Annotated in this window: 26 protein-coding genes and 3 pseudogenes; 6 read left to right on the plus strand and 23 right to left on the minus strand. The window is 48.6% G+C overall.

The window, feature by feature from the left end; translation table 11 throughout:
- Positions 1–175 precede the first annotated feature (175 nt).
- The 7 genes and pseudogenes from IC229_RS30730 to IC229_RS30760 all read right to left on the minus strand — a co-directional run bounded on the left by IC229_RS30730 (position 176) and on the right by IC229_RS30760 (position 6,502).
- Positions 176–739, minus strand: a pseudogene (locus IC229_RS30730) (recombinase family protein).
- Between the two features lie 158 nt (positions 740–897).
- Positions 898–1,947 (minus strand): serine hydrolase domain-containing protein, encoded by a 1,050-nt coding sequence (locus IC229_RS30735; protein WP_190892118.1) that lies wholly within the window; start codon positions 1,945–1,947, stop codon positions 898–900.
- A 98-nt stretch (positions 1,948–2,045) separates the two neighbouring features.
- Positions 2,046–2,294 (minus strand): helix-turn-helix domain-containing protein, encoded by a 249-nt coding sequence (locus tag IC229_RS30740; protein WP_190892120.1) that lies wholly within the window; start codon positions 2,292–2,294, stop codon positions 2,046–2,048.
- A 3-nt stretch (positions 2,295–2,297) separates the two neighbouring features.
- Positions 2,298–2,954: a DUF2975 domain-containing protein gene (locus IC229_RS30745; RefSeq protein WP_190892121.1), complete on the minus strand. Its 657-nt coding sequence runs from the start codon at positions 2,952–2,954 to the stop codon at positions 2,298–2,300.
- A gap of 152 nt (positions 2,955–3,106) precedes the next feature.
- Positions 3,107–4,146 (minus strand): annotated as a pseudogene (locus IC229_RS36315) (IS701 family transposase).
- A gap of 529 nt (positions 4,147–4,675) precedes the next feature.
- Positions 4,676–5,110: a YybH family protein gene (locus IC229_RS30755; protein ID WP_190892123.1), complete on the minus strand. Its 435-nt coding sequence runs from the start codon at positions 5,108–5,110 to the stop codon at positions 4,676–4,678.
- A 273-nt stretch (positions 5,111–5,383) separates the two neighbouring features.
- Positions 5,384–6,502, minus strand: a complete 1,119-nt coding sequence (locus tag IC229_RS30760) for a serine hydrolase domain-containing protein (RefSeq protein ID WP_190892125.1) — start codon at positions 6,500–6,502, stop codon at positions 5,384–5,386.
- Between the two features lie 580 nt (positions 6,503–7,082).
- On the opposite strand from IC229_RS30760, the gene IC229_RS30765 reads away from it, so the two are divergent.
- The 3 genes and pseudogenes from IC229_RS30765 (at position 7,083) to IC229_RS30775 (ending at position 14,263) form a co-directional block, all read left to right on the plus strand.
- Positions 7,083–12,047, plus strand: coding sequence for a beta strand repeat-containing protein (locus IC229_RS30765; protein ID WP_190892127.1), 4,965 nt, complete (start codon positions 7,083–7,085; stop codon positions 12,045–12,047).
- Between the two features lie 694 nt (positions 12,048–12,741).
- A pseudogene (locus IC229_RS36320) lies at positions 12,742–14,003 on the plus strand (IS256 family transposase).
- A gap of 56 nt (positions 14,004–14,059) precedes the next feature.
- Positions 14,060–14,263 (plus strand): hypothetical protein, encoded by a 204-nt coding sequence (locus IC229_RS30775; RefSeq protein WP_190892133.1) that lies wholly within the window; start codon positions 14,060–14,062, stop codon positions 14,261–14,263.
- Here IC229_RS30775 and IC229_RS30780 read toward each other — a convergent pair.
- The 4 genes from IC229_RS30780 to IC229_RS30795 form a co-directional block, all read right to left on the minus strand.
- Entirely contained in the window at positions 14,250–14,543 is a 294-nt protein-coding gene (locus IC229_RS30780) for an integrase core domain-containing protein (protein ID WP_190892135.1), read from the minus strand. The two genes, IC229_RS30775 and IC229_RS30780, sit on opposite strands and share 14 nt — an antisense overlap.
- A 6-nt stretch (positions 14,544–14,549) precedes the next feature.
- A complete protein-coding gene (locus IC229_RS30785) occupies positions 14,550–14,720 on the minus strand; it encodes a hypothetical protein (protein WP_190892136.1) in 171 nt (56 codons plus the stop codon).
- Positions 14,721–14,724: 4 nt separating this feature from the next.
- Entirely contained in the window at positions 14,725–15,006 is a 282-nt protein-coding gene (locus IC229_RS30790; protein ID WP_190892138.1) for a hypothetical protein, read from the minus strand.
- Between the two features lie 80 nt (positions 15,007–15,086).
- On the minus strand, positions 15,087–15,353 hold the full coding sequence (locus tag IC229_RS30795) for a transposase (RefSeq protein ID WP_190892140.1): 267 nt from the start codon (positions 15,351–15,353) through the stop codon (positions 15,087–15,089).
- 404 nt (positions 15,354–15,757) lie between these two features.
- On the opposite strand from IC229_RS30795, the gene IC229_RS30800 reads away from it, so the two are divergent.
- Together IC229_RS30800 and IC229_RS30805 are read left to right on the plus strand one after the other, a co-directional pair.
- Positions 15,758–16,846, plus strand: coding sequence for a shikimate dehydrogenase (locus IC229_RS30800; protein WP_190892142.1), 1,089 nt, complete (start codon positions 15,758–15,760; stop codon positions 16,844–16,846).
- Positions 16,847–16,858: 12 nt separating this feature from the next.
- Positions 16,859–18,190 carry an NAD(P)/FAD-dependent oxidoreductase gene (locus tag IC229_RS30805; protein WP_190892144.1) on the plus strand — a complete coding sequence of 444 codons (1,332 nt, stop codon included), beginning with the start codon at positions 16,859–16,861 and terminating at the stop codon, positions 18,188–18,190.
- 31 nt (positions 18,191–18,221) lie between these two features.
- Here the strand turns inward: IC229_RS30805 and IC229_RS30810 are convergent, their stop codons facing one another.
- From IC229_RS30810 to IC229_RS30865, 12 genes are all read right to left on the minus strand, one after another.
- A complete protein-coding gene (locus IC229_RS30810; protein ID WP_190892145.1) occupies positions 18,222–19,907 on the minus strand; it encodes an AMP-binding protein in 1,686 nt (561 codons plus the stop codon).
- 36 nt (positions 19,908–19,943) lie between these two features.
- Positions 19,944–20,756, minus strand: a complete 813-nt coding sequence (locus tag IC229_RS30815) for a hypothetical protein (RefSeq protein WP_190892147.1) — start codon at positions 20,754–20,756, stop codon at positions 19,944–19,946.
- A gap of 26 nt (positions 20,757–20,782) precedes the next feature.
- Positions 20,783–21,436, minus strand: coding sequence for a 4'-phosphopantetheinyl transferase family protein (locus IC229_RS30820; protein ID WP_190892149.1), 654 nt, complete (start codon positions 21,434–21,436; stop codon positions 20,783–20,785).
- Positions 21,437–21,456: 20 nt separating this feature from the next.
- Positions 21,457–23,103, minus strand: coding sequence for a PfaD family polyunsaturated fatty acid/polyketide biosynthesis protein (locus IC229_RS30825; protein WP_317171671.1), 1,647 nt, complete (start codon positions 23,101–23,103; stop codon positions 21,457–21,459).
- A 36-nt stretch (positions 23,104–23,139) separates the two neighbouring features.
- A complete protein-coding gene (locus IC229_RS30830) occupies positions 23,140–30,066 on the minus strand; it encodes a beta-ketoacyl synthase N-terminal-like domain-containing protein (RefSeq protein ID WP_190892150.1) in 6,927 nt (2,308 codons plus the stop codon).
- A gap of 4 nt (positions 30,067–30,070) precedes the next feature.
- On the minus strand, positions 30,071–32,596 hold the full coding sequence (locus IC229_RS30835; RefSeq protein WP_190892152.1) for an SDR family NAD(P)-dependent oxidoreductase: 2,526 nt from the start codon (positions 32,594–32,596) through the stop codon (positions 30,071–30,073).
- On the minus strand, positions 32,590–36,516 hold the full coding sequence (locus tag IC229_RS30840) for a type I polyketide synthase (RefSeq protein WP_190892153.1): 3,927 nt from the start codon (positions 36,514–36,516) through the stop codon (positions 32,590–32,592). Before IC229_RS30840 ends, IC229_RS30835 begins: the two co-directional genes overlap by 7 nt.
- Positions 36,517–36,654: 138 nt before the next feature.
- Positions 36,655–37,224 (minus strand): 1-acyl-sn-glycerol-3-phosphate acyltransferase, encoded by a 570-nt coding sequence (locus IC229_RS30845; protein ID WP_190892155.1) that lies wholly within the window; start codon positions 37,222–37,224, stop codon positions 36,655–36,657.
- Positions 37,225–37,261: 37 nt separating this feature from the next.
- Entirely contained in the window at positions 37,262–38,041 is a 780-nt protein-coding gene (locus IC229_RS30850) for a response regulator (protein WP_190892156.1), read from the minus strand.
- A gap of 41 nt (positions 38,042–38,082) precedes the next feature.
- Positions 38,083–39,885: a tetratricopeptide repeat-containing sensor histidine kinase gene (locus IC229_RS30855; protein WP_190892158.1), complete on the minus strand. Its 1,803-nt coding sequence runs from the start codon at positions 39,883–39,885 to the stop codon at positions 38,083–38,085.
- Between the two features lie 111 nt (positions 39,886–39,996).
- A complete protein-coding gene (locus IC229_RS30860) occupies positions 39,997–44,049 on the minus strand; it encodes an ATP-binding protein (protein WP_190892160.1) in 4,053 nt (1,350 codons plus the stop codon).
- Between the two features lie 57 nt (positions 44,050–44,106).
- On the minus strand, positions 44,107–45,270 hold the full coding sequence (locus IC229_RS30865; RefSeq protein ID WP_190892162.1) for a sensor histidine kinase: 1,164 nt from the start codon (positions 45,268–45,270) through the stop codon (positions 44,107–44,109).
- Positions 45,271–46,267: 997 nt separating this feature from the next.
- Here IC229_RS30865 and IC229_RS30870 point away from each other — a divergent pair.
- Positions 46,268–46,852, plus strand: a complete 585-nt coding sequence (locus tag IC229_RS30870) for a hypothetical protein (protein WP_190892163.1) — start codon at positions 46,268–46,270, stop codon at positions 46,850–46,852.
- The last annotated feature ends 333 nt before the right edge of the window (positions 46,853–47,185 follow it).

A 47,185-nucleotide genomic window follows, 5' to 3' on the forward strand; every position in this document is an offset into this window, starting at 1 on the left:
ATGAGCCTGCATTTTATCGCATTCTCGGTCATTTTTCTACGAAAAATCAACCGAAAACGGAAAGTTTAAACAGCTTCGATACAAAAACTCAACCCATTCATCTATTTTAGGCACAGGCAGAGTTGTGCAACAGCCACGCCCATTTCTTGAAGAAGTGCCATTTATCAACAAATAGTTATTTTTCTTCTTGCCAAGCTAAATACCGATAAACCGTCGCTCGGCTCAAATGAAACAGACGACCAATTTCTAAGATCGTATGTGTCTTTATGAAATACATCGATTTAACGGCTCGTGCCTTCTCTTGAGCTTCGGCAGTGAGACCCTTCGGGCGTCCGCCTATGCGTTTCCTGGCACGAGCTGCCGCCAAACCCGCTTTGGTTCGTTCACGGATCAGATCTCCGAATTCGGCCAGTGACGCGAATAGGTTAAAAACTAAGCGACCTTGAGCAGTGGTGGTATCAATGGCATCGTTCAAACTTCGGAAACCAATTCCTTTACTTTGGAAGTCATTGATTAGCGTGAAAAGCTCTTGTAGAGACCTGCCAAGGCGATCCAATTTCCAAACCATGATTGTATCCCCTTGTCGTAGTATCTCCAGCAGCCTTTAAAGTTGCGGCCGTACTTTGGCCGAGGAGACCTTTTCCTGAAAGATTTTATGACAACCCGCTTTTTGAAGGTCATCTAGCTGGAGGGCTAGGTTTTGATCTTGCGTAGATACGCGTGCATATCCGAATAACATGATAGTGTTTCAGAAATTAGATTAGCAGCAATAGGTAGTTCATCAGTCCCTTATTTGGGTTTAGTGCATGCAGATATCCTGATTACGTGGAGGAAAGGCCAGGTCGACTAGAGCAGAACCATAAATCATAGCATGTATATGAATAGCCCATTGCCATTTTACGGGCGGGCGTTATAGGGACGAACTCCGAAATAGGCAAATAATGGATCGACATAATTCAATCCTAGTTCCACCATACGCTTGCCAACTCGTAAGCCCTGATTGGCGATATTAACTAGATAGACCACCGCCTTCTTTTGGCTTGAGGAGCCGATTACATACCCACTCGCCGTGGGGCTTTTAGCCCACTGACAAAATAGATCGCCATTAGTGGTGTGTTGAACGGCAATGCCTAGCCCCCAGGAGACTTGACCTGGCTGACAAATATCGGTTTTCACCAGTGAACTCAGTAAGGTAGTAGACGGGTTTGTATCTACTCCTGTCGGCATCATAGCGGCTAGCACAAAGCGGGCATAATCCCCAGCGGTCGTTCGTAACGTATGGGCCACATTGGCTGCTTCAACCTCATCGGGCACTAGCCGTCCCGTCCCATCATACGAGCGGGTATAGGCAAGCGAGTCAGCTGGGTGATACACGTAACTGGAATGGCTCATCCCTAAGGGTTTGAAAACAGTCTGTTGCATGAAGGCTTCAATAGGTTGCTTGACCAGGTGTTCAACTACCAGTTGGAGCAGATAATAGCCTTCGCCTGAATAGCTGTAGCGACTACCGGGTGTAAACAGGGTAACCAGGGCCTTCTCCTCGGTTCGCCAATTGGGCAAACCGCTGGTATGATTTAATATCATACGAGCCGTGATCAAGGCGATCCGATCATCCAACATGGGTCCTTTTAAAAACTGAGTCTGTAAATAGCCCGTTGGCACATACTTCACTAAGGGCGTATCCAACGCTATTTTGCCTTGTTGGCTTAGTTGTAAGACGGCATATGCGAATACTGGCTTGCCCAAGGATGCAGCTCGAAAAATAGTAGTGGCTGAAACAGGTTGCTTGGTGATGGTATCTTTTACGCCTAACCCCTCACACCAACTAATCTGTCCATTGTCAATGAGAGCAATGGATAAAGCCGGAATAGACGCACTATCCATAATAGAGGGAAGAGCCGTCTGTAAAGGGGGACGATGCGATTGAGCCAAGATAGGTAAGCTCATCAGTGTCAGCAAAGCTGATAACTGCAGACTTAGCCTCCATCGGTTAATCTGTGTATGGACCATAAAGTAGAATGTCTAAGGGGGAACTGTTGGAGGAATCAGAGCAGCGCGTGATTGTCGAGCGGCTTTGATAAGGTGTGGCTGTCTGCTTCAAAATCGAGGATGTCTCCCGGCTTACAATCCAAGGCTTTACAAATGGCTTCCAAGGTACTAAATCGGATCGCCTTGGCTTTGCCGGTCTTCAAAATCGAGAGGTTGGCCAGCGTGAGATCTACTTTCTGGGCCAATTCGGAGAGCGACATCTTGCGTTTGGCCATCATCACATCCAGGTTAACAATAATGGGCATGGGTTAGACGGTTAATTCGTTTTCGAGTTGAAGTTCGATGCCACGTCGGTAAACTTGGGCTAAGGCTAGTAAAATCAAACCAAGTAACCAGGGGCCATTCAACTGAATATCCACGCTCAGCCAGGCTTGACTGGCGAGTCGAATTTGTCCGAAATAAGGCCTGGTCTGATGCCACAGCACCAGTTTAAGGAGCAGTTCAACAGTGGTTTGCCCTAAAAACAGGAAGCCCATGGTCGTAATGCGACGGGCAATAGCCGCCTGGAAAGGAGATTGGATGTGAACCGAGCGAAAAATTTGGCGGAGTAAAAAGAACATCCAGGCTGCTGTTACCAAGCCGACTAGTCCTAGTAGGCTCATCAATAGACCAGGTACTGAACGAATTGGAACTTGGAGTTGGCCTGTCTGTTTTTGTGGGGTTAAAAACAATTGAGGCTGTCCAGTCGTGGTGATAGTTTTATCGCTGGCTGGCGCCCAGGCTACCGGAATAGATATATAGTTGGGTTGTTCTTGACCCAGTGGAAATGGACCGGTCTGTGCATTTAACAGCTTCAGGCAACTCATGGCCGCGAATAGGACTAGAACAGCCAACACCAGGTAATAGAAAAGGGTAACCAGCCGCTTGACGGTGGGGAATACCCAATAGGGTGAATTAGTTTCCATATGTATCGAGCTTATATTGATGATACAAATAAACGAATATTTATTGATATTCAATAAATATTGATCGAATAGCAAGAAGTATTTATTGAATAGGCATAGAGATTCTTTACTGGGCTAAGATAATTCAGTCTTTAACAATTTAGGACTTTCGCTTATAGATTGATTGCCTGCATGCTGGGATTGGCTAACTCATGCCTCAAGTAGTGAGTCAACAACCGCGCTCGTACTTGATAAATGGTTGGCCCGACTTGTTTAGCCTTGACTTGCAACGCCACCCAAGCCTGATAGCAACACGCTAAGTGGTTCCCTTGCCAACGGGCTTTGCGGCACTGACACCGCTCCGAGCCAGTCAACTGCTTGAAGCTCCGATGGAACGTCTCGATCTGCCACCGATTGTCGTTGGCTAACTCAGCGACAAACCGATTTACAGATGCGTCTAGGTCATTGCGGGGGCCCGAGCGGTGATGACCCAGTCAATGTCGCCGTTTGGGGCAACCAGCTTGAACAACTTTACCTGGAACGGGACCGCCCGGGCGGCCCCGTTCGTTCAGCTTGACAATCAGCCCGCTACTCAGCGTCTGATCCGTGAACACCAAGGTGTCTAAGTGCTGATAACCCCTATCTCGATGCAGACTCACCAGCCGGTTGCTCTTCAGTGTGGTGAAGAATGTCCAACCCGCTCGATGGATCAGGTTGAGGTTATCCACCGAGGCATACCAACTATCAAACAGGAGGCCTCTGGCTTTGAGTTGTTTGTGGGTAATGAGTCGCCGGAACATCTGGGCAAAGTGGTCGTTCTTGGTTTTACGGTCCGTTTCAGGATGATAAATTCGATAATCAATCGGCCAGAAATCGCCATCATTACCTGAGGAATGGACGAAGTTGATCAAGCCGATTGCTTTCAGGGTTCCAGGCTCATTGCCCGACTACTGTTTCTTAACTAGTTCGATAAAGTTGGAATAGCGTTTATCGGGCAGGCTATCATCGACCAAAATGGAAGCTGATGCTGAATCGTTGATGCGGGTTTTGACGACAGCCCACAGATCGGCAGGGGTGAATCGTTCCCTTCCCGCCGGAGAAAATCGCTGACCACATCATGGCTCAGGTTGGGTTTATGATCGGCCATGTTGGTGCAGGTATAGTTGAAGGGCGTACTCAACAGGTACTCAATGTATTCACGTTTTGCAATCATACGCCTAAACTCTCAAATTTCATTCATAAGCGAAAGTCCTAAATTTATTAGTCTAATTTACCTTATCCTAAAACGCCCCATTTGAGAGGTGTATACATGGAAGCTTCTTCTTATCCGTTCGGCTTTCTATGACAGGCGTATCGCACTCAATACATTACGATTATGCATCGATATCCGTTACTCTCTTTCGCCGTCTTGGTTGCTCTGGTTTTCCCTCTGGTTTATCTCTTGAGTAGTAAAAACTCTCCAAGCGTCCTTCCAGACATGGGCATTACTTATTTTGCTATACTTTGGATAGGTCCGCTTTTACTGATTTACGGCTTTATAACCTATCGATTTGGGAATCAGAGAGCTTTATCTTGGATTGCGTATGTTATTGGTGGCTTATGGACGGGGTATGTTTACATTTGGGGAGCTTGGAAACTATTTTTTGGCTAAGAACAAGTTAAACAAGCCTTTTAGGACACAGTTTAAGCACCCTTATTCGTCTCAAGTGGGAGCATTTAGGAAATCAGGTAGCTTGGTTATCTTATGGCTGTAAGTCGGTGGCCGCTTTTTGACTACCATCCATATAGGTGGGGAACGACTGATGCTGGTGAGTGATCTTCCAGATGCCATCTAGTTTACGCAGTCCCAGCGTTTCTCTGTACCATATATCCGTCTTTGTTCCGTCCGTACGCGCGCCCCTTAAGTGTTCTAAACAGTGACAGAAGGCTACCTCATCGCCAACAGTAATTTCCAGTTCCTGGTAGGTCAGACTAATTGCCCCCTCGAAGGTGGCAAACCACGCTTCGATTCCACCAGCACCGGGGGCGTTATCACCGGTCCTGAATCGCAGGGGTGGGTTCAGTTGATACATCACCGTCTTATCTGCAAAGGTCTCCACGAAAGCGGCTACGTCTTTGCGTTGAATAGCAGCTACCAAGTCGTCTTTTAGCTGAGTAATGTGTTGTGGATCGTTCATGCGCGTGGAGTGATTATTAGGATACAGTATAAAACCCAACGACCGCCAGTAGTCAACTGTTTTACCATTGCATCAGATTATAAAAACAGTAATACACTTTTCTCACCCCCTTTACCCCTTGGTTGAATGTTATATTACTTGGGTCGTGAGGCCGGGTCAGTCCGCTCTCCTGCCCTTGCGACACCAGTGATGGAAGAATTAACAGCCCGCCGGTGGCCTATTTCCCGGACACATTTCACATACGCCAGTTTAACGCTTCTAAAAAGGAACGATTTAATAAGATAAAGGAATAGAGTGAAAAACGAACTGATCCAGAAACGCACGGGCAAATGCCGATGCCCGGAGGTCTTTCTGTAAGCGTGGATTGGTGCGAAAAATATCGTACTTGGCATAAAAAGGCCGACTCAAATCCTGCGAGTTAGCTAGGATAATGAACGTCAAATCTTTCTCGGGAATTTTTATCAGTAGGGATGAATTTCCCGTCCACCAGCCCGTATGCCACAATAGTTTTATCCCTTTGTAGGATTGGACGAACCACCCCAGACCATACGGCATGGGCTTGCCTTTCGGCGATCGAAACGAAGTAAAAATCTGCTCCCAAGTGGCAGCACTTAAAAGACGACCTTCATCAATCGCAATGGAATAAATTGCCAGATCACTGACGCAGGAGAGCAAACCTGCAGATGGACCAAAGTATGACGGATAAGTGGCAGGCACGACCCGTCCCTTCACCAGATCATACGGTTTTGCTATTAGTTGGTCGTATGCGGTCCGGTCGTAGCCGGTCAGGGAAAAATTGACCATATCGGCCGGATTAGGTGCTGTGTGGGTCAGTCCTAGTGGCCGGATAATCTGCTCAACCATCAGCTGCCCGAAGCTTCGCCCCGCTTCCTGCTCAATAGGTTTGATCAACCGGCCATAGTAATCGCCGTTGTAGCCAAAACTGTAGCCGGGCTTAAAGCCGTTAAATGAATTGCCTTGTGCGGTATGAGTCAGCAGGTGTTTGAGCTTGATGCGGTCGTCATCTCCCCAGCGGGCGCCCAGATTAATTCCATACTTGGTGACGGGATCATCTAGATTGATCTTGCCCGCTTCTACCAGCTGCATCAGGATGATCGATCCGAATGTTTTGGTGACCGAAGCCAGGTGATAGATGGTGTGCTCCGTGGGCACAATCTTCTGCTCGATATCGGCATAGCCCAACCCGCGGTACCAGATGAGTTTTTTGCCCTGAACAATACCGATGGAAAGGGAGGGAATCTGGTAATGTTGGCGCAAGGCTTCCAGCCTGGCAGCAAAGCCGCTCGTATCGGCCGCTTCCGCTGTTGCTTTAGTAGATTGGGCCTGGCACCATAGGGCAGGTACTACCAACAGAAAGAAAAGAGCTTTCATCGTTCATGTTTTTGAGGCAAAAAACGAATCAATTTCGGCAGAAACCACTCAAATCAGGATTTGAGCACTATTTTAATCTTCCTAAACGCCCTAATTAATGTGCAGATACACGAAGGTTTATTAGTCTCAAGTAAGAACGTTTTAAGAGAATATTAAACCCTATAGATACAATCTGTTCTTGACTGTAATTTAGTTGCAAGCGAAGGCGTGGCTAACTCAGTTGGTTAGTAGCATACCTTCTCTCAGAAAAGTATACGTTAATTCTGTTAAAAGCAGATTGTCTAATTGCTTACTCATATTGCAAAACGACTAAGGCGCTTAAATCTTCACTGATCAATGCTTCCTCTCCTCTTCTCACTGGTTAGGTAACGTAGCAATTGCGATGAAACATCTTTAGGAAGAAAATAGACTTCCCGATGGTATTGTTACGACAATATTAATTCGTCCAAGTAAGGTATTAACAGATTGTTAAATGGCCGTATAGTGACGGATGTCGTTACTACTTTTGCTCTACCCAGATAGTCTACTCTCCGACTTGTTACCTGGAATTCTGCAATCGTCAGCACTTATCATCTTTTTTATGAAGCACGTTTTCCTTAGCCGTGTTTTTCGGGCTTGCTTTAGCTTATCCGTTGTCCTGCTGACTGCCTCGGGCAGTTGGGGCCAATCAAGCCCAGCCCCTTATTCGCTTTCTACCGGACCATACAGCTTTACGGGCTGGGCCGCTGCGTCAACAGCCGGTACATACCCAGCGAATATGGTCTTCCATTTTGTAGGTTCAGCCGCCCCGACAACGGCCACCCCCAGTTCGGGAGATTATAATTGTGCCTACAACCTTACTGCCCGATCCCGAATCAACGGAAAAGGTGATGATGGAATCGGTTTTATCGGTACGAGCGATCCCCGTTATGATAACTGTATTTCTGGTGCGTCTAGTAATACCCGCTACGTTGGCGATGCTGTTCTGGGACTTAATACTACGGGTCGTCAGAATATTCAGGTTGGCTGGACTGGGGGCACCAGTACGGTTGGCGCCCGAACCTGGGGCCTTCAACTACAATATCGGATAGGTACCAGCTCATCGTTTACCAACGTAGCGGGGACTTCACTTTATACCTCCAGTGCGATCGTAGGTGCTCAGATTTTTGCTCCTGTTACGTTGCCAGCCAGCGTAGAAAATCAGACTGAAGTTCAGTTACGCTGGATTTACTATGAAATTTCAGGTAGCGGTAACAGACCTGAAATCCGTCTCGACGAAATTACCGTTACGTCCCAGCCTCTCGCTGTTTCCCAGCCTGATTTGAACGTATCGCTGACAGGACCTGCATCGGCTACAGCGGGACAATTGTTCACTTATAGTTTAGTGGTGGGGAATTCCGGCACGGGCTCTGCGGCTAACGTACCAGTTTCGTTTACATTACCCGCCGGTGTTACGTTCATTGGCACTACCGAAACAAACGGTTTTACGGCTAGTCAGGCTGGTGGTGTGGTTTCGTTTACGGGTGGTTCACTTTCTTCAGGAAGCAGTGCTACGTTAACGGTTAGTGTATCGGCGGCAGCAGCTGGTACGATTACAGCCCAACCAGGTGCCGCCGTTGTTGATCCGGCGAATGCAATTGCCGAAAGGAATGAAGCCAACAACAGCTCAACAACTATGTTTACGACAACGATTGCGGCTACTAATCAGCCCCCAACCGCCCCTACATTTACCGATCAGACGGGTATTGTGGACGTTCCGTTTAGCTACACCGTTCCTGCATTTACAGACCCCGAAAGCCAGACCATCACGTATGCCATTACGGGAGAACCGGCTGGCCTGAGTGCCGACAATGTTTCGCGGGTCATTAGCGGTACGCCTACGGCTACTGGTTCATCGGCGATAACCGTGGTTGCTACCGATGAAGCCGGTGCCTCTACAACGGCAACGTTCGGAATCACCATTAATGCCAGTCAGCCACCGATTGCCACCACGAATAGCAACCAGACGGCGACGGTGGGCGTCGGGTTCTCCTATACCGTGAACGCCTTTACCGATCCCGACAACGACGCACTGACGTACTCGGCCAGTATCAGCCCCGCCAACGGGTTGACCTTCGATCCGGTAAGCCGGGTGATCAGCGGTACGCCAACGGCAAGCGGAGTATCGTCGGTTACGATTACGGCGACCGATCCGGCCAGCAACACCGCCACTACTACGTTCTCGCTGTCGGTAAATCCGGCACCGGCGGGTGTGATACGTATCACCGAATATATGTATAACGGAACGCCCGGCGAGTACGTCGAGCTGACGAACGTGGGTAATGCGCCTATCGATCTGACAGGCTGGAGCTACAGCGACGTCGCCCGCACACCCGGTTCGTTTTCGCTAAGCGGTTTTGGCGTGGTTCAGCCGAATGAATCGGTTGTTTTTACGGAAGCCAATGCGTCTACTTTCCGCACAGCCTGGTATCTGCCCGCTTCGGTTAAAGTACTTGGTAGCAACACCCAGAACCTGGGACGTAGTGATGAAATCAACATTTACGATGCCGCTGGCATATCAGTTGATCAGCTTACGTTCAACGATCAGGCTATTCCGGGATCGGTACGTACTGCCGATGTCAGTGGCTGGACCGCACCTGCTAATTTGGGTAACAATCAGGCTGCTACGTACCAACTTGCTGTAGTGGGCGATAGTCAGAATTCGTATTCGGCTACGACAGGTAATGTAGGAAATCCGGGTGGCTATTACACGCCGTTAAATCGGGTGCTAGTCATCGAATCAGGACGTAGCACCACCGTTGCCGAAGGCGGAGCTACGGATTCATATACCGTAAAACTCAATAGCCAGCCAACGGCTGACGTAGTGGTAACGGTTACGTCGGGCAGTCAGTTATCGGCAAGCCCGGTTTCGCTGACCTTCACACCAACTTCGTATAGCGTAGCCCAGACCGTAACAGTTTCAGCACTAGACGATAACGTAGTGGAAGGAACGCATACGGCGGTGATTACTCAGGCCACAACCAGTAGCGATCCGGCTTATAATGGCATCGCCACAAATTCGGTGAGTGTAACCATTACCGATAACGACAACCCCGTTACGGCCGCTCCCGCGATTCAGGTTGCCAATACAACAACGCCTTACTTAAGTCTGTCGGTCTCCGGATCGGGTTTGGTCAGTGGTGTTATCAACGACCCAACGGACCCGTTCACTACCCTTGGCGTTAATTTTACGCTCACCGACGCCGATACGCCCGCTGCCAATTTAACAGTAACGGCTACATCGAGCAATACGTCGGTTGCATCGAGTCTGACATTAACCGGTTCAGGTTCAACGCGGAATCTTAAAATCGCTCCGGCAGGAGTGGGGTACTCGGTCATAACCATAACGGTGAGCGATGGGGTTAATACGTCGTCGTATGTCATTAACTATGCAGCGTCGGCCGCGTCGGCAACACCAGCCTCCACCCGTTTCCATACGGGCGTTAGCGACGCATCGACAGCCATCTCAATCGATGCGAACACAATGCTGGTTGCCGACGATGAGAATCAGGTGCTACGTCTTTACAACCGCCAGAATTCAGGATTACCCATCGCCGGATTTGACTTCACTACGTCGCTGGCCTTAACCGACATTTCGGGCGGTGTTCCCCGCGAAGTCGATATCGAAGGGGCTACGCGCCTGAACAATCGGATTTTCTGGATGGGGTCGTTAAGTAACGCCGACGGTGGTAACAACCGTCCGAATCGCAATCGCATTTTCGCGACGGACGTAGCAGGCACAGGGGCCGGAACGACGTTGTCGTATGTTGGTCGTTATGATTATCTGCGCAATGACATTATTGCCTGGGACGTCAATAACATCCATGGAAAAGGGCCTAATTACTATGGTCTGGCGGCCAGCGCTGCTGACGGTGTCGGTTCGAAACAGTCGATTGGTTTTAACGCTGAAGGGCTTGAACTGGCTCCTGATAATACAACTGCCTACGTAGCATTCCGGGCGCCACAGGTTCCGCCAACGGGTCGTGCCAACGCACTGGTTATTCCCGTAACGAATTTCACTACGTTGGCAACGGCTGCAAATGGCGGTACGCAAGGCAGCGCTACGTTCGGTGCGCCGATTGAATTTGATCTGGGTGGACGGGGTATTCGGGAGATTCGGAAGAACAGTACGAACGAGTACATCATTATTGCAGGCCCGGCCGGAGAAGCAGGAGCAGCTCCCAATGATTTCCGACTGTACACCTGGACGGGAAATACGGCGGATTTACCCATGCTACGTTTGGCAGACCTGACATCGGTCAATGCCAATGGTAGTTTTGAGTCGGTTGTTGAAGTGCCTACGCCATTGACGGACGCGAGTCAGATTCAATTGCTGGTTGATAATGGCGATGCCGTATACTATAACGACGGAACCATTGCTAAAGAACTGTCGCAGAACAACTTCAAGAAGTTCCGGTCAGATATCGTTACGTTGGGTACAGCCTTCAACACCGCACCGACGGTGGCTTCGGCCATCAGCCCACAAAGTGCCACGGTGGGTTTGGCGTACAACTTTACCATCGCTTCCAATACCTTCACCGACGCCCAGACGCCCAACAATCTAACGTTAAGTGTGAGCGGATTACCCGATGGGCTAAGCTTTACCGCACCTGCTACCATCAGTGGCACGCCCTCCACAACGGTAGGCTCCCCCTTCAGTGTGACGGTAGTAGCCACTGATCCGGGCAGTTTATCAGTGAGCACTACGTTTACCCTGACGGTGAGTCCACCACCTAACACGACTCCCACGGTGGTAGCTTCGATTGGTAATCAAACCGCTACGGTAGGTCAGGCGTATAGCTTCAACATCCCACCGGGCACGTTCACTGATGCCCAAACACCGAATAATCTTACCTTAAGTGTGAGTGGTCTACCGGCTGGACTCAATTTTACAGGCGCATCCACTATTAGCGGAACGCCTTCTACTACAGTGGGTTCGCCTTTTACGGTGACCGTAGTTGCTACTGATCCGGGCGGACTGTCGGTAAGTACTACGTTCCCGCTATTTGTCCGACCCGTTCCCAATACGGCCCCGACCGTTGTAGGCTCTGTTGGTTCTCGAACAGCTCCTGTTAATCAGGCATTCACAATGACCATCTCTGCGGGTGTCTTTGCGGATGCCGAAACGCCGAACACGCTAACCTTCAGTGTAAGTGGGCTACCAGCTGGGCTGAACTTCACGGCTCCTTCGACCATCAGTGGCACCCCATCCACAACGGTGGGTTCACCGTTTACGGTAACGGTGGTGGCCACTGATCCGGGTGGTCTAACGGCTGTTACTACGTTCCTGATTACCGTGAGCAACACTACGTCTTGTGTGAATATGGTCACGGTGAAGGCAGGTAACTGGAATGATGCCAGTGTATGGTCATGTGGCAGGGTGCCTCTGCCCACTGATGTAGTGACGATTGTCCATGCCGTGAGCTTACCCGTTAGTTATCAGGGCCAAGCTTTACGGATGATTTATGGTACAGGTGGTCAGTTACTATTTGGTACTGGCAGTCGATTGCGGCTAGGAGGCAATTAGTTACTCTTTAGTAAATATCAACAAAGCCGGGCTGTTAGCCCGGCTTTGTTGATATTAAAGTTGTTTATACTTTTCTTCATGAGCCAAACTCAGGCGTAATCAAGTACATCTGCTATTAGCACGTATCATTCGCCCTATCAACTGGCAGTTCCTAAAGCATCTTGATATACTTCAGCGCCGTTTTGCGGATTATATCTTCCTGTAACTTATGAATAGGTTTCCCTGCATGCGTATAAATACTTACCTGATCGGTTTCTGTGTCGTAAATCCCGAAAGGGAGTACTTGTTGATCCTCATATCCCCAAAAAAGAAAGTCTTGTGCTGCAATTGAACTAGTGAAACTTAGCGTACTGGGCACTTGTAATTGAATATTAACGGCTATAAAACTCATACGAAGAGCTAATTTTTCCAGCCAAAAGTATCGCTTTCTTCGGGGCGAACTGTTACGGTACGATTATGATATTGGTAAAGGTGTTACAAGCGTTAATCTAGGCTTAAAGATGTTCTTTTAACCTTCAGGTACTGAACTAATCGTGAGCTAGGATAGTGATAAACAGTAGAAGAAAGAATTAATTGCAGGTTGGTACGTTTTAATGTGGCAGCAAAAGATCGTGGCAATGCACAAGAGGCTACTGCTGAAGGGAGAGTGTTCAGTCAAGTGTGTCAAGTTGGAATGAACTAACTTGACAAGCAAATGGAACCTACAAAACAGGAAGAAAACTTCGACTATGCTACTTTTCGTCAACAGGCCATCCAGCGGATGCTCGCCGGTGACAAAGAATTAACAGGCAAAGATGGTCTACTGGCTCCATTATTGAAAGATCTGCTGGATGCTGCTCTGTCTGGAGAAATGCAGGCCCATGTGGAGCAGAACCGACCCAACCGACGCAACGGCAGTAAAGCCAAGCAGGTTAAAACAGCCCATGGCCCAGTTAGCGTGGAGATGCCTCGGGATCGGGACAGTTCCTTCGAACCCAAGCTCATTGGCAAACGCCAAACCACACTGGGTGAAGGACTCGATAACCGCATCCTCTCGCTCTATAGCAAGGGCATGTCCTATGAGGATATTCAAGATCATTTGCAGGATTTATACGGACTCGACATCAGCACGGGACAGCTCTCGGCCATTACCGATAAAGTATTGCCTCTAGTTGAGCAGTGGGGTTCACGACCGCTGGAGCCGGTCTACACCTTTGTCTGCCGGGCCGCCGGAGCGGTTAGATGCGGTTTACTTCAAGGTGCGTCAAGACGGCAAAGTCCTTAGCAAGGCTGCTTATAATGTGCTGGCTGTTGATCTACAGGGACGTAAAGATCTGTTAGGTATCTACATCGGCGATGCAGAAAGCGCTCGTTTCTGGCTAACGGTCTTGACTGATTTACAAAACCGAGCAGTGAAAGATCTGTTAATCTGCTCGATTGATAATCTGTCAGGCTTCGGTGATGCGATTGAAACGGTCTTTCCTCAAGCAGACGTACAGCTCTGTTTAGTGCATCAGGTACGGACCTCAATGCGGTATGTGGTCTCCAAAGATCAAAAAGCAGTAGCGGCTGATTTGAAACCGATCTATCAGGCCGCTAGCCTGGCAGCAGTGGAGCAAAAGCTGGCGGATTTTGCCAGTCAATGGGGTAGTAAATATTCCTTAGTGGTGGAGAGTTGGCAACGAAACTGGCTGCGATTAACCCGTTTTTTCGAGTATCCAGCCGCCATTCGCAAGGTGGTTTGTACGACGAATACGGTCGAGGGTTTTCACGGCACAGGCCGCCCTGCGCCAAATCCGTTGTGTGACTAAATCGAAAGGGACTTTTCCCTCAGAGAGTGCACTGGTGAAAATTCTCTACCTGACCACGCAACGGATTATCGAAACCTGGACGATGCCCTTGGCGAATTGGTCGTTGACGGTACAACAATTGGCTATTTTGTTTGGCGACAGAGTTAAGCCGTACTTAAAAGGTTGAAAGAATGACACACTTCATTGAACATTCCCTATAAAACAGTATTTATACGATTTCTTATGAATTCAATTAAGTTGATTGTCGCCGTTTTAGCGACGGGTTTACTTTTCCTGTTTGGGATTTTACTTTATTATCGGGCTTGGCTGAAAAGCAAGCTCGAAAAGTTCAATCAACCTCAATCTGCACAAGAATTCAACATTTTTAAGCCAGTGAAAGATGTAGCCATACCCAAATTAGGACAGCAAGCATTTAGACTTTTTTAACTTCCCCTTGCTTGGCATAGGTTGCTGGCGCCAAGCCGCCCAGTGATTGATGGGGATGAAAATGATTGTATTGATCCATCCACTCATCTGATAGAATCCGAACTTGCTCAAGCGAATCGAATAAATAGGCATCTAGTACATCCTCTCGATAAGTTCGGTTAAGCCGTTCAATGTAGCCGTTTTGCATGGGCTTGCCGGGTTGAATGTACTGAATCGTACTGTTGTTCGCTGTGCACCACTGCCGAAATTTATCCGCTATAAATTCAGGGCCGTTATCCACTCGAATCTACTTGGGTAGAGGACGTTGCAGAGCAATATCTTTCATAACATCGACTACTTTCTGGGCTGGCAACGAAAAATCAGCATGAGCGGCTACCACTTCTCGACTGCAGTCGTCAATAATGGTTAGCACTCGAATCTTTCGCTTACGGGTCAGAACATCGGCCACAAAATCCATGCCGCTACGGCGGACCGTTCCAACTGTAGTTGATCGTTTCGGGTACCTGTAAAGGTTGCTTCACTCGGTCTGGTACGCGTCGCTTATGCCGTCTTCGATGTTTTAAACTCAGCAGCCGATACACGCGTAGCACTCGTTTTCGATTCCATTTGAGTCCTTCGTTGCGAATCTTACCATAGTAGTCATCAAAGCCGCGAGTCGGGTAAGCTTCCGCGTAAGTTTGTAACTTCTCAATGACTGGCTGGTCATTCTTTTTGCTCCGATAGTACCAGCTAGACCGATGCATACCTACGACCCGACAGGCCCTGCCCACAGTTATATTTTCTTCCACTGCCCACTCTACTAACTCTTTCTGTTGGCAAGGCCTTAAAGCTTTTTTTCGATAATTTCTTTAGCCAGTCGATAATCCAGACTGAGTTCAGCATACATCTGTTTCAGACGGTGGTTTTCATCTTTAAGGGCTTTAAGTTCTTTTAGATGAGTGGCTTCCATGCCACTGTATTTCTTTCGCCAATTAAACAAAGTAGCTTTAGAAATGCCATACTCACGGCATACGTCCATGGCTTCTCGCCCTGCTTCGTACTGCTTGAGGATAGCTACGATTTGTGTTTCGGTAAACTTCTTCTTTTTCATGTAACAGTTAAAACGAGCTCTTTTCGAGTCTAATCCGTGACTGTCCTAATTTCAGGGAAGCTTACATTCTGAGGAAGGCTACAAAACCAAAAATAACAACTATATCACCTAAGATAAACCATTGACAGGGATAGTCTTTCACGAATAGAATATTGGAATACCGATCTTCTTTTTTAGCAAATGACGAAATGGGAATTTCTGAGGTAGCTAAACCATCTGTTTGTAGAATGCTATTCACAGGATAAGAACTGTATTAACAACCGACGCTTATATCCATTCACCATCTAAAATACGTTGCTGACCAACAAATACAGGTCGACAGCATACATTCTCCAGCAGCCTTTTTATGGAGCGTATACATTTGATTCGTCAAGCAAAAAAGCAGACGCCAATCAAAGCAATCTATGAAAAAATTCGCCTTCCTCGTACACCTTCGTTCCAGCTACCGTAAAGATATGAAACACCTGGCGGCTCCGCTGGGTTGGATTCCCGACTCGTTTTACCGGTTTGCTCTCCGTAATCGTCCCCTGGCCCCGTTTATCTGGAGTGATGTTAAATTGACGCCAGAGGCTACTGAGGCTCAGGGCCATATCATTATGCTACCCTATTCTGGCCAGCAGTTGCTGGAGCAGCAGAAGGCAATGATGCCTCGCGTTCAGGAGGCAATTCAGCTAGCCTCCTCGACCGGAGCCGAAATTGTTGGCTTAGGAGCCCTTACGTCCCCTATTACGCTGGGTGGCAAATTATTGACTACGAATGCGCCGGTTTCCATAACCAATGGAAATGCATTTACGGCTTTTATAACCTGGAAAAAAGTAGCCCAACTAATCCGCACCTGTCCAAACCGGTATCCAACGGTGGCGCTGGTGGGTGCTACAGGTAGTGTGGGTAGCCTGGTTGCTCAGCTCCTGGCTACGTATCAACCCGAAGCTGATTACATATTGGTCGCCCGCAACGAACGTAAACTGAACAACCTGGCTATCGATATGCATGCACTCAATACGCGCGTTAAACCATATGTCTCGCAGGATATGGACGATGTCAGTCAAGCTGATATTGTTGTTTTGCTGACTAGTGCTTCTGATACGCTTTTACACGGTCAGCACTTGAAAAACGGCGCCATTGTTTTAGATGATACGCAGCCTAGAAATACCAACCCGAGCTTACTTAAACAGCGGCCCGATGTTACGATTATTGATGGCGGATTAGTTTCCATGAATCACTTACAACTTACACGAACCGTTGGACTACCCCAGGGCCTATCTTATGCCTGTCTGGCCGAAACCATGCTATTGGCTCAGGCCGGATACGAGGGTCACTTCAGCATTGGCAATCCAACTTTAGCGCAGGCCGAATACATCAGTACCCTGGCCAATCGGTTTTCGCATTTAGGTTTCGATCTGTCTACCGATTACAGTTTTGGCAAACCACTTTCTGGGCCAATCCCAGACTCCATTGTCGAATCATCTTTCTCATTAACTCCCGCTCTTTAACTCGTCTCAACTATGCAATCAACGGCTACCAAAATCATTTTGCTTGGCGGAGGCTACGTATCCGTCTGGGCGTACCGATCATTGGCCAAACAGCTTCGGACTCAACTAAGAAATGGGCAAGTTGAAATTACGGTAATATGCCCCAACACGCACCACGCTTTTCATGGATGGACCGCCGAAACATTAACGGGTATTCTTCAGGAACAGAATCAAGTGAGTCCGTTAGCTGATATTATGCCGTATGCACAGCACATTCAGGGGCAGGCCATTGCCGTTGATTTGAAGACGAAAACCGTTAAGGTGAAAATGACGGCTGGTTTAGTCGAAAAACAGCTACCCTACGACCATTTGCTGCTAGGCATCGGTTCATTTGATAGTGAGAACATCGATGGTATTTCTCAATACGGGTATCAGATAAAAGCACACCAGGCATTCCAGCGCACGAAGGAAGCTATTCCTGCCCTTGTCTGGCAAGCTGCTCAAGCAGCCTCAGAAGCACAGGAACTTCTAACCTTTACGGTAGCGGGTGGTGGATTTACGGGCGTAGAAATAGCCTGTAACCTGGTTGAATACGTGACTATATTAAAGAACATGTATCCTTCGCTTCATCAAATTCAGCCCCGCGTCAGGCTAGTTCATCGTGGCGAGCGTGTTTTGCCCGTTTTACAGGCTGATTACAACTACCTGGTAAAGTATGCCGAAAAAATAATGTCTCAGTATGGCATTGACGTCATCAATAATACAGGTCTAACTCGATTGACTTCCGAGGGTGCCTTTCTGAGTAATGGCTCATTCTTGCCTAGTAGCATGGTTATTTCCACAGTAGGACAATCGCGATTTCAATTACCAGGTACCGAACGTATGACTAGAGACAGTGTGGAGCGAATCTATACAAACCGGTATCAGCAGATTCCAGGTTATACAGATGTGTGGGGCGGAGGAGATGCCTGTAACGTAACGCACCATCAAACCGGCGAAGCTTGTCCTGCCAATGCTTTGTGGGCCATTAAGCACGGCGAATACGTTGGCCGTAATATTGCGCGAGCTATTCAAGGGAAAGCCTTGAAACCTTTTACGTATAGAGGATTAGGACAATCAGCTAGTTTAGGAATGGGGAAAGGAATCACTGAATTATATGGTCTTCAATTTACGGGGGTGATTGCCTGGCTGATGCGCTGGTTTTTCTTTAACTATTTCATGCCGTCGCGCCGGGTAATGCTACGTGGCATTGGCGACTGGCTTTCTCTGACCTTCACTCGTCGACGCAAAGGCTTGATTACTACGTCTGGCGAACAAGAATCAGCATCTAATTCGGTAAGCTACGTCATAGCTTCCTCTCGGTAATTCGCAAAAGTGCTAAAACAGGCCTTAGTTTTTAACCGGCGTCTTCCCACACAATAGTTTCGGCACAATCATACCAGGAAGTCATAAATGGGTTAAACTGAGCCTCGATTTCGTTCCGCTTGATTTTTAGGGTAGGCGTTATCAGGTTATTTTCTACGGTCCAGGCTTTTTTTAGTATGACAATTTTCCTGATTCGCTCATACGGATGTACACGATCATTTATAGCGTTTACTGTATCGATCAGCGATTTTTCAACTTCTTTTTGAGCCACTTTTGGGGTAGTTTCCGACAAGACAATCAACGCTATAGGCTGTGGTAGTTCGCGACCCGTAACGCAGATTTGTTCGATAAATGGATTATCACTAAACCCGGCTTCAAGCACAGCCGGAGCAATGAATTCACCCTTTGAACTCTTGTACACATCTTTCAATCGGCCCGTAATCCGAAGATAACCTTCCGAATCCAGCTCACCAATGTCGCCTGTTCGCAGCCAGTTATCGGCGATTAAAGTTTCAGCAGTCAGATCTGGATTGCGGTAATAACCCCGCATAATCCAACCTGACTTCGTCAGGATTTCGCCAGTAATCGCATCAATCTTGACACTCATTCCCGGATTGATGCGTCCTACCGTACCGTCCTTTATCTGATCAGCAGGCATCATGCAAACGGACGCCAGATTTTCGGTCATCCCATAATTTTCCTGTATCCGAATGCCTAACCGACGGAACCACCGAATTAACGAAATCGGAGTAGGTGCCGCCCCCGTCAGGATCAAAACGGCATCATTGAGACCCAAACTTTGTCGAATACGGCGTTTGAGTAGACTGGAAACCACTGGAATGCGAAGCAGCAGATTCAATCTTTGTTCCGAAAGTTTGGCCAGCACGCCCTGCTGAAATTTCATCCAGATACGAGGAACGGCCAGAAAGTGGGTTGGTCGGGCTGCGGCCAGATTTTTGGCAAACGTTTCCAGTGATTCAGCAAAATAAACCGTGCCGCCGGTTATCATGCCCATCGCTTCCACAATCGTACGCTCGGCCACATGGCAAAGCGGCAGGTACGAAAAAAAACGGGCATTGGGTAATTCCTGAAATGTCATTGGCCGGACATTGATAGCCAGTTGGGCAGCTGCCCGGTAGTCGATCATGACACCTTTGGGCATGCCGGTTGTGCCAGACGTATAAATAATCGTGAACAGCTCGTCAAGATCTGCTTTCGGGCTTTCGACTATTGGCGGAAAGTTTGCCATAATTTCATCCCATGAACGCAAGGTTGGATCGGTTTGATATCCAGGAAAATTTATTGATACTACGTCATCGGGTACGCCAGCTTTCATCGTGCCCCAGTCATCGACCTTGCCAACGAATAAGACAGCACATTGACTGTGGCCCAGCAATGCGTTTAACTGATCTGCCGTCAACGTTGGATAAAAAGGAACTGATACGTATCCACTCATCAGGATCGCAATATCAGCGATAATCCAGTGTGGACAGTTTTTCGAGATCAGACCAATATGACTACCGGTCGGCAAGCCAAGTGATTGCAGGTACGTAGCCATCCGGCGAGCCTGCTGCCCCACTCCGGCCCAGGTATAGTCGACATAGCTATCCCCTATTGGTTGCCGCAGATACACCTGATCTGCTTTTTCGCGCTCCCATTTATAGAAATAATCAATGAACGGCACTACGTCCGTTTGCGTCTGGGTATCCGTTTGCATAGGATTTATTGGCAAGCGTTGATCTAGTTGACGGGCTTAAATGGGTTCGCTAAGCACTAGTTTGGGTTTACGAGCAGGCGAACCAAGCTGTTTTTTCACCCATCGGCGACCGAGTTTCCAGGCGGCTTTTAGCAACTGAATACGTGATGATTGACCCAGTACAAGCAAATAATTACCCATTAAATATCGGCGTCCATTGGCCTGACCGATCAGGTTCAGGTCAAAAGCCAGCTGATTATAGGACGTCTTCGAGGACCGATACAACAGAGGCCACTGCTCCGTAATATCCGTTTGAGTCCGTTCTTCATCGGGCGGCAGCACAACCAACCGATCATCAATAGGATATTGAATCGAACGTTCTTTTCGTACAAAATCCTGCGCAAACTGGACGAGCGGTTGCGTAAGCCGGTTATTGTTCGGTAAATAGAGTCGATGCTGCAGCCCCATTAGCTGTATTAATTTAGGATTGGGCGTGCGAAATAAAAAGACATAAGAACGAATCATCCAAAACGGACCGAGCGCGAATCGCATATACCGAGCCGACATGTGATGAGCAATGCCTTGTCCGGCAGCAGTCATATCCTGAAAGCCAATTCCCCCGTATAAAAAAGGTATGTTCCGCCGTCGGAAAGGCGTTTTTATTTTATAGAGCGAATACGACTGTATGCCCACCAGGACACCATCCAGATGAGCCAGCACCATCGTTGGGTTGTGCACCAGATGCGCTGACTCCAGATAGCCAGGAGGAAACGGGAAACCCGTTCGGGCAATCAGCGCATAGCAATCGGCAATCTCAGTGGGACTCAGCTCAGCAGCCGGTTTGAATGAAATAATAATTGGTGATTTCATAAAGCTATTGAGTTTAGGTATCGATTCTACATATTAGTGCAAACTGTAATGCAACACCCTTCGTAGTTTGTCTGAGTGAACTGAAAGGAGCTTTCCGGACAGGTTAGTTGCCATTCCTGATTATTCAACTGAAACTGAATCGCATCCAGTGGATATGCTTTATCGGTTGCTTTCAAAAAGGCTTCCTTGGCGGTAAACAGCTTGAAGAACATCTTAGATTGCTCGATTTCAGGCAATTCTGTAAGTTGCTGGTATTCCCCTTGACTTAGAAAATGCCGAAAACGCATTAGTTCAACCCACCTGTAAGGCTCAATATCAACGCCAATTGGATACCTGGAGAGCCCGATCAGGTAATGCCCGGCAGCGTGCGACAAATTGAAAAACGGTACGTTGATACCAGCACTCTTGGCTAAGTACGGTTTCCCATTAGCTGTTAGAGACAGAGAAATGGACTGGGGCAATACGTCTAGATATTTCGCTAGTACATTCTTGAGAAACGTCCGCCCAGTCAGAAATTCCAGCTGTTTCTGCGGATTCAGATATCGCTGATAACGAACTCGTTCTAGTGTATCAAGTACCTTAAAATCGGGCGTGATTTCATGCTGCTCTTTCTCGATCAACGTAAAGCCAAGGGCGGACGTAGCGGTCGAAAAAAGTGGATTCGGGAGAGACTCTCTCAAGCCTGTTATGTCTAAAAAGCTCATGCCGTAACGGACACTTTTCGGTAGCTCGAATCGAGATGTATGCCCATCATAGCCAAATACTGCACCCGATTTAGGTAAGCTGCCCCATTCAGTAGCTGATACGCTACGTCGGCTACCCGCCGATTTTGCCAGGATTCCAGTCGAGTACCTTTCACCCATTGGTTGAACGAACCCATAGCTGGACCGCACCATATCTGATAGTCCAGTTCGCGACCAGCTACGCCCCGGTTTGCCCAAACCGACGATAGGCCCAGATACCAGCGAAAGACCAGTGCCATTTTACGTTTGGGATTAGCGGTTGCCAGCGTAATTTGCTCGGGGTCGCGCTCAGCGAAAAACGTTAGACATTGCGACCAGATCGCATCGAACGATTCACCCAAGAGCGTTTTCTCCAGGTTCATCCGTTCCTGTTCAGGAATGGCTTCCCAGCTCGGATGCGCGTTATACAGGTCGTATAATTTCTGGGCACGAAGCCCAAAGAGCGTTCCTTTTTTGGCGACCTGAAGTTTTACGCCCATTTCAAACATATCAGCTGCCGGAGCCATCATTACGTCGGTCATATTCACCTGTGCCAACACAGCCCGCACATGATCGGACGTACCAGCTTCGCGGCAACCCTGATTGATAGAACCGGTCACGACGTAGGCGGCTCCCATTGCAAAAGCGCCCGCTACGGCTTCCGGCGTACTGATTCCTCCAGCGGCTCCAATCCGCACAGGATGGGTGTACGGCGTTTCATCCTGTAGTTGATCCCGTAACGACAGGATGGCTGGCAATAAACAAACCAGCGACCGTTTATCGGTATGACCGCCTGAATCGGCTTCTACCGTAATGTCATCGGCCATCGGTACGTCGGCTGCCATTGAAGCCTGCTCAGAAGTTATAGCACCGGTTTCAACCAGCTTTTGCAGTATGGTATCAGGCGCGGGTTTCAGAAAAACTGTAGCTACTTCAAGTCGCGAGACTTTGGCAATAATTCGATTGATTACCTGAATGGATCCGTCCGGACGACGGTGGAGTCCGGCTGCGCGGTAACGCACGACGTGTTCGGTCAGGCTTAAAAAAGCGGAGGCTTCAATGATCGTTACGCCCTTTTTCAGGTAGAGGTTTACCGCTTCCCGTTCTAGCGCTTCCTCAGCAGGACTGTGAATGAGGTTAAAGGCATAGGGGCCATTGGGCAGCGCCTGCTGAATGGTATCTATAGCCCGTTCAATCCGCGATGGCACTAACCCACCCGCGCCAAACGAAGCCAGTAAGCCCGCTTTTCCTAGCGCAATGACCAGCTCTTCAGACGCAATCCCGTTCGCCATAGCCCCCGCCATGTAGTTATACCGGGTGCCATAGACTTTTCGGAAGGACGGATCACCAAATTGCTCGGCCTGAAAAGGGGGCTGTGTTGCCAGCAGTTCCATCGAACAAAGTTGAGATAGGTCGCTCGTGCCAAAACTGGTTGTGATACCAATTCGCCCTTGTGCATCGCGTACCCAGAAGCACGGTTCCTGTGCGCTTTCGAGCAACTGACGGATTCCTGACTCATCGAACGTAACGGTCTGGCGGCTTCCAAACCATTTCGCCATAGGCCGGTCCAGTTGGTAACTGATTCCGTTTCTTGAGGCAGACTCGATAGGTAAACTGGCAATCATGAGCGTGTAAGGTTTTTGACTGAGAAAGTTGTGCTGTTATCCTATGCGTATGCTTAAATCCGTTACCGTATAAATTCGCAGAGCCCCTTTCCAGAGGCTGGCGTCGGCCGTTAGCGTCACCGACGAATCGGTTCGATCAATTGTTTTGATATGAAGCTCCAGGCTTATTTCGGGATCGGTCGCTAAAATCTGACCACGGTATTTCCAGACCGTTTTATGCGGAGCTGCCTGCTGGAACGTAACGTTTGACAAACCATCAGCTAAGCCCTGTTGCAGCGCAAAAAGCTGCATAGCCTGTACCATTGCTTCGACACCCAGCGAACCGGGCATGACGGGGTCCTGATAAAAATGACAAGTAAAAAACCAGTTCGATGTATCAATGGCTTTCCGGGCGAATACGTAGCCATTTCCAAACTTGCCACCCTCTTTTACTAGAAGCGCCGTATCGAGCAAATTGAGTTGATCACCTGCTAAATGAAGTTGGGGAGAAGCTGGATTAACGGACTGAAACAACTTCATCCGACCAAAAAGGGAATCCAGTTTCACGGTTAAGCTCTTAAGTTGGTCGGCGGGCTGGGTGACGTACCAGGGTGCTACGTGGGTACCCTGATCGAGGCCAACCTGATTGGCAAGATCATCCTTGGTGAAAAAACCGAACGACGCGTTGCCCTGATAAAAGGCCGTCCCATCAACGGACAACGCAAAACTATACCGCTGTAAAACCGTACCATTCAGGGCAGTATGGCTTTGTAAGCAAACCTGATTCGTGATCGTTTTGCCGCGCAGGTCGACCGAACGTAGTAAATCACCATCACCGTCGAGGTTTCGGAAAAACAGATCTTTCTCCGGGAAAAGCAGCGTAGAACCGAGGTAAGACCCTAGAAACCCGCAAGGCTGCAAGGCAATTTCCATCAAAATCGAATAAGGCATGACAGGTGCCGCGTTCTGCTGATAATACCAGGCATCGGCAGGCACGTCATATTCGCTGATCATCACGGGTTTGTTGTTGAAAACGTACCGCTGGCCCGTTGTCGATAGTACTCTTGAAATTAATTGTAGGTCTGTATTAGGCTGCCGCGAAAGTGCCCGGCCTTCAAATACGGTATAATCTTCTCCGAAGCATTTATAAACTGGCCCAAGCGCAAACTGGGTCAGGTGATACTCATTGAACAACACCGGTTTGTCAACAGGTCTGACGAAAACTTCCTTCTGCTGATTCAGAGCGTTTTTTAGATAGGAAGGCTGATCTTTTTCCTGAAGGCGCAGGCCCAGATTTTCAAAGAAGACCGCAATTTGTCCTTCGTAGAGAATGGTTAAATCGGCGATGACGTACGGTTCCGGCACCAGACCAATTTCCCGGACATCGAGCTGGTAAATGAGCTTTCCAACCCGGGCCGGCACTTCTTTCCGGCAACGAACTTTCTGGGGTTTACCGAGTACGGGTTGAAAACGGGCATCTTTCGTGAGACGTTGCATACCCAGCAACAGCATGTAAAAGCGCAGCAGTTGACTCCCTCCTTCGGCTTGTAGCGAACCCGCCAGCACTTCATCGTCGCGGAAATGGCAGGGGAAATACCAATCGTCGGGATGTAAATCTTTCTCCGCTTCAATAAAACCCAGTCCACAGCTACCACCCTGTTGATCAACATGGGTGATCCGGTCCAGCATCAGAATTTCTTTGGGCGGAAGTCGCAGGGATGGATTACGGCCGTTGGAGAAATAGGCTTTGCCAAAACAACTGACCAGATCCCCTCGTATCAACGCCATCATCTCTTCAGCCGAGAAAGCCGTTTTAGCGCATTCCAGTAAAGGCGTAAAGAATTGACGGGGACGCGTCTCGCGTTGACGGCGTTCCTGTGGAGTAAAGACTACGCCCTGCCCCAGTGCCAGTTCGGCATCACTAAAAAAACCGGCACAACCGCCATCCATTTTCAATACCAGTCGATCTTCAACGTAGCATCGGTAGCTAAAAAAGAACAGCAGGTTCTGCTCATTCCGGACAAAGCGATCGATGGAAATGTCGTAACGTAGCGTCTGCCCTTCAAACGGCAGATCGTCGGTGAAGGTCAGTGTGCAGTCCAGCAAGCGGTATACGTACTGACCTTTGTTTTGGAAATCAATCCCTAAATAACTGATTAGCAATAAATCACATTGACCAGACTCAACCGCTACAGCACCGGGTATCTGCCCATCGGTGGTAAACACTGACCCGTAGGGAATATCGTACTCAGTTGTAATGCGGGATGGCTTGTAGTCATGGACAGTCGCGTCTAATTTAGTCACTCGGCTCACTAGCAAATAGGGAGGCATCGGCAACATGACCCGGCGAGGATAGGTATCGATGATGGCGTAGTCTTCGCCAAATACGTCCTGAATCTTACCCGAAGCAAACATTAGGAGATCGGCCTCATCCCAGATAATCGTCTTGTTGAGCAATCGATTTGAGTCTGAATAATCCTGCATCGACAGCCCATTTTCAGCTAGTTGAAGAGTTGGACTGTCAAGCGTTTCAAATGCAACTTCAGGCTGTTCGATGGCGAAAGAGGAGACTTGCATACTGGTTAGCTGAGGGATTCTTGGAAACGTAATGGTTGGTGTTTCGGCCAGAATTGATTGACTTCGGCCGCTTTTTTGGGAGAAATGACGTCGATTTTCGTCGGTTAATACGAGCGATTCGAAACGCGGTCCGCCCGTTTTTAATCGTTTGATTAGCGTTTTTCGGGGTACCTGCTCGGTTGATTGATGCGTATAAAAAGGAGCCAGATTAACCGAAACACCATGCGCCACTAATTTGGCAACAAAACCAGTCAGATTGTGCAGCACACTCGCGCCCTTACGGTCCATTGGCAAAACGGCGTGATCTTTTTCACGTAGTACCTCCGAAATCCAGCGGGAACACGTAGCATTGACACCCACTTCGATAAATAGTTTGTGGTTATTGTCCGACAGTTTCCGGACAATGCGAGGCCAATCGACCGGACGGCAACATACCTCCATTGAGTTGTTCGCCAGTGTTTCAGAGTCAATTACAAGCGGCTCGGCCGTATTGCTTGAATACATAGTTTTGCTACGTACTGGCTGAATATCGAGCCGATGCATCTCAAGTAGCTCATCGGCTAGTTGGCGACAAAAATCGTGGTGTACTACGTTGTTGATGGTCAACGGAACACTATTCAGTTCTTGTCGGGCAAGTAACCGATCCAGATCGGCACTATCGCCGGAAAGTATAATTTCAGTGTCTGTATTGATGAATGTCAGAAATATCCGGCTTTCAAAAGGGGCTACTTCCTGTCGGAACCAGTCGGACAGCGTTGCATAGCCAGGTCTCCCGTTGGGCAGGTGAATTAACCGGGAACTCCACCGTTCCCGTGCTTCAGCTTCCGGCAGTTGCCAGAGTTCAGCAAGCAGCGTCATTCGGCCCCCTACCTTTTCCCGAAACAACGGAGCTTTCACAAATTTTTCCTCGATAGCAGTTGCCTTCCAGATACTCTGGCAATAGTACATAGTACTGGCTTCGCCCTGGCTGTATCCTAACACCGAATCAGCCTGAACGCCCAGATACTCCTGAAGTAATTCGGTATAAAGACCTGAAAAGGCACCACCTGTCAGTATCATCGCCAACGCATTGGTTAGAAATCGACGCTGGACCTCTTGTTTTCCGTCCGAATCAAGAGCAAACAAGTGGCGGGGGTATAGATTGGGACTTAAGGCATTAGCCATGTCAAATCCCTGTTTCTGAAGCACGTCATACAAACCCGGAAAGGCCTGAAACAGCATGGCTCCTGCTCCTACGTATGGACTGCCCGAACCAGGATAAACCAATGCCAGCTTACCCGTATTACCAAGCTGTTTGGGCGTGTAATAGCTGCCCGCTGGTGTTTGAAGGGTCGCTTGGGGTTTGGCAACGAGGTTGGTGAGGAAGTACTGAGCTTCCCGCTTAAGCTCCTTATTTGACGATGCAACAAGCACCAGTATCTGGGCCGACGATTCGAATTCAGTCTGAAATTTCGTACAGAACTGATCGGAAATCTGCGTAAACGATTTGATCGACAGCAAGCTTTCGAGTTCCGTTACCTGTTCCAGCAGACCAGTTAACGTGGCCGATCGAATTGGAAAAAGGCGTTCTCCACCCCGAAGCAAGTAAGGTGATGGCTGATTTGATCTGGGATGATCGCCTTCCGACAGAAGCATATGGGCGCTCGTGCCGTCAGCGGCTAGTCCGTTAATAGCGGCCCGGAGTGAATCCTGGCCCTTCTCTAAAACCCAGGGTCGAGAAAACGTAGGAACGTAAAAGGGACTTCCCTCAAATGTTGTAGCCGATACAGGACCCTCCCAATTGGGTACTCCCGGCAGAAAACGATAGTACAGCGACAGTGCTGTTTTAATCAGGGAAGCAATTCCCGACGCTGTATAGGTATGTCCGATGTGGGCTTTGCTGCTTCCCAGCGCACAGCTTAACGTAGCGCCTTTACCGCTGTAGACCTGCGCTAAACCCGCCATTTCGGGCTGATCTTCGGCAGCAATACCGCTGGCGGAGACTTCCATAAAACCAATGTCGGATGGCTTTACTTGCTGTCGATTTAATACCTGATTTGCTGCTTCATAAACGGTTTTCTCACGAATAGTTCCGCGCAAGCTCGCTACGTCCGATTGCACAATGGCCAGATCATCCAATCGAGCATAAACCCGGTCGGTTGACGTTTCATCGGCACGTTTTAGCACAATGGCACCCGCTCCTTCACCAATCGCCCAACCGTTTGTACTGTGATTCCAGCCCATTGATATGGGGCCGGTATGAACTGGATGGATAGCATGCCGAGCCAACACACTTTCGAACCCACCGCCCAAATCAACGGCACCCAGTACGACCGCATCCACTTCACGGTTTGTGAGTAGGCGTTGCGCAATTTCAAGGGCTTTATACACACCATTTTCGTTCGACGAAACGGTGAAGGCAGGCCCCGTAAAATCCATCAACGCTGCGATGCGACTGGCGATGATGTTGCCGATAAAACCGGTGTGTTCGCTAATCGAATGACCTTCGTAATCGGAGAAGATCGCGTTTTTCAACTCAAGGTTCAGCGCATTCAATGATGATTCCTCAACGACAAGACCTGCTTCTTGAACGGCTTGCTGAACTTGTAGGCTTATATGCCCTCGGCCCAGTCTATGATGGATTTCCAGCTCTGTTTCCATCGCAATAATGACGGCAACATTGGCACCCTGTCCTTCAAGCTTGTCCAGACCCGCATCACGGATGGCTCGATCGGCCACTTTCAGCATTAGAATTTGTTGTGGAGAGGTTCGCTCTGCTTCGTTCGGCTGAATTTTGAACCGCAGCAAATCAATATCGAACGCACCGATCCAGGCCCCCCGCAATTGCTCCATGTCGGGTATTCCAGCGGTATTTAGCGTTTGATGCAGGGCATCCATTCCCTTCCAGCGTTCGGGAGGTAATTCCCGAAAATGCTGTCGACCCAGCAGCAGCGACAAATAAAAATCGTCCAGATTTTCACAGTCGCCCATATGCAAATCCATTCCGACGATGGCTAATGGCATAGGTGGCTGACTGCTTGATGTTGGTTCGGTGCTGATATCTGATGCGGGGGATGACAGAATCATGTGGGCATTGGTACCCCCGAAACCGAACGCGTTGATGCCCGCCCGCAACGTATTGTCTTTAGCTGGCCAGCTTTGATTTTCGCGCACTATATGCTCAGCGTTAACCTGGCCGTCCGCTGAGAGTAATGGGGCTTCGATACCCGTTGTGGCCGTAAGTGTCCGGTGTTTCATCCCCAGAATTACTTTCAGCATACTGGCCATACCCGATGCGGTCAGTAAATGCCCGATAGACGATTTTACCGAGCCAACATACGGAGCATTCGGCCCAAAGAAATCGCCGATGCTGTTCAATTCAACCTTGTCGCCTAACCGGGTTCCGGTGGCATGACACTCCAGATAATCAATGGCTTCCGGACCAAATGGAGTTTGGCTGTAGGCACGCTCAAACGCCAATCGCTGTCCTTTTGGATTGGGTGTCAGCAGAAATTCACCTTTCCCATCATTCGACAGGCTGACCCCTTCGATAATTGCATGAATCGTATCGCCGTCGCGCTCAGCATCTGAAAGCCGTTTTAGCACAACCATACCAGCCCCTTCGGAGGAGGTCAGGCCGTTGGAGCGCTGGTCTAGTGGGGCCGATACCTCAGAGATGAGCGGATACGCATGGAAATAGGAGAATCCAATGTGAATCTGAAGCGTATGTGCAGCACTGACGGCTCCAGCCAGCATCATATCGGCATTGCCAGCACGTAACTCGTCACAAGCCAGCTTCACCGCATACAGGCTGGACGCACAGGCAGCATCCAGCGAATAATGAGGCCCATTTAGACCAACAGCCTGAGCGACCAGCGCTGAGGGCGTGCTGACTACTACTGTATCCCGAAAATTAGCTGAATTTTCCGGGTAGAGTGTTGGGGGAGGAATGGGCTCACCAGATAGCTTTTCGATTGTCTGCCGGGCGATATCGGCGTAGAGGTCCGACAGAATCTGCCAGGACTTATGCGTTGGAAACGACAGTGTACCCATAATTACCCCGCACCGCTTTAGCGCATCATGACCCCAGTAGCCACTGTCTTTCAGCGCTTCCTGGGCGACATACAGACACCATTGCCCTAGCCGATCCTGGTTAAGCAGTGTCTGGGCATCGAGTTTATAGCCGTGTGGATTGAAGCTAAAATCTTCAACAAAACCACCTCGGAGCGAATAACAGGTATCCAGTTTGCCTTTCGCTTCGCTGAAAAACAGGGCAGGATCAATCCCAAAGTCAGCCTCGGTAGCCTGACGGATAGCCGATTTATTGGACACCAGATTGTCCCAAAATTGATCTGGTGTGTTCGCTCCAGGAAATAAAGCACCCAAGCCAACAATTGCTATTTTCTCCCCTGTTCGATCTGTTTTCATCGTATTAGCTAGCCAGCGGCTCGTATGGTGTCCATTGTAGATCCCTGCTTATGGAGACATTAGCTCGGTGCGTTTTCAGGTATACCATTCCCGTGATGGTATCGAAAGCCGTGAGATCGGCTGACATCGTAAATTCAGTTGATTTCACCACGCTAAGCGAGACGTAGAAAGGTCGCCCAAAGGGCAATTTATGGGGCATCTCTACCCAATCGGTACTTAGGGGAAGACAGGCGCACCCGTGGAACCGCCGAACCCAGATCAACAAGCCCTGATACATGACGTCGGTTAGAAAGCCGTTTATAGACGATACGGAAAATTGCCCCTGACGTTCCCAGGATACTCCCGGATGTTCGCAGAGCAGGAGCGCACCGCTTTCGTTTAGCGTAATTACTTGTTTTACGCCCTGAAAATCGGCCCCGTGAAAAAGTGTCCCATCCTGATACAGCACCGATCCATCGCTAATAACCGGATGCAGGTTTCGAATGTCAGGTAAAGACTCAACTGCAGATTTTTCGGGCTGACTCACCAGTAAGATCTGTGCCTGATAGTGCGGTAAGGGCAGTTTACCCGGCTGTCGACTCGTAATGGTCGCCAGCACCTGAATTCGTTCGGCGTTTTTTTCCTGTTCCTGTACTGTAATCTGGAAATCTGTCGGTTGAGTGCCGTCGAAAACGAGGCCTTTAAACAGCTTAACGGCCGTTTCTTTAAACAATTGAAAGCCAGGATAGAGCGTATCGGCGGTTTGCGCCAGCCAGGTATTGGCCATGTTGATCGGCAATACCGGATGGCCCTGAATAACATGATGCGCCAGAAATGGGTTAGCTTCCAGCGTCATCGTACGAAGAATCGTGTACGACCGCAGGGGACCATCGGTCACAGCTTTGGGAACGGGGAGCGTGCCGCCTAGCAGAACCTGCACCTGATCCTTCGCCCACGTACTAAGCTGGTCAACCAGCGCACGAGGTCCTTCATCTGAAGGAACAAATTCGACCTTGTGGGCTAGCAGCATCTTCTTAAGCTCTGGGCTGACCATTCCCGAATCCCAGGCCCCCCAGTTAATCGATACGACCTGTGCCTTCGGAAAATTCTTCTGAAACAGATACGCAAACCGGTTCAGGACCTCATTGGCCATTGCATAATCGGTTTGCCCCACGTTCCCATAAAATCCAGCGACAGACGAAAACAAAACGACATGTTGAAGATCGGCAAGAGAGACCGCTTTCATTACAGTCGCCAGCCCCTGTACTTTGACATCGAACACAGCATCGAAATCGTATTCGGTTTTGTGCTCAATACGTTTGTCGGCCAGACGACCAGCCCCATGAATTAACCCATTAATTGGGCCAGTAACAGGTACTACTTCACTCAGAACGGCTTTTACGGCTTCTGGATTAGTAACATCCACAGCCCGGTAATAAACAGTGGAACCCAGGCTTTTCAAATACGTGAGATTCGTCTGGATTTCTCGTTGAGCCATAATGGCGCTCACCATGCGTTCGATCGTTCGGGGGAGCGGTTTTTCGCCCGACTCTTTCAGGGCTTCCATAGCCTGCCGTTTCAATTCGGCTTGATCGTTAATGCCTTGCGCCCAGTCAGGTTCATACGCCTGTAACTCAGTTCGACCCAGTAGAATAAACGTGCAATGGAACGTAGCCGCCAGTTGATTGACACAGCTTGCTGTAATCCCCCGACCACCGCCCGTTACCAGAAATACGCTGTTTTTCGAGATTCGGGCTTGTAACGAAGGAGCAGAAATAGCAGCCACCGGCTCGGCTACCAGCGTAAATCGTTTTCCAGCCGAATTGTAGGCCGTTTGTGTCAAACACTGATCCGCATCGTACAACTCTTGCCGAATTTTTTCAGCGGCTTCGGCAGCGGCTAGTTCAGGCGATAGATCGACAGCTCGGCAAAATACGGTCGGCCATTCTAAATTCAGGGACTTTGTTAGACCAAATAATCCCCCACCCAAAATGGCGTCATGCCCCGAATTTGCTGTACCGAACGCGCCATCCTGCCGGGTAACAATTAGGAACGCCGGGCGGGTTTGCCAGGCAGTTTCTGTTAGGGACTGCTTTACGTATTTGGCAAGCAGAAACGCCGTCTTTAAACAGTCTTTCTCCTGCGTATTGGCAAAGTTCAATACGTCCACCTGGCTCGTGAGCCGGGGATGTAAATAGATAAGCTGACTAACGGGTTTTGCCAGTTGGCTCAACCCTAGCCGAATAGTTTCTGCCTGTCGATCAGCTAGTACGTACTCAGTTATACCCTCTTGAATTGATGAAGTTGATGTAGGGTTCGTCGTTGAAAATGTCAGGACAACTACGTCATGATTTTTCAGGGATAGTTCGTTGCAGAGCGCAGGAGTCAACTCCGACCCATCGTTGATAATCAGCGTAATGCCTTCCTGTGGCATTAGCAACGTATCGGGTGCTGGCAGATACCGCAGTGTAGCTATAGAGCGTGGTACGTTTGGGTATTTACCCAGTGCGTAGCTCGTCTGGCTTAGTCTGACGGAATCGACCTCTACCACTTTTTTTCGTCAGCGACCTCCAACCCTGCCGTCATTTTAGTGGCCAGATAATCAACGATCTGCTGGAGTGTCCGTAGTTCGGCTAGTTCCTGTTGCTTTACCCCTTGCACAGACGGGTGCGCTTCAGTCATGGTACCGAAGATTTCCACTCGCTTAATGGAGTCGATGCCTAAATCAGCTTCCATATCCATACTCATTTCCAGCATTTCAGCCGGGTAGCCTGTTTTCTCAGCCACCACTGATAGCAGACTTGTTTCAATAATTTTTCGATCTACTTCCGGCAATTTCCTAGTCGGAATTGAGATTCCATTTGTTGACGTTGGAGGTTGAACGGGTGTCGGCTGACTAACCTGACCGTTTGCCGGTACGATCGTTGGAGCTGAATAGCCATTCGTTGGCGCAGCTGTTTTAGCTGGACTAGCCGTTACGTTGCCGTTGATCTTAGTCGCCAGATAATCGACAATCTGCTGAAGTGTTCGCAACTCGGCTAATTCCTGTTGTTTAACGCCTTGCACCGATGGGTGGGCTTCGGTCATGGCACCAAAGATCTCTACTCGTTTGATCGAGTCGATGCCCAAATCGGCTTCCATATCCATGCTCATTTCCAACATTTCAGCTGGGTAACCCGTCTTCTCCGCTACCACCGTTAGCAAACTTGTTTCGATTTGTTTACGGTCCACTTCGCTCGTCACCGGTTCCGTCTTCGGAGTTTCTGGTACGGCTTGATGCACGATGGAAGCGCCGTTGGTGTAACCATTTTTCGAGCCATTTACTCCATTTATTGGCAAAGGGGATGAAGCCTTAACGGGTTGCGACTCCTGCTTAACCTCGGCTGGTTTTGGAGTAGAGTCATTCAATTGGTTTGCCTTGCTGTTCTGGAGTAAATTTGTCAATAAGGCTTCAATTCGGTTTTGCTGGTCTTTTAGGGCGGCAATATCGGACTGGATTTGAGTAAGAAGGGGATTCATAGCTTCGTCGTCGTTTTGGTTATCTGGAATGAGATCAGAAAGAGGAAGGTTATCAATAGGGGGCGTCGCAAGGGCTTGTTCGTATCGCTGCCGGGTTGCCTCGGAGACGAAATTGTAGCCGCTGATTTTTATCGACAGTTTGGGTTTGGGCGCTGGCTCAACGAAGGCTTTTTCGAACCGGTCGAAGCCCTGAAGCGGCTGTCCCAGTACGGTCAACTGTACGATAGCTTCCCGCAACTGCTTATCCGCATCTTTTTTAGGGTTCGCATTAAGCGAAATCGTGGTATGTGGCTTATCAGCTAGAATTTCGTTTACCAGGTTGCACAGAATATTCTTCGGACCGAATTCAACAAACACGCGGCCGCCCTCCTCATAGATCGCGTCGATCTGCTCGTTGAAACGTACTGGTTTTACGATATGACCAGCCAGCATTTCTTTAATCTGCTGAGAGTCTACTGGATATGCTTTCCCTGTTGTGTTTGAAAATACGGGAGCAGAAGGCGCTGATACGTTGATACGCTTAATTGCATCCGCGAATGGTTGCTGTGCCTGACTGATTAATGGCGTATGGAACGCTGCCGATACGGGCAGTAACGTAGCAGAATATCCTTTTGCTTTAGAATCATCCAGCAACTCAATCAATGCTTCTTTCTTGCCGCCAATTACCAGTTGTGAGGGGGAATTTATATTGGAAAGCCAAACATCAGCTCGACCATTCAGTAGTTGCTCAATAGCTGCTCGGCTACCTTTGATAGCGAGCATACTACCTGACTCCCTACGTCCTGAAGATGCTGCACCGAGGGCTTCACCGCGAATTTTGGAGAGACCATAAAAGGCGTTATCATCCAGAACACCCGCTGCCCAAAGTGCTGTTAACTCGCCGTAGCTGTGGCCTGCAAAGTAGTTCGCCTGAAAACCAGCGTCTGTCAGCAGCCGATACATCCCGGCACTGAGCGCTCCAATGGCTGGTTGCGCAAATTCGGTTTGCCGAAGGGTTGCTTCCTGTTGCTGCCGAACGTCATCCGAAAAGACCGGAATGGGGAACACTACGTCCGTCAATGATTTCTGACCTTTTGCTTCAAAGAAGCGGTTTACCTGATTAAACGCTGACCGTACCGTTGGATACGTACAGGCCAAATCGCTCCCCATGTTCACATACTGCGAACCTTGTCCGGCAAACAAAGCCACAACTTTTTGATTGATATCCAGCGCCGATTTTCGATACCAGATTCCGTAATGAGGTTGCGACCATTCGTCCTGTTCGGTGTTACGTTCCAGGAACGAAATCACCTGACCAAGTTTCTGACGTGCTTCTTCGAGGGAAGAAGCCACGAAGCCTACCCGAGGATGCGTCGCAGGTATGCCTACGGCCTTTGACTCATTCGCTAACCGTTTTAGCTGAGTTGCTGCATCCTCTGACTGGAGTAAAGCTAGTTGCTGTCGGCACGTATCAAGCAGCTGTGACGCATTAGCCTGATGCAGTAAAATGATCGCGTGGAGTGTATGTTGGCGGTAACTCCCCTGTGGTTCGTCGTTAAATTCTTCCAGGGTTGTATGCAGGTTTACGCCCCCGAATCCAAACGCACTGACAGCCGCCCGACGGGGTATAAAGCTCGTTTTCCGAAACCAGGGCCGGGTTTGCGTATTTATATATAAGGCAGAATCTTCCAAGCCCAATTGCGGATTCGGCTGAGCAACGTTGATCGTTGCGGGAAGAATTTTATGGTGCAGTGCCAAAGCCGCTTTAATCAAACCCGCTATACCCGCAGCCGATTTGGTATGGCCAATCTGCGATTTGACACTACCAATAGCAATGTGGTTCAGCGCCAGATTCGATTTCCCGAAAACCTGTTTGGTCGAAGTGATTTCGGATAGGTCACCCGCCACCGTACCCGTACCGTGCGCTTCGATCAGGCCGACCGTTGACGCATCATAACCGGCTTCATCGTAGGTACGCTGCATGGCCAGCGCTTGCCCATCTGGCCGGGGGGCGTAAATACTCTTGAACCGACCATCACTCGACGAACCCAGCCCCCGGATGGTGGCATAGATCCGATCACCGTCCCGAATCGCATCATCCAGGCGTTTACAGACTACGATGCCCAGCCCTTCACCCAGCAGCATCCCGTCGGAATCCTGATCGAAGGGCCGAATGTGCCCTTTCTGCGAGAAGGCGGGGGTTTTGCTGAAGTTCATGTACATGAATGGCGAATTGTTTGTATCCACCCCACCCGTCAGCATCATGTCGCACCGACCTTCGATCAGTTCGCTCAACGCCATTTTAACCGCACTCAGCGAAGCTGCACAAGCCGCATCAACCACCGAGTTGATACCACCCAAGTCGAAGCGGTTAGCAATTCGGCCAGCAATCACGTTACCGAGCAAGCCCGGAAAACTGTCCTCTGACCAGGGAACGTACGCCGTTTTGATCTTGTCAATGATCTGCTCAATCTGATCGTCGGGCAGGCCTGTCGATTCCATCGCTTTTCGCCAGACGGGCGATTCTAGCCGGGAACTCAGTGGAATAATGAGGTTTTGTCCACCGCCAACGCCCAGGATGACGCCAGTTCGCTCTCGAAGCTTAGCATCGAATTTTACTGAATCTGGCGCGTAGCCTGCATCAATAAGCGCATCTCTGGCCACGGATAGACTTAATAATTGAGCCGTATCAGTGGCTTCAAGCAGCTTGGGCGGCAGGCCAAATTCAAGCGGATTGAAGTCGATTTCGGGGATAAATCCGCCTACTTTGCAATAGGTTTTATCTGGAGTTGACGGGTTTGGATCGTAGTAATCGCTGATTTTCCATCGGTTTTCTGGTACTTCCCGAATGCTATCAACTCGCTGAATAATATTTTTCCAGTAGCTTTCCAGATTAGCTGCATCAGCAAAAATTGAGGCCATCCCAACTATTGCTACGGGCGTTTGTCGCAATAGAAAATCCGTACGATCCATGATTTACGTGTGTTTTGTGCCTTATTGGAGCAATCAAAACTAACCTAAACGCAGAGAGTATACCTGGGAATGTCGGTGTAGAACGGCCTGTGGGGGGTGAACTACTAAAATTTGTATGTGAGTGGAGTACGAAGACGATTATGATTCAATCACGCGCGTTTTTTCCCACTGTTTAAACCAGTTTTTCTTGGGCCCGTGTACTTGAGAGAAAAACTCGTAGAAAGGGATCATATCGGTTGGGTAATCACCGGTTAGGTAAAGCGGTTCGCTCAAAATGACGAGTTTCCGGGGCCAGTCGAAGCCAACCAGAATAAGCGGAACGTTGGCTTTGACCGCAATGTAATAAAACCCCGTTTTGAGTTTATCGACGTTGCCACGAGTGCCTTCGGGCGCAATGCAAATGTGGATACGTTCGTTCTGGTCGAATGCATGTACCATCGCATCGACCAAATTATGCGCTTTGTCGCGATAAACAGGAATACCACCCGTTACCCGGAACAGCCATCCTGAATACCAGGCAAATAATGAGCTTTTGGCGAAGTACTGAATCCAGATATGGATAGTCGGACGAACTCCAAGTCCAACCAGAAAATCCCAGTTGGTGGTATGGGGCGTTTCCACCCAAATCGCTTTCGGCACCGTTGGGACAGGCCCAACGACTCGCCAACCCCATACTTTGAATAGCCAACGAGTAATGGCACTGAGCATATAGTAGTTAAGTCAATTGAGCGTAAAAAAAGAGGGGTTACCGATGCATAAAATGCCCCCAAAACTCATCCTTGTGGCTTCGACTGAGGGCTATAAGCTGTTGTCCAATTTTAACTTCGGTCTCGTTAAATGATTCCACCTTGTTAATATTAACTGCGTAAGAACGATGAATCCGAACCAGTTCGGGTTGTTTGATACGTTCCAAAACTGCGCTCAGCGTAAGCCGGAGTACATATTTACGGCTACTAGTGAATAGGTTCGTGTAAATATTGTCGGCCTCCAGGTACAGTAAATCGCTCAGGCCAATCTTCACAAACTGATTGTTTTGTTTGATAAACAGAAAATCATTGATCTGAAGAATGGTTTCCCGGCCGAGTGGGTCGCGGCCAGAGGAAGCTGGTTCAGGTTGATTGGCGGGAGTCGCTACGGTACGTACTGAAAAATTATAAATCGCCAGTTCAATGGCTGTTCGAAGGCTATGTAACTGATAGGGTTTCGTGACATAGGCCGCCGGGTACGTTTGTTTCGCACGATCCAGCGTTTGTCGATCCGTTAGGGCAGTCAGGTAAATGACAGGGACAGGTCGCTCCGCAATTAGCTGATGCGTGGTCTCGATTCCATCCCAATCACCCTTTATATTAATATCACACAGCAGGAGATCAACTGATTGACGTTTGAATATATCAAGGGCTTTGCGTCCATTATTGGCCGTACCTACTACGTCGTAACCTTCTTCCTCCAGGCAATCACTTAGCTCCATGGCTAGGATCGGCTCGTCTTCAACAATCAAGATTTTAACGCGTTCATCAGTATTCATAACAATCTAATTAACTGGTATTTGTCTGGTAGAAAAAGCAATTAATACGAACGAACAGTGGGCATCTGTAGCCGGAATAAGGTTCCGTTTTGCTTGAGCAGTTCAAATTCCCCTTCCAATTGCTCACTCAACGAGGCAATCAATCGCTTGCCAAACGAAGCCTTCGCCCCTTTTTTCTGCCAATCACTCTGGTTAATACCAGGACCGTTGTCCTGCACTTCCAGAATGATACTCGATTGGGAGGCAATAGCTTCAGGCCGTAAATCAATACGCAACATCGGACGTTTGTCGTCCAGATTACCGTAGGCGTATTTAAACGCGTTTGTCACCAACTCATTGACAATCAAGCCTAGTGGCATGGCCATGTCCACATCCAAATCTTGTTGCTCGATGTTGAGTTGCAAGTCAAACTCAGCGGGTTGATAGTCGTAAGCCTGCATCAGGCTCTGGGCCAGATCCGTCAGGTATTCCCGCATGTTGACTGTCGTTACGATATCGGTTTGATAGAGTCGCTGATGAATCAGGGCCATAGCTTCAACTCGCTGCTGGCCCACCCGCACGGCCTGAATGGCTTTTTCGTCCTCGAGTCGGTTGGACTGGAGTTTGAGCAGGCTGGAGACGATGGCCAGATTGTTCTTGACCCGGTGATGGAGTTCTTTCATCATTAGGGCCAGCTGGTCTGCCTGTTGCTGAATTTTAGTACGACTAAGTTGGATACGTCGGTAAAACCAGGCTAGTGTAGCCAGCAGGATGGTCATCAGGATGAGGCTGCTTCCCCCAATCCAGATTTGCTGTTTTTGGAGGGCATTGGTGGTAGCTAGCTGCTTGATATTTTCTTCTTTTTGCCGGGTTTGGTAGCGTGTTTCCAGTTCGGTTACCTGCTGGTTTTTAGTCGCATTAAACACACTGTCGTGGCTGGCCATCTGGCGTTTGTAAAAGAGAAGTGCTTGTCGGTAATCCCCTCGTTTCTCCCAAATCTGGCTTAGATGGCCGTAAATTTCTTCTAACGTAGTATGTTTAGCGGTGCCCGTACTATCAACCCAGACCAGTGCCCGCTGGCAATCTTTCTCGGCTTCGGCCAATTTGTTTTGGGGAATTAACACAGCAGGAAGACTTGAATAGACGTACCCGCGCACAAAATCGTCGTTGTATTTATCGGCATAAGCCAGTACGTTCCGAAACGTTTGTTCCGCCCGGACGTACTGCTTCTGTTTTTTATAGAGCTGAGCCAGGTTAAACAGCACACCGTAATAAGTAACCGTGTCTTTTTTGCTTTTATAGTAAGTTAGAATTTTCTGGGTATAGGCCATTGCCTGTCCGTAGTGCTGACTTTGCCCTTCAAGATTCGCCATGTTGCCATACAACTCATAAAGCTCCTTATCGTAGCCACCTTGTTGAGCCAGCTCGATGCCATGGAGTAGGTACCGCCGGGCTTCTGGTAATTTGTGAAGTCTGTCATAAGCGAACCCAATAAATGCGGCCGTTCGGGCCTGCTTTCGTCGGTTGCCGCTCTTTTCAAAGGTGTCTAATGCTTTGAGATACCAATCAATAGCTCCGCTTGGATCGCCAGTTGTTTGGTGCCAGTAACCTATAGCCCGGTAGCCCAATCCAATATCATCCAATCTATCGACCTCTTTGGCCATGGCTAATGCCTGCTCATACGCTTTTCGAGCCTCCATCGTCTGACCCGCGTTTATCAGCGAATCGCCGATTTCGCGCAGGGTCCATAGTTTGACGGAGTCCGGCGCGTTGGCCTTAGAAGCAGGCAGCATTCCTGACTGAGCATATAACCAGTTTGGAACGAGAATAAGCAGAATGGCCGATAGTTTATAGAATGGTTTCATGAGCCCAAAAGAGGTATAGAGACTAAAAATACCTCTCAAATTAATGGAGACCAACCTGCACTAGTGTGCCAAAAAGCGCCAATAGTGTGCCAAAATATGTGCTATTCATCATTATTTCAGGTAATCTGTCGGATTTTTACCAAAACGTTGCTGGTAGACCTGACTAAAGTAAGTAACCTTCCGGTATCCGACTCGATAGGCTACCTGCTTAACGGACGATACTTGCCGGGTTTCGAGCAACCGTCGGGCTTCCTGAAAGCGAGCCTCAGCCACGTATTGCGCCGGGGTCAAACCTGTTAGCCGCTTAATCGTTCGGTATAAGGTGCGCCTGGTCATGGCTAGCACGTCAGCCAGTTCGTCTGCATTCAGATCAAATTGCCCCAGCCGACCGGCCATTAATCCTTCGAGCTTTTCCAGCCAGAGTTGCTCATCCGCAGAAATCATAGATGAATCTTCTCCCGGTTCAAGTGGTTGATCTTCGGTTGATACTTGTCGATTGCGTCGGTTCCGTAGCAGGTTTTTTACACGTGCCGTAAGTTCGGACTCGTTAAAAGGTTTTAGTAAGTAGTCATCAACTCCCAGCCGCAATGCCCGAAGTTTATCGGTGGCCTCAGTTCGGGCAGTTAGCATAATTACGGGAATCATTCGGTAAGTCGAGTGTGCTTTCAGGGTTTCCAGTAATTCAAATCCATCCATAATCGGCATCATTATGTCGGCAATGATGAGAGAGGGAAGTTGAGACAAGTTGACCAGTCGATGAAGAGCTGCCTGTCCATTGGCAGCCGTCAATACGCGTAATCCCGGTGTCAATAAAGTGGTCAGATAGGTTTGAAGTTCTGTATTATCTTCTACGATTAACACGGTGTCTACCTCGGCCACCTGAGCAGCTTGCTTGTATGGAAATTCGATTTCTTCGTTTTCTGTACTATCTACCCTAACACTTTCCGACATAGATACTCGATTCAACTCCGGCTCGTTTTCGTCAGTCAGTTCGCCAGAGTCTATTATGAGGGGCAAGTCGACGCAAAATGAACTACCTCGTCCTGGTTCGCTTTCCACACTAATGGTACCCTGCATGAGCCGGACTAATTCCTGACAAAGTGCAAGCCCGATTCCTGTACCACCTTCCAGTGGGGTACCAGGTTGCTGAGTTTGAAAGTATCGGTCGAAGACATGCGGCAAATCCTTGGGATCAATCCCTCGGCCGGTGTCGGTCACCCATATACGTAGCCTATCCTTATGACAGATAGCTTCTAAGGTGACCCGTCCTCCCATGGGGGTAAATTTGCAGGCGTTGGTTAACAGGTTTTGAATTACTCGCTTAAGCTTAGTAGCGTCAATAAGCACAAAAAGGCCGTTGTGCTTGGGTAGTTGCATCGTTAATATAATACCTTGTTGCTGGGCTTGTCCAACGAAGGGGTCCAGGCACTCCCTTAGCAACCAATTAAGTTCAACAGTCTGGGGACGCAGATCCAGTTTGCCCGCTTCGAGCCGGGTCAGGTCCAACAATTCGTTAACCAATTCCAGTAGTTGTTGCGCGCTCCGATCCGCCATTCGAATGAACTGTTCGTCCTGCGGCTCGACCCGGTTACGGCTCAATACGCTGTTTAGAGGCCCCAACATCAGCGTGAGGGGTGTTCGCAGTTCATGCGATACGTTCGTAAAAAAGCGGGTTTTTGCCTCATCTAACTGGCGCAGTTCGGCTGCCTGCCGTTCACGTAGCGCCAGTTCCTGCCGTTCACGGCTACGCGTGCGCTGCATCCGAAACACCCCCCAACCGATTGACCCCACTAGCAACGTATATAATCCATATGCCCAACTGCTTGCCCAGAAAGGGGGTAAAATCGTGATAGCCAGTTGACGGACTTGCTGACTCGGAAGTCCCAACGTATTAGCCGCTACGATCCGCAGGTTGTAATGGCCCGGCGGGAGTTGGGTATAACTAGCGCTGGCCTGTGTGGTTGTAGTCCATTGATTATCATAGCCTTCAAGTGTATAGCGGTACGTTACCCGGTCGGGCTGGTGGTAATTTAGGGCGGTAAAGCCAACCGTTAGGTAATTTTGATCATGAGCGAGTCGCAGACTAGTCAACGTATTGAATAATTGCGGCAGGAACGTAACGCGGCCGGTCGAGTCAGCCAGTTGGTTGTTAATACTTAGGCTTGTTATTGCTACGTCGGGCCGGGTAGTATCTCCTCTAAGCTGAGTCGGATCGAATAATACCCAGCCTTCCACCCCACCAAAGGCTAATCGACCATCGGGCAGCATCAAATGATGAAACCGATTGAATTCCTCGCCGGGCAACCCATCCGACAGCCCAAAGTTGAGTGTTGTGTGCGTAACCGGATGAAACCGGCACAAGCCCCGATTAGTGCTCAACCACAAATACCCTTGCCGGTCCGGTAGAATGGAATAAACCGTATTGTTGGGCAGCCCTTCGGCCGTAGTAAATCGCCGGTATCGACCGGTTCGTTTGTTAAAACCGATCAGTCCCCGAAAACTGCCGATCCACAGCCAATCTGGGTGAGAAACGTCCTGATGCAGATTTAGCAGGGATTCATCGGTATTGTTACCTGGTTGGCGATCAAAATGAATAGCCCGGCACCGATGGGTTCTGGCATCGTACCGAAGCAGTCCATCACCCATCGTTGTCGCCCAGAATGCGTCCGTATCAGTCACCAGATCAAGTGCTTCTATGTCTAATTTCCCAAAAGGTGTTTGCCATCGGCGACCGGACGAATCATAGCGGTACAGTGTTCCTGTTGACGATAGCGCCCAAACCTGTTTATCGGCAGTAATAGCGATTCCCCGAAGCAAATAATCTGGAGTGACTACATTTGATTGGGTAGTAGCCAGATTAGGGAGCTGCGTAAATGTGCGCGTCTGAAACGAATAGTACCCTAGCTCGTGGCCGATACCCATCCATAATTGGCCTTGCTGGTCATATTTCGTCCGGAAATAATAAGAAGACGCTGTTTTTGGATTATCGAAAGGCCATTTAAAAAAAGTGGACAGGTTAATTCCTAAGGATGTTTGCAGCGCATCAGTACAAAATTCCTTCTGGTAGCGGTAGGCCTTTAGTCGGGCAGCCGCCACATCGATTCGAAACAGCCCTTTGGTATTGGCGCCCATCCAGAGTACGCCCGATCGGTCCAGCCACAGACTGGTTTCCTGGAGCCCGCCATGACGATTGCCATACAAGGAGCGATAGTGCCAAAGTTCGGTTATTCCTGTTCCATCTTTGTACTGATAAAGTGTTCCTCCGGCTAATAGGTATACTGTACCATCGGTAGACTGGCTCAACAGGGGCTGATCGATAGAGAGTTTGTGGGTAGCAAAGGCAACCGACCGGGTGGTCATACGCCGGGGATTAATAAACAGCAGGTGGGTTTGATTATTGATCATAATCTCGCCATTAGGGCGTACGAACGCTCGCACTCGTTCGTCGTTTATGGCCATTGCCCGCAATCCTGGTAAAAGAGCCTTGAAGCGTGCGGATTTAACCAATTGACCGGACGCAGGAATCTGGCTAATTCCAATTGGAGATATTGCCCAGATATTTCCCTGTCGATCTTCAGCAAGCGTGTTAATGGTATCGCTAACCAGACCGTTCGCGACCCGACGGTACCGAGTGAATCGCTTCTGCCGAACATCATAGTGAAACACACCCTCATGGAGAATTAGTCCCCACATATTCCCTTGACGGTCCACATGCAACTGCCGGTCGCCAGGTAATGCCCGAAGGCTGTCTTCTAACTGTGTAAAGTGCTGACAATGACCCGTTTGAGCATCCATTCGGTCGATCTGCCCGGTGTTGTAGCGTAGCCAGATTTGATTTGGACCACCCCGTTCCAGCCAGCCAACCATGTTGCTACGAGGAGACGCCGGATTGTTGGGCTGATGATAAAAAGGCAACATCTGTCGACCATCGTAGCGCGCCACTCCACCCAGTGTACCCACCCAGATAAAGCCAGCATCGTCCTGCACCACACCGGAAACAAACGCCTGGGGTAATCCCTGTTCTACGCCAATAATTTGAAGTGGGGGCCAACCTATAGCTTGATGTTCCGACTGACCATAGGTAGTAGTAAACAGAAGCCAGCCAATCCCGTGCAACAACCATTGGTAAATTCGAAGAAGCGTATTAAAACGTGACTTTCGCATGGGCGGCTAACATACCGTAATAATACTTCTTTACCCCTGGATTGTAAAGAAGTATTATTACGATAAGCCTATTAGCATGCCACGTTTACTTTGTTGAATTTCAATAACACCTAACGGCTTGCCTTTTCGTTGCACTTGGGCGTGTATGTGAGGTATCTGTAGACGAAACAAGGTTCCGTTCTGTTTAAGTAATTCAAATTCGCCTTCCAACTGCTCACTCAACGAAGCAATCAATCGCTTGCCAAACGAAGCTTTCGCCCCCTTTTTCTGCCAATCACTCTGGTTAATACCAGGACCATTATCCTGCACTTCCAGAATGATACTCGACTGGGAGGCAATAGCTTCAGGCCGCAAGTCAATGCGCAACATCGGACGTTTGTCGTCCAGATTACCGTAGGCGTATTTAAACGCGTTGGTTACCAACTCATTGACGATCAAGCCTAGTGGCATAGCCATGTCCACGTCCAGGTCTTGTTGCTCAATGTTGAGTTGTAAGTCAAACTCAGCGGGTTGATAGTCGTAAGCTTGCATCAGACTCTGGGCCAGATCCGTCAGGTATTCCCGCATGTTGACTGTCGTTACGATATCGGTTTGATAGAGTCGCTGATGAATCAGGGCCATAGCTTCAACTCGCTGTTGGCCCACCCGAACCGCCTGAATGGCTTTTTCGTCCTTGAGTCGGTTGGACTGGAGTTTGAGCAGGCTGGAAACAATGGCCAGATTGTTCTTGACCCGGTGATGGAGTTCTTTCATCATCAGAGCCAATTGGTCAGCCTGTTGCTGAATTTTGGTACGGCTAAGTTGGATACGTCGGTAAAACCAGGCTAGTGTAGCCAGCAGGATGGTCATCAGGATGAGGCTGCTTCCCCCGATCCAGATTTGCTGTTTTTGGAGGGCATTGGTGGTGGCCAGTTGCTTAATATTTTCTTCTTTCTGGCGGGTTTGGTAGCGCGTTTCCAGTTCAGCTAGTTGTCGATTTTTGGCTTCGATAAATACGCTGTCCCGATTCGCTATCTGAAGCCGATAAAAGTGCAGCGCCTGCTTAAAATCTCCCCGTTTCTCGGCAAGTTGACTCAGTTGACCATTAAGTTCGACTAAGAGATTATATTTATTAGCGTTTAGTTGAGAAACAGGCAAGCCATTTGGTTGGCCAATGGATGGACTGAGATGGCTTAATGTCCAGCAGAAAAGGAAGACGATAGCTAAATAAGTCGACTTCATAAAATTGAATTACGGGAGGGGCTAGTACGCACTCTTATTCGGTTTTATAAATGGATCATTATGAAACAGTCCCTGCTAAGCTAAAGTGATACGATCCTCAATAGATTACATTTTTCAACCCGATCTAAATATCCTATCTGCCCGTTAGCTGAGATATTTCTACTCGAATGAGCACCCAGATGTGTGGCAACCATTGGTTTTGAATTCAAAGCAGTGTTTATAGATTGTTCGGACGAACAGGCATTTGTATAAGTCAGAATAATGGCTATTAGTAAGTTTGAACGATGGCAGTATGGCTTTTTCATGTGAGTCATCTAGTTTAATTGACTGACTCAAAGGTAGATTAGCCCTAGAAGCTGTGTTGAAAAATGTAGTGAATGGCCGTAGTTTGTATGTAAGTGGCTGAATCCGCCAAAGCGATAAAGTACTATTAAACAATAAATAAGTTCCAAATTTTCAGTTAGGTGTGAAGCCCACAATCAGCCGCCAATTAAGACGGCTGACTAATTTCCTTCATTCACATACAATTAGCAGTCATTCACTACATTTTCCAGCGCAGCTTCTAGTGCTAATCTACCTTTGGATCAGTCAATTAATCAAACCAACTCACATGGATGAGTTATATCACTACTGCAATAGTTTACTGGCCTTTAGTCTACTATCATTTATAAACACCTATCAATCAGAACGCGCGGCAAATCCCGAGTTGATATCACAACCGGAAGAAAATAGCCACCCTTCCAGAGCCTATTTATTGATATTGCCAAGCGGTTGGCTTAGGAAAAAAGCCCATAAATACGGGGACAAAGACGTCAAAATTGCTCCTTTATCCAGTCTATTTACAAATTCAGGCACGAGAACGATGTACCAATTGCGGATGCTGAGAGTTCTCGGGGTTCTAAGTGTGTTACTTCCTCTTGTGCTAATCGCAGGTTCGGCCGCTTTTGACAACTGCACAATCGTGTTGGCATCCGTTAGTCATTACTATTATACAACTATGGGCAACGTTTTTGTTGGTCTGTTATACACTACTGGAATATCTCTATTTCTCTATAAAGGGGATAGTCTTAACGAGATCATCGCCACACGTTTTGCTGCCATCTGCATAATTATGGTTGCCCTATTACCCACTTCAAAGGATATTTACGGGTGTAGCACACAAGTTTATCATCCTAATGCCCTGGGTGAAGAATTCCATAAAGCGTTTGCCGCGTTTTTTTTGCTGACGATGTCTGTACTGTTCTGTGTATTTACGCAGAACAGTGACACGAGCCAACAGGCACGTAATCGAAATCGCCTATATCGCGTTTGCGCTGCTACCATTTCTATAATAGTATTTACCATCGTAGCTATATCGAAACCGGGTTGGTTAGACCAGCAATCAGAACAGCTAGTACTTTCCTGGACAACTGAATACAAACCGGTTTTTTGGTTAGAGTGGATTGCGCTGGCCGCCGTTAGTATATCGTGGCTCACGAAAGGGCAATGGTTTCTGGTCGATCCGCTGCCCCAATTACAGAATAGTTTTATGGATAACAGCTATCAATCAGAGCAATCTGAGTACGCCAAATCCATTAACTAAGTGATTTACTTACGAAAAAAGCGACCCGGTTTTATACAAAAAACTGGACAATGAAGTCATATCTAAAACAACTGCCTGACTAAACAGCTACCATACATGGCAAAGTAAAAGTGAATAAAAGGACCGGGCCATCGTCATGCTAAATTGAGAAGAGATAAATCCTTAAATATTTCACTTGAACTTCGATTTCTAGCTTGAATAATTTAGCTAAATTTCAATATCTATCCAGCGTATATCGTCAACCGAAAGTGGACAGATGCGGGTGAAACGAGAAGAGATACTTTTAAGCACTTTGTAGTTTCTGAAAAATATGACTTTTCCGCCATTGGGCCA

This window comes from Spirosoma profusum, from assembly GCF_014699005.1.
In the GTDB taxonomy this organism is placed as follows: Bacteria; Bacteroidota; Bacteroidia; order Cytophagales; family Spirosomataceae; genus Spirosoma; species Spirosoma profusum.

What these genes read in the sequence shown, in the direction of transcription:
- IC229_RS30735 (WP_190892118.1), bottom strand. Translation starts at nt 1,947, where the DNA reads ATGAGCTTACCTATCTTGGCTCAATCGCATCGTCCCCCTTTACAGACG.
- IC229_RS30740 (WP_190892120.1), bottom strand. Translation starts at nt 2,294, where the DNA reads ATGCCCATTATTGTTAACCTGGATGTGATGATGGCCAAACGCAAGATG.
- IC229_RS30745 (WP_190892121.1), bottom strand. Translation starts at nt 2,954, where the DNA reads ATGGAAACTAATTCACCCTATTGGGTATTCCCCACCGTCAAGCGGCTG.
- IC229_RS30755 (WP_190892123.1), bottom strand. Translation starts at nt 5,110, where the DNA reads ATGAACGATCCACAACACATTACTCAGCTAAAAGACGACTTGGTAGCT.
- IC229_RS30760 (WP_190892125.1), bottom strand. Translation starts at nt 6,502, where the DNA reads ATGAAAGCTCTTTTCTTTCTGTTGGTAGTACCTGCCCTATGGTGCCAG.
- IC229_RS30765 (WP_190892127.1), top strand. Translation starts at nt 7,083, where the DNA reads ATGAAGCACGTTTTCCTTAGCCGTGTTTTTCGGGCTTGCTTTAGCTTA.
- IC229_RS30775 (WP_190892133.1), top strand. Translation starts at nt 14,060, where the DNA reads ATGAATTCAATTAAGTTGATTGTCGCCGTTTTAGCGACGGGTTTACTT.
- IC229_RS30785 (WP_190892136.1), bottom strand. Translation starts at nt 14,720, where the DNA reads ATGGATTTTGTGGCCGATGTTCTGACCCGTAAGCGAAAGATTCGAGTG.
- IC229_RS30790 (WP_190892138.1), bottom strand. Translation starts at nt 15,006, where the DNA reads ATGCATCGGTCTAGCTGGTACTATCGGAGCAAAAAGAATGACCAGCCA.
- IC229_RS30795 (WP_190892140.1), bottom strand. Translation starts at nt 15,353, where the DNA reads ATGAAAAAGAAGAAGTTTACCGAAACACAAATCGTAGCTATCCTCAAG.
- IC229_RS30800 (WP_190892142.1), top strand. Translation starts at nt 15,758, where the DNA reads ATGAAAAAATTCGCCTTCCTCGTACACCTTCGTTCCAGCTACCGTAAA.
- IC229_RS30805 (WP_190892144.1), top strand. Translation starts at nt 16,859, where the DNA reads ATGCAATCAACGGCTACCAAAATCATTTTGCTTGGCGGAGGCTACGTA.
- IC229_RS30810 (WP_190892145.1), bottom strand. Translation starts at nt 19,907, where the DNA reads ATGCAAACGGATACCCAGACGCAAACGGACGTAGTGCCGTTCATTGAT.
- IC229_RS30815 (WP_190892147.1), bottom strand. Translation starts at nt 20,756, where the DNA reads ATGAAATCACCAATTATTATTTCATTCAAACCGGCTGCTGAGCTGAGT.
- IC229_RS30825 (WP_317171671.1), bottom strand. Translation starts at nt 23,103, where the DNA reads ATGATTGCCAGTTTACCTATCGAGTCTGCCTCAAGAAACGGAATCAGT.
- IC229_RS30830 (WP_190892150.1), bottom strand. Translation starts at nt 30,066, where the DNA reads ATGAAAACAGATCGAACAGGGGAGAAAATAGCAATTGTTGGCTTGGGT.
- IC229_RS30840 (WP_190892153.1), bottom strand. Translation starts at nt 36,516, where the DNA reads ATGGATCGTACGGATTTTCTATTGCGACAAACGCCCGTAGCAATAGTT.
- IC229_RS30845 (WP_190892155.1), bottom strand. Translation starts at nt 37,224, where the DNA reads ATGCTCAGTGCCATTACTCGTTGGCTATTCAAAGTATGGGGTTGGCGA.
- IC229_RS30850 (WP_190892156.1), bottom strand. Translation starts at nt 38,041, where the DNA reads ATGAATACTGATGAACGCGTTAAAATCTTGATTGTTGAAGACGAGCCG.
- IC229_RS30855 (WP_190892158.1), bottom strand. Translation starts at nt 39,885, where the DNA reads ATGAAACCATTCTATAAACTATCGGCCATTCTGCTTATTCTCGTTCCA.
- IC229_RS30860 (WP_190892160.1), bottom strand. Translation starts at nt 44,049, where the DNA reads ATGCGAAAGTCACGTTTTAATACGCTTCTTCGAATTTACCAATGGTTG.
- IC229_RS30865 (WP_190892162.1), bottom strand. Translation starts at nt 45,270, where the DNA reads ATGAAGTCGACTTATTTAGCTATCGTCTTCCTTTTCTGCTGGACATTA.
- IC229_RS30870 (WP_190892163.1), top strand. Translation starts at nt 46,268, where the DNA reads ATGGGCAACGTTTTTGTTGGTCTGTTATACACTACTGGAATATCTCTA.